The sequence below is a fragment of the Gordonia sp. UCD-TK1 genome (assembly GCF_001691435.1).
In the GTDB taxonomy this organism is placed as follows: domain Bacteria; phylum Actinomycetota; class Actinomycetes; order Mycobacteriales; family Mycobacteriaceae; genus Gordonia; species Gordonia hongkongensis.
In genome coordinates, this window is the sequence record NZ_LZMP01000079.1 from 1 (window position 1) to 56,821 (window position 56,821).

Consider the following 56,821-nt stretch of genomic DNA (forward strand, 5'->3'; position numbering starts at 1 on the left):
CGGGGGGAGTCACGGGGGGAGTCACTGTGGGGGCATGGACGGATCTGCCGGGCGAGTTCCTCGCCGGGGTCGATCCTGCTTGTCCGGCCGATGCCGACACCGCCACCCATATGCAGCGTCTGGGGTCGATCCGCGCGGGCGAGTCGTATCTGGCGTGGTGCCGCTACCAGACGATCCTGGTGTTGTGCGATCGGCTGTTGACCACCGTCGGCAACAGTTACGTCTCCGACGGTTTCGGTGACATCGTCGCCCGGGTCTCGCGCGAGGCCGGGATCACCCGCTACCGGGCGGGGATGCTGGTCGACGAGGCACTGTGTCTTCGTGATCGGTTGCCGCGGGTGTTGGAGACGTTGCGCGACGGCATCATCGGGCCGCACCAGATCCGCGAGATCATCGGCCGCACGCACCTGGTGTCCGATGATCACCTTCTCGACCCCGACGACCCCGCCAGCCGCCGGATCATCGAGGTGCTCGACGAATCGATCGCCGACCTGCTGCGCTCCCGGTCCGGGTCGTGGTCGACGTCCGGTTTGCGCGACATGATCGACCGTCTGGTCTTCGGCCACGACGCCGACGCCGTCCGGGAACGGCGCCGCGAAGCGCTCGACAAACGCGGGGTGTGGACCGAGAACCACGGTGACGGCACCGGTGAGATCACCGCGGTCATGGCCGCCGAGAACATCCGAGCTTCCGACGCCTCGGTACGGGAGTTGGCCGCATCAGTGTGCGACCGGGATGGCCGCACCCTCGGGGAACGAAAGTCCGACGCCATGTGCGCGTTGCTCACCCGAACAGCGTTCACGTGCGTGTGCGGTCAGTCCGACTGCACCACAACACCTGTCGATCCTGCCGGTGCGGCGGCGGGTACCGAGATCGTGATCCACGTCGTCACCGACGCCGACACCCTGGCCGGGGGGTCCGGACCCGGCTGGGTCGACGGGCACGGAGTGATCTCCGACGAGCATGTGCGTGACCTCGCCGCCCGGCCCGACGCGACGATCAGGCCGGTCACCCCGGTCCGCACACCACCGTCGCATGTCGTCGCCGGCGGCCCAGCCGCGACCGGCGAGGGCGGATACGACGACGACACCACGCGTACGGCGAACATCGCCGCGCCACAGCAGGCTACAGATGACGCCGACACCAACACCAACACCGACGCCGGCGGCGCGGGTGACGCGTCGACGCCCCCGACTTCGGCCTCATCGTCGGCGGAGCCGGTGTCGTCGGAGGTCGTGGTGGTCTACCCGGCTGCCCTGCCTGGTGACCCGTATCGTCCGACAAGTGCGTGCGCGGAGTTCGTGCGGGTGCGCGACGGCTACTGCACCGAGCCGGGTTGCACGCGTTCGGCATTCACCGCCGATGTCGATCACGTCGCCGAGTACGACCACGCCCGGCCGGCACGCGGGGGTGCGACCTCGAGTGAGAACCTCAACGCCAAATGCCGTCCCGGTCATCTCCACAAGACCCACGGTGACTGGACCGATGTGCAGTACCGCGACGACGAGGGCCGCCTGGTCACCGAATACGTCACGCCCGAGGGCTTTGTGATCCCCGGCGAGGCCGAAACCCTCGAAGACCTCTTCCCCAACCTGCGGCGCATCCGGTTCGAACAAGCCGCGAAAGCACCACCGACACCGCGGATCATCGTGCCCGAGCGGCAAGGCAGACAACAGCAAGGCCGACCACCGCGCACGATCACCGAACGCACCGCCGCGAAACACGCGAAGCGGCGAGAAGAACGTGCCCGCAACAAGAAACAACGCGAAGCGAACCTACGCGCCCGGAGCGAAGCAACCCACCATCAAGCGACAACCCACGACGACGAGCCCCCGCCATTCTGACCCGGCGCTCGGCGTGGCCTGTGGCGGCTAACCCCGCGGGTACCCGTTCGTGTCCGCCGGAGCGTCTCCGTGTCCATTGCCGCCCGACCCCTTCGGCGGACGGGTGAGGCGTTTGGGAAGCCGCTCGGCGAGACCGCCGAGCGGTGCGACCGTCTGGTTCAGCAGGTCGACGGTCTCGGCGAGCTCGTGGACCGTTTCCTGCATGGCGAGCAGGTTGGGTCCGAGCTGCCCGATGACCTCGGTGAGCTCGGAGATCCGGTCCAGCGGCCCGCCCGGTGCGATCGCACGCTCGACCGCGCCGTTCTCGCCCAGGAGCTGATCGAGCAGGCCGTCGTCCTCGGCGAGCCGGTCCAGGATGCCTCCCGCGGCGGTCACCTTCTCGAGCACACCGTCGGGCGCGGTCAACTTGTCGACGATGCCGCCCTCGGAGGTGAGGCGCTCGAGGATGCCCTCGTTCTCGGTGAACTGGTCGACCACGCCACCCGGCCGGGTCAACCGGTCCAGCGGTCCACCCTTCGCGGTGAGGCGCACCAGGATGCCTCGTTCCTCGGCGACCTGGTCGAGGAGTCCGCCCTCGGCGGTGAGCTTGTCGAGCGGACCGTTCGGGGCGGTGAGCCGGTCGACGACACCCCCGGGATCGAGCAGTCGCTCCAGCGGACCGCCGTTGGCCAGGATCCTGCCGAACGGCCGCTCGGGGCCGAGTAGTTCGGACAGCTGGTTGAGGAGAGCGAGCGGCGTCCGGAGTGATCCGAGCTCGTCGGCGTCGACGCCCACTGCCAGTGCGATCTCGTTCTGCACGCTCCCAGCCGTGATACGGGCGATGGCGACTGCGGACTCGGCTGCACTGAGCACCACCCCGGTGACCGCGAAACCGAGTCGGAACGGCATCTCGACGAGCGCACGGCCCGCGTCCGCCGTGGCCACCGGTCTACGGTCGACGCGGCGACGGTCGGGTGGCGGCCGATCCGGAAGGGACTCCATGCTTTCCGACCCTAGGCCAACCGACCGGCGTTCGGGGCGAGGGTTCGGTGATTCCGAAGGGCGGTGTCGCTACCGCGCACCGGTCGCCGGTGCCTCTGCCGCCTTGGCGGCCTTCGCCGCCTTCTTGAAGTCGCGGACCTTCTGCAGCGAATCCGGGCCGGTCACGTCGGCCACCGACCGGAACCCCTTCTTGCTGTAGTCGCCGGCGACCTTGGTCCAGCCCGACGGCTTGACGTCGAGCTGCTTGGCGACGAGCGCGACGAAGATCTTTGCCTTCTGGTCGCCGAACCCGGGCAGGGCGCGCAATCGCTTCATCAGGTCCGCGCCGTCGGCGGCCTCGGTCCAGATGCGTGCGGCGTCGCCGCCGTACTCCTCGGCGACGACTTTCGCGAGCGCCTGGACCCGGCCGGCCATCGACCGACCGTAGCGGTGGATGGCCGGGGGAGTGGCACACAGGTCGGCGAACGCCTCGGGGTCGGCGTCGGCGATCTCGACCGGATCCATCGTGCCGAACCGGTCACGGATCTTGGCCGGCCCGGCGAAGGCCCGTTCCATCGGGAACTGCTGGTCGAGGAGCATTCCCGTGAGGAGGGCGAACGAATCGTTCGACAGGAGTTCGTCGGCCGCGGGTTCCTGCGCGATCTGGATCTTCGGCATGGGGTCGATTCTGGCAGACGGCACCCGCGTGCGGCTCTAGACTGCCCCCATGATGAGCGGGGAGAACACGGTCGGCTTCGAGAACGGCAGACGTCGGCGGGGACGCGTCGGAGTGGGAACGGTCGCGACGGTGGCCGGCGCCGTGCTGGCGCTGGCCGTGTCGCTGTTCGGTACTGGAGCCGCCGGGGCCGCACCGGCAGACGACGGGGCGAACTACGTCACCACCCTGCGGTGCGACAGCGTCAACCCGTGGCCGGCAGGCACGGTCAAGGTCCGCGTGGACGTGTTCAACCAGATCCGGCACCCCGCGGACGGACTACCCGGACCCGTCATCGCGCTCATCGGCACCGACCGTGCCCGAGCAGTGGCCCTCGAATACACCTACGAGGTGTCGGTGTCGTGGCGGAACCTGCGGACCGGACGTACCGGCGTCACCACTGTTCCGGGCCGCGGGTACACCATCAAATGGCAGGTCGACATCCATCCGGGCAGCGGTCCCGTCGCCTTCACGATCCGCCAGAAGATCGGTGCGCTGGCCTTCTTACCGATGACCAATCCGAAGTACTCGACCTGCTCGGGCCGCGCGGTCGCCTGACTCACCGGTCGGCGAGTCCGCCGATCAGCAGGTACTGCGCGGTGAAATAGCTTGCGAGCACCCAGGCCTCGCCGGCCACCCGGAGTCGAGGGTCGGTGACCAGGTGTCGTCGATTGATGATCGCGAGGTCGGAGAGCAGGAAGAACCACCCGCCCGCCCGCAAGCGCGGTTGCGGCGTCGGCACGTCCGCCGCCAGCGCCGACATCGTCGCGAGCGTGTTGCCGTACGTCCCCAGAACCGGCAGCAGGGCAGGGCGGTGTCGGCTCAGCACCGTCGCCGACTCGGCGAGAACGCCCACCCGCGGCGCGACGGACCGAACCGTCGGTCGTGCGCCGGCACGCCACATCGCGACCGCGTAGCTCAACTGTGCGCCCGCGAAAGACGTTGCACCCCTGCGGAGAAAACGATCCTTCGTGGCCGGGTCGTCGTGTTCGAATTCCTCCTGCAACATGAACCGGTCGCCGAGCGCGGAGAACCCGACGACGGACGCCAGGGCGACGGTGTCGGCGACCGGGCGGCGTCGTGCTCCGGCGGCCACCCGCGCCGCGAGAAGCGCGATCGGCAGCGGTTTGGTGATCGCGGCGCTGCGTCGATCACCGGCCGACCCGGCGATCGTCGCTGCCGCGGCAGTGGCCGCATAGGCGATCCGGAACGTTCGGTTCACCGCAGGACGCGGGCGACGAACGCGCGGATGTCGGTGTCGGAGAACCGCTTCGACTGGGCACCGTCGAGCGTCAGATAGGTACGCGCCGACACCTTTCTGTCGCCGACCCGGGCGTCGTTGAGGTACTTGAGGGTGAGCGGTACGACGACGGAGGTGTCCTGCAGGGTCTGCGTCATCAGGACCGGACGCTCGAAGCCGCGAGTGGGCAGCTCGGTCGCATTGGTCAGCAGGGCGGTGAGTTCGGTGTTCCCCAATAGCGGTTTGGTGAACAGCGAGCCGATGGCGAGACCGTCCACCTCACGCGCGAACTCGGTGACACACGACGCGGCGGCCTTGGTCAGCCACTTCTTGCCGGTGTCGGTGAGGTAGGCGTCGAGATCGAGGTCGGACTGCGCGTTGCGGATCGCGCTCAGCGTGTACAGCGCGTCGGCGGCCAGCCCGGACGGCATCGCCGCGGACGACGGCCCGAGATTGGCCACGAGCGAACCGAACTGGGCGGGAATCGAACTCGCCGCGGCACCCTTGAAGTCGAGCTTGCCGCCCTGGATGGTCGGGGCCAGTCGGGCCAGCGTGATCGCGGCCGCGGCTCCCTGGCCCTCGCCGACCACTGCCCACGAGCGCGACAGGTTGTCGGCGATGTCCCGAGAGGCGCGCACCGCGTCGACGATGTTGCGGGCAGTGGCCTCGAGATCGTAGTACTGCGGCGTGCCGGGGGTCCCGACACCCGCGTAATCGGTACTGACGACGGCATATCCACGACCGAGCCATCGCTTGAGCTCATCGGTGTCCTCGGCGGTGGGCCGCGACGACGGTGCGCACCGGTCGGCGATGCCGCGCGAACCGTGGGCCCAGGCGACGATCGGCCAACCGCCGGCCGGCGCCCGCCCGCCCGGCACCATCAACACGCCCGAGGACAGATGGGCCTTGCCGTCGGCGCCGGTGCTCCAGTACGTGAAGTCGTTTCCGGACCCGGCGCCCGCGACCGTACGTGCCCGGGGGAGTTCGCGATTGGCGTAGACGGCGCCCGGCGTCTGTCCCGGACCTCGCGTGTCGACGGTGCCCGCATTGTCGTCGGCGGGCGCGCTGTTGTCCGTCGACGACGGTTCGGCCGACGGCTCGGCCACGCCTGGCGTCGATGTTCCCGGAGTCGGTTCGGCCGCGGCCGTCGCCGTCATGCCGACGGCGGCCGGGGCCACGACGATCGTGAGGGCGGCTGCGGCCGCGAGGGCGCGTGCGAGGTGGGCACTCCGTGGTTTCGAAGTGTTGCCGTGGGGGTTCATGTGTCGTCAGTTCGTTCTGTGAGGCGTGACCGGATGTGAAAAGCGTTGTGCGTCAAGCATTGACGATGCCGACGGCAGGTAGGAACCAGCAGTTCTGGGTACCGTTGCTGGCGTTGCCGAAGACTGCCGACAGGATGGTGCCGCTGCCGGTCTTCACCGGTGCCAGCCGGACCCCGGACAGCAGGGGCAGCGCCGTCAGCGCGGTGCGGTCGGTGATCGGGTCGAGATCGGCGAAGCCGCCCTGGAGCGTGCTGGTGTTGAACCAGGCGACCTGCATTGTGCCGCCGCTACCGGCCGTCGGCGAGGCGGGCACGAAAGCGTATGCGGTCTCGCCCTTCTCGACGAGGTTGAGCTTCTCGGGCAGCTTCACGCCGGGGATCATGTCGAGCAGCGGCTTGAGCTGGGTCAGGGGGTCGGTCTTCATCGGCCACGGACCCGCCACGGCGCCTGCTCCGGCGGTGACGAGTCCGAGCGGGTTGTCGGCGGTGGGTGCGGTGCAGAACGGCGACACCGACGGGGTGAGCGTCTGGATGCCGAGCGTGCGCAGCAGGGCGATGGGGTCGGTCGGGGCCGCGACCGGAGTGGCGGCCGACGCGGGTGCGCCTTCGGCGGCCGCGGGGAGCGGGAGAGCTCCCGCACGCCCGGCGATGTCCTCGACCGAGAGTTGTCCGGCGCTCCCCATGATCGTCTGGGCGGCCTGCACGGCGATCTGGTCGACACCCGCGGCCTTGAGCAGACGTACCGCCCCGGCCAGCTCGGCGTCGAACGGGATCGACAGCGCGCCGAGCAGGTTGGCGGGGATGAGGGGCTCGGCCGTCGCCGGCGCCGAGGTGGCGGTGAGGGTGGCCGCCGCGATCGCCACACCCATGAGACCGGCGCCGCAGCGCTGGATCGCGCGGCTGCGAGTGACGCGACGCGGAGCGTCGGAACGCGTGAACCGAGACGTGAGGGACATGGCTCTCCTTGGGGCAACCGGCTGTGACGGCCGAGCACCCGCCACTYGTGGCGGGTGTGACAGATGGGACTCGAGTTACAAGAGACCACGAAGACTCGGAACCCGGCAAGTCGCGAGTCCGACCTGTGACATGGGCGCGATCCGCGAGAGACCGAAACCGCGGCGAACTGCGGGTTCAGTGCCCTTGAGCACGGTCTCGGACCGCCGCACAGAGGCCGACCACCGCCGGCACGCTCAGCTCGCGCCGCCGATTCCCTTGCCGATCAACACGACTCCGATGACCAGGATCAGCACCGCCATCACGGTCGCGTTGTTCGCCAGCAGCCACGACTTGAGGCGGTCGAGCGGTTCGCGCAGGCGGGCCGCGGCGAGCTGGTAGCCCACGACCGGGACCACGACCGAGGTCGAGGCCAGGAGTGCGAAGACCGCCACCGCGATCACGTCCTGCGGCATCGACAGCGCACCCGAGGCGATCGAGACACCCGCCGCCGCGCAGAGAACGAGATTCTTCGGATTGATCGCCGCCAGCCCGAACGCGATACCCGTGGCGGTCACCGGACGCATCTCGTCGATGGCCGACATCCATTTCGGCGTCGCTGACTCCGCGTGCCGGGAACGCCACTGACGCAACCCCACGGCGAGCAGGACGACACCGAGCGCGATCTTCACCCAACCGGTGCTCGACGACGATTCGTCGAGGTCGACGGCGCTTCCGAGGGCCACGAAGACGGCCACCGCGACGACGATGCCGACGAGCCAGCCGATCGCGAAACCGATACTCGTCGTGCGCGCATGGCGTCCCAGGAGCATGAGGATCGCCGCGATGATCGGAATCGGCGACACCGCGACACCGACCACAAGGGGTAACAACTCACCGAGCACGGGTCCCATCGAGAACTCCTCACGACATGGTGCCGACAGATGACGTTTGTACGCCATGAGAGTGGCGAATGTCGGACTGTTTGCGTGACGGACGGTCTTGATATGTCTTGCATGCCATTTCGCGTTCTGTTCGGCCGATGTTCACGTGATCTGCCGCGCCTTCCGATAGTGGCGCCCTGAGCGCAGGTCCTCTCACGACGAAGGCACCCCGGCTGCGAGCCGGGGTGCCTTCGTCGTGAGAGGAGAAAGAGATCAGATGATCGCGAGCCCGATCACCGGGACGATGGTGCAGGAGACGACCTGCCCCTTCGTCTTCGTGGTGACGTTGCCGTGGATCGCCGAGATGACGCGGCCCTTGCCGGTTCGCGAGATACCGGTGAAAGTGCCGGGGCCTTCCTTCACGTTGATCTTCGGGTTGCGCTTGAGCGTCGTGGTACCCGTGCGACCGGTGTCGACGTTGAACCAGCTGACCGTGAGCGGCGCGGCCTTGTTGTCGATCGCCGGACCCGTGCCGAGCGAGGTGTAGACGTAACCGGCCTCCCCGCGCTTGGGACCGGGGGCCGGTGCCTCCTGCGGTCCGGCGGTGACCAGGGCGCGACCGAGCGAACCGCCGCCGGGGATGCAGCCGAGGCCGAAGGTCGGGTAGAGGAATTCCTGGATCTTCGGGGCGTTCGGGCCCTGCGGGATCTCGGGATCGCCGGGCTTGCGCTCGGCGGCGAGCTGACGCGCGGCCTGCTTGCGGCCGGGTTCGCCGAGGAAGTCGGCGATCGAGCGCCAGATCTTGCTCACCTCAGCCGGCATACCGGGGGTGTCGGCGAACGACTGGGCCTGGCGGAGCAGGTCGACCGAGACCTTGCCGTCGGGTCCGGGCGTCGCCACGGAGCCGATGATCGCGGGAGCGAACGCGCCGAGCGACTCCAGCACGCGCTGGTCGACCTTCGGGGTTGGGGCGGCCTGCGCGGCCATCGGCATCGCGAGTGAGGTCGCCGCCGCGAGCGCCGACACGGCGACGAGGAGTCGACGGGTCCGGAGTCGACGCGGGGCATGGCCGGATCGCAACCTCAGTGGCCGGGAGAAACGCACTGGTGTGTCCTAACGGTCGTGGCGCCGATGATCAGTCGATCAGCGCCTCGCGGGTCGTGTCATCCGCCCGGGTGTCGGGTAGCGGACAGCCCATCCTCTCACCCGGGTCGTCGCGGGTCATTCTAAGCCCCCCGTGGGTTCCACTGTCCAGACCGCCGGCCTGTTACGGGTGGGGTTGTTGTGGTAATTGATGCAATTGTTATCGAAGTGACGTCGGGGCGGTTGGATCGTACGGACAGGCGGCAACCTGGTTGGATGAGGAGAATCGGGGATCGGGGACGGTCGAACAGGAGTCTGAAGTGACAGAGCTGCGCGCTGACGCGTCGGGTCGCCCACGCGGGAGGTCGCGACTGACGCGACTGGTGGTCGGTGCGGCCGCCGTCATTCTCGCCGCGACGTCGGCGAGTGCGTGTGCCGACGACTCGTCGTCGGGCGCCGAGGTCACGCTGCTCACCCACGATTCCTTCGAACTGCCGGAGTCGGTGATCGACGAGTTCCGCCAGGAGACCGGACTGACCCTGAAGATCGTGAAGTCCGGGGACGCCGGACAATTGGCGTCGACGGTGTCACTGACCCCGGGTGCGCCCAAGGGAGACGCGGTCTTCGGCATCGACAACACCTTCGCCTCGCGTCCGATCGACGCCGGCGCCCTGGAGTCCTATGAGTCGCCCGCCGCGGCTGACGGTGCCGCCGATTTCGCGGTGCCCGGCGCGGAGGGGCAGCTCACGGCTGTCGACCGCGGGGATGTGTGCCTCAACATCGACGACGGCTGGTTCGAATCCAGGTCTCTGACCCCGCCGGCGAGCTTCCGCGACCTGACCCGCCCGGAATTCGCCTCGCTCACCGCGGTGACCGACCCGGCGACCTCCTCGCCGGGCACGGCGTTCCTGCTCACCACCGTCGGTGCGCTCGGAAACGGCTGGCAGGACTACTGGAAGCAGGTCGTCGGCGGCGGCGCGACCATCGTCTCGGGCTGGGAGGTCGCCTACAACCAGCTTTTCACCGCCGGAGAGGGCCGTGGCGACAAACCCATCGTGCTGTCCTACGCCTCGTCGCCGGCGGCGACGCCCGGGACGAGCGCGCTGCTCGACAGCTGCTTCCCGCAGGTGGAGTACATCGGCATCCTGAAGGGCACCCGGAACTCGACCGGCGCCCGCAGGCTCGTCGATTTCATGCTGAGTCCCACTGTGCAGAAAGAACTCCCGAACTCGATGTACGTCTACCCGGTGCAGCGCGACACCCCGCTGCCCGAGGGATGGCCGGCGCGCGCGGAGGTGCCCACCTGGATGTCGTCGTTGCCGCCCGCCACGATCGCGGAGAACCGCGAGATGTGGCTCGACCAGTGGCGTGCCGCGGTCGGCCGGTGACGACTCGGTGACCCCGGCCGGGACAGTGGTGACCCGGGTGGCCCGGGCCGCCGGACCGGTTGCGCTGTGGGTGGTCCCGGCGCTGTTCGTAGTGGTGCTGTTCGCCTGGCCGGTGATCGCGCTCGTCCGGCGCGCCGTCACGATCGCCCGTGACTCCGGGGTGGGCCTGATCGAACTGCTCGACCGTACCGACGCCCTGGGGCTTCTGGGCGTCACCCTGGGCCAGGCGGCCGCCTCGACGGTCCTGGCGCTCGTCGCCGCCGCACCCATCGCGTGGTTGTTCGCCCGGGTCCGCGGGACCACCGCGGTCGTGCTCGCCGTCGTGGTGACCGTGCCATTCGTGCTGCCGACGGTCGTCGTCGGTGTCGCCTTCCGTTCTCTGCTGTCCGGCCCATTGGCGTTCCTGCACATCGAATCCGGGCTGCCGGCCGTGCTCGCGGCGCACATGTTCATCAACATCGCCGTCGTCGTCCGCGTCGTCGGCGCGGCCTGGCGCAACCTCGACCCGCGGCTGCTCGAGGCGGCACGGTCGCTCGGGGCGGGCCGGATTCGGGCGACCATGACCGTGGTCGTGCCGCGCCTGGTGCCCGCCACGGCGTCGGCGGCCGCGCTGATCTTCCTGTTCTGTTCCACCAGTTTCGGCGTCGTGATCATTCTCGGCGCCGGGGAGCTGCGGACCCTGGAGACCGAGATCTACACGCAGGCCATCGGATACTTCCGGATTCCCGAGGCGGTCGCGCTGTCGATGCTGCAGATCGTGGTGGTCATGGCGGCGCTGCTGCTGACGCGGGTGTTCGCCGATCCGGCGAGCCGCGGATCGGGTGGCGGCGCCCGGCGGGCCGAACGGAACCGCAGGGTCGCCGGCGGCCGCTGGACGCGGCCGGTGGTCTGGGTGGTGGGGGCGTGGACAGCAGTCCTCCTCGTCGGACCGGTCCTGGTGCTGATGGTGCGGTCGGTCCGGCCGGTCGCCCACGGCGACTGGACCCTCGCCGGCTACCGCGCACTGGCCGAACCCGTCAACGGGGTGACACCCCTGGAGAGCCTGCGCTATTCGCTGGTGACCGCCACCGCGGCGACCGCCATCGCCCTGGTGGTCGGTACGCTCGCCGCCGTCGCGCTGCATCGCGCGCACGGAGTCGTCGGGGCGATCGGCTCGGCCGTCTCGCTCATCCCGCTCGGGATCAGTGCTGTCACACTCGGATTCGGCTACCTCATCGTGCTGGCGTCGTTGCCGTACGAGATCGCCGCATCGCCCGCGGTCATCCCACTGGTCCAGGCCCTCATCGCGATTCCGGTGGTCATCCGCATCATGATGCCCGCACTCGAGTCGGTGCCGGTCCGGTTGCGGCATGCCGCGGCGACGTTGGGAGCCACGCCGTTTCGCGTCTTCGCGACCGTCGACCTGCCGATCGTCGGAAGGTCGATGGGGGCTGCCGGTGGGTTCGCCTTCGTCATGGCCCTGGGCGAGTTCGGCGCGACGAGCTTCCTTGCCCGCGCGGACACGACCACCCTTCCGGTACTCATCGGGTCCGCTCTGAACCGCCCGGGCGCCGAGAACCTGGCCACCGCCATGGCGGCCTCGGTGGTCCTCGTCATCGCGACGGTCGTCGCAGTCGTCGTGGTCGAGGCGTTCCGGCCCCGCTCGGAGGTGCCGCTGCTGTGACCACACAGAGTTCATTGGAGATCTCCGACCTCACGGTCGCGTACGGCGGCGAGACCGTCATCGACGGTCTGTCGTGGCGGCTCGGGGGAGAAGGGTCGCTGGTGACCGCGATCCTGGGCCCGTCGGGGTGCGGCAAGTCGACCCTGATCCGGACGATCGCCGGACTCGAGTCGCCGGTCGGTGGAACGGTGCGGTTCGGCGGAGTCGACCTCGCCGGCGTCGAGGTCCATCGGCGGGACTTCGGGGTCGTCTTCCAGGACGGGCAACTGTTCGGTGGGCGCAGTGTCGCGTCGAACGTCGCGTACGGGCTGAAGGTGCGGCGCTGGTCGCGCCGCGCCATCGCCGATCGCGTCGCCGAGATGCTCGACGTCGTCGGACTCACCGGCTACGACAAGCGTCTCGTGGAAACCCTGTCGGGCGGCCAGGCCCAACGGGTCGCGCTCGCGCGTGCCATGGCCCCGCGTCCGCGTCTGCTGTTGCTCGACGAGCCGCTCGCCGCGCTCGACCGGCGGTTTAGAGACGAATTGGCCGTGGAGATCTCGGAGATCGTGCGAGCGGCCGGCGTGCCGACGATGGTGGTGACCCACGACCACGCCGAGGCGGCCACCATGGCCGACGAGATCGCGGTCATGCGGGACGGGGTGATGATCCAGACCGACGTTCCGGCGGCGCTGTGGCGACACCCGGTCGACGAGTGGACCGCGCGTTTCCTCGGCGCCACGACCGTCGTCGACGCGCAGGTCCGCTCGGGCGTCGCGCAGACCATCCTCGGTGAGATGCCGCTGGATCGTCCCGACGGTTCGTGCCGGCTCGGCCTGCGGCCCGAGTCGGTGGCGATCGGACCCACGCCGTCCGATGCGCCGGAGAGGCCGGGAACGACGGCGACCGTCGTGCTCGTCGCCGAACTCCCGGCCGGGCCGCGCGTGCGCATCGACACCCCGGTCGGCGAGATCGATGCGGTCACCGACGCCTTCGTCGCGATCGGCGACCGGATGCGGGTGCGTCTGGTGCCGGAACGGGTCGCGGTGATCGGGTCGTGACGCCGCGTGGGCCGGCGAGGCGGTCGTCGTGCCGGTGACACGACGGGACCTGCTGGTCCCGCCGGGACTGATGGTCGTCGGAGCGACGTCGATGTATCTCGGCGCGGCCGTCGCCGTCGGCCTGTTCGACGTCATCTCCCCGGCCGCCGTCGCGTGGTTGCGGATCGCCGGGGCCGCGCTGGTGTTGCTGCTGTGGGTGCGACCGGCCCGGACGGCCTGGCGTTGGGAGCGATTGCGCCTCGCCGGATGCTTCGGGCTGATCACCGCCGGGATGAACATCGCCTTCTACGAGGCGCTCGCGCATCTGCCCCTGGGCACGACCGTCGCCCTGGAGTTCCTGGGCCCGATCGTGGTGGCCGCCTTGGGTTCTGCGACGCGTCGCGATGTCGCCGCACTCGTCCTGGCGGCTGTCGGCGTGGTCCTGATCGCCGATGTCCGGTGGTCGGGAACGGCGATCGGCGTCGTCCTGGCGCTGACCGCGGCCGCCTGCTGGGCGGGGTACATCGTCCTGGGCAAACGGGTCGCGGCGCGAGGCACGGGCGTCGAGGATCTGGCGACCGGCTTCGCGGTGGCCGCGTTGCTCACCGCGCCGCTCGCGTGGTGGGTGGCCGACGCGGTACGCGCGGGGGCCGCGCTGCCGGTGGTCCTGGCCCAGGGGTTGCTGCTCGGCATCGCGTCGACCGCGGTGCCCTACGCACTCGACCAGATCGTGCTGCGGCGGGTCGGCCAGGCAAGGTTCGCGATCCTGCTCGCGCTGCTGCCGGTGACGGCGTCGGTGATCGGGTTGCTCGCGCTGGCGCAGGTGCCGCGGCCCCTCGAAGCGGTAGGGATCGCGCTCGTCGCGGTGGCGGTGGCCGTGCGATCGGTCGACGACGACAGCCGGTCCGACGATCGCGAGGCGGAGATGCCGCCGGGGTGACCGCGAATCAGGCGGCGCGCGCCTTCTTCAGTGCTTTGTGCAGCTCTTTCTTCGACATGTCGGAGGTGTCGAGCTTGCGCATCCGGTGAATGACCACCGGGCAGCGAACACAGCGCGTCGAACTCTTGCAACACTTCTTCTTGGGCTTCAGAGAGCCCACCTTGGTCGGGTCGACCTTGCCCATACGGCGAGGTTAGCAGACCCTAACTACAACTCTTGTGGGTGCTGTGATCGCGGTCTCACCGCCCGAGCCGATAGTCTGTGACGTTGAATCCCTAGGTGATCTGCTCCCCGCGCCGGTCAGAGCCGTTCGGCTGCGAACGTTCCAGACGTTCGGCAGTGACCCGGACGCCGGCCGCCGCTGCCGGTCCCCAACCACACGAAAGAGAGCCAGTGAGCGCTGTCCCCACCTTCCGCAACGTCGCGATCGTCGCGCACGTCGACCACGGAAAGACCACACTCGTCGACGCCATGCTGCGCCAGTCCGGCGTCTTCGGCGAGCGCGCCGAGGTCGTCGACCGGGTGATGGACTCCGGTGACCTCGAACGTGAAAAGGGCATCACCATCCTCGCCAAGAACACCGCGGTCCACCGGCGCCAGCCGGACGGCACCGAGGTCGTCATCAACGTCATCGACACCCCCGGCCACGCCGACTTCGGCGGTGAGGTCGAGCGCGGCCTGTCGATGGTCGACGGCGTGGTCCTGCTCGTCGACGCCTCCGAGGGCCCGCTGCCGCAGACGCGCTTCGTGCTCCGCAAGGCGCTGGCCGCCGAGCTGCCGGTGATCGTCGTCGTGAACAAGACCGACCGTCCGGATGCCCGCATCCAGGAGGTCGTCGACGAGACGCAGGATCTGCTCCTCGACCTCGCCTCCGACCTGGACGAGGAGGCCGCGAAGGCCGCCGAACTCGTCCTCGAGCTCCCGGTGCTCTACGCCTCGGGCCGCGCCGGTGTCTGCAGCACCGAGCAGCCGGCCGACGGCGAGATCCCGGCGGGGGAGAACCTCGACTCCTTCTTCGACGTCCTGCTCGAACACGTCCCGGCGCCCAAGGGTGACCCGGACGCGCCGCTGCAGGCACACGTCACCAACCTCGACGCGTCGGCCTTCCTCGGCCGTCTCGCGCTCGTCCGCATCCACAACGGAACCCTCCGCAAGGGCCAGCAGGTGTCCTGGTGCCGCGAGGTCGACGGTGAAGCGGTCGTCGAGCGCGCCAAGATCACCGAGCTCCTCGCCACCGTCGGAGTCGACCGGGCGCCCGCCGAGTCCGCATCGGCCGGTGACATCGTGGCCGTCGCCGGTATGCCGGAGATCATGATCGGCGACACCCTCGCCGACCTGGAGAACCCGCAGCCGCTGCCGCGCATCACCGTCGACGAGCCGGCGATCTCGGTCACCATCGGCACCAACTCGTCGCCGCTGGCGGGCCGGGTGTCGGGCCACAAACTGACCGCCCGCATGGTCAAGCAGCGTCTGGACACCGAGCTGATCGGCAACGTGTCGCTGCGCGTGCTCGACATCGGCCGGCCCGACGCCTGGGAGGTGCAGGGACGTGGCGAGCTCGCCCTGGCCATCCTCGTCGAGCAGATGCGTCGTGAGGGCTTCGAGCTGACCGTCGGCAAGCCGCAGGTCGTCACCCGCAAGGTGGACGGCAAGGTCCAGGAGCCGTTCGAGCATCTGACCGTCGACGTGCCCGAGGAGTACCTCGGCGCGGTGACCCAGTTGCTCGCCGCCCGCAAGGGCCGTATGGAGCAGATGAACAACCACGGCACCGGCTGGGTCCGCATGGAGTTCATCGTGCCCTCGCGCGGCCTCATCGGGTTCCGCACCGACTTCCTCACCGAAACCCGGGGCACCGGCATCGCCAACGCGGTGTTCCAGGGTTACGACGCCTGGGCGGGCGAGATCCGGGCCCGCCACACGGGTTCGCTCGTCAGCGACCGGTCGGGAACGGTCACCCCGTTCGCGATGATCCAGCTCGCCGACCGCGGCACGTTCTTCGTCAACCCGGGCGACGACTCGTACGAGGGCCACGTCGTGGGGATCAACCCGCGCCAGGAGGATCTCGACATCAACGTCACCCGTGAGAAGAAGCTGACCAACATGCGTCAGTCCTCGGCCGACGTGATGGAGACCCTCGCAAAGCCGATGCAACTCGACCTCGAGGGCGCCATGGAATTCTGCGCCGCCGACGAGTGTGTCGAGGTCACCCCGGAGGTCGTGCGAGTGCGTAAGGTGCACCTCGACTCGACGACGCGCGCCCGTGAGCGCTCGCGGGCCAAGTCCCGGGATGCCGCCGTCAGCTGAGTGTCGATGGCGCTCCGGCGCCGCATTACGGTGGCGGGCGCGTCCGACGGACCGAGAAGCTTCTTCGTCATGGGGGTATCCGAGGTGAATCGCGCGAGACCACGACCGGGCCGCGAGGCCGCGAACCGGGTCCGTGGGCGGTTGCTCGGCATGCTCTCGTGCAGCGTCGCCCTGCTCGTGGTGCTGACCGCCTGCATGTCGGATCCGCCGCCCCCGGTCCGCGACACCGGGCCACCGCCGACCCCGACCGAGTACCCGGTGGAGAAGACGATCTACATCGCCACCGACTCGGTCGGATCGGGCTTCAACCCGCACATCGCCGCCGACCAGAATCCGGTGACCACGGCGGTCGCGGCGATGACGCTGCCCAGCGCGTTCGCGCCGGTCCAGACCCCGGGCGGGACGGTGTGGGAACTGCAGCGCTCGTTCGTCACCTCCGCTGAGGTGACGTCGCGGGCGCCGTTCACCGTGACCTACCGCATCCACACCGACGCCCAGTGGTCCGACGGCCTGCCGGTGACGGGCGACGACTTCAACTTCCTGTGGCAGCAGATGTCCCGGCAGCCCAACGTCGTGGCACCGGCCGGCTACCGGCTCATCGACTCGGTGCAGTCCCGGGAGGGCGGCAAGGTCGTCGAGGTGCGGTTCGAGTCGCCGTACCCCGCGTGGCGAGAGCTGTTCACCGGATTGCTGCCCAGTCACGTGCTCAAGGGTGCGCCGGCCGGCTTCCAGACCGGGATGGACACCGGCAAGCCGGTTTCGGCCGGGCCCTACGCGATCGTGGGGATCGACAAGACCCGCGACGAGGTCCGCCTCGCCCGCAACGACCGGTATTGGGTCACCCCGCCCCGGTTGGATCAGATCGTCCTCCGCCGCGCCGGCACATCGGCCCAGATGCTCGACTCCGTACGATCCGGCGACTCGGCCATCGTGGCCCTCGGCGCCTCGCCGGCCACCGACGCGGAACTGACCGCGCTGCCCGGTCTCGAGACCGCCCGCAGCCTGACGTCGCGGTCACTCGGTGTCAGCGTGAACGCCCGCACCGACGCGATGAGCTCGGTGGAGGTCCGGCGCGCGATCCTCGGGTTGGTCGATCCGCGACTGACCACCTTCGCCGGTGCCGGCGACTGGGTCGTCGAACCGTTCGCGAACACCGTCTTCGCGCCGTCGGATCCGGGCTATTCACCGGTCGACCGCCCGCGCCTCGGGGCGGCCGAGGTCGACGCCCTGCTCGGCGCTGCCGGTTACCGCCGCGCCGCGCCCGAGCCCGTCGGCTCGGCATCCCCGGTGCCGTCGGCGTCGTCGTCGGAGCCCTCCTCGGTGTCGCCGTCGTCCCCGTCCGGGTCCACGCCCGCGTCCGAGGCGCCGTCCGCCGGCGGGTCGGCGACGCCCGGGGTGAGCGAGACCCCGACCGAGGGTCTGGTCGAGGTACCGGAACTGCCCGAGGGAATCCTGCCGTTCCAGCGCGACGGGCAGGACCTCATCGTCCGTGTCGGTGCGGTCGCCGGCGATCCGCGGACCACGTCGGCCGCGTCGAGCATCGTCGACCAGCTCCGAGGTGCAGGGGTGCGCGCTCAGGTCGTGACGCTGCCCAACAGCGAGCTGTACGGGTCGGCGCTCACCAACCAGCGCGTCGACCTGGTCGTCGGGTGGTCGGGGCTCGGCGTGCCGCCGGCGTCGTCGCTCGCGTCGCAGGTCGACTGCAACCAGCCCAAGCCCGGTACCGAACCGTCGCCCGCGACGCCGCCGACGCCCACCAGCATCGCGCCGAGCGGTGGCGATCCTGGGGACAGCTATGCCAGCAACGTGTCCGGGTTGTGTGACCCGCGGCTCATCGAGCTCGCGCGCACCGCACTCTCCGAGGACGACCCGATCCCGACGCTGAACGAGGCCGAGCCGCTCCTCGCCGCGCAGGCGATCTACCGGCCGCTGTACCAGGACTCGATGGTCGTGGGCACCACGTCCGCGGTGCGCGACGTCCCGCTCACCGGACCCATCCAGGTCTCGATCTTCGGGACCGCGGTCGATTGGGAGCTGACGTGACCGGTGTCCCGGCGGATCGCCGGCTGCTGCTCGTCCACGCCCATCCCGACGACGAGACGATCATGACCGGCGGCACCATCGCCCGGTACCTTGCCGAGGGCGTCGACGTGCGGGTGCTGACCTTCACGCTCGGGGAGGAGGGCGAGGTGATCGGCGACGAGTGGGCGCAGCTGGTCGCCGACGGCGGCGCCGACCAGCTCGGCGGGTTCCGGGTACTCGAACTCACGCGGGCACTGGCCGAGCTCAGTCCCGCCGGCCGTCCCGCGTTGCGGCCGCGATTCCTCGGCGGTGCGGGCCGATGGCGGGACTCCGGGATGGCCGGCGCCCCGTCCGCGAACCACCCGCGCGCACTCGTGCGGGCACCGTTCGACGAGCCCGTCGAGGCGTTGGTCGACGTGCTCACCGACTTCGCACCCCAGGTGGTCGTCAGCTACGACGCCTCGGGTACGTACGGCCATCCCGATCACAAACTGGTGCACGAGGTCACGACGGCCGCGGTCGCCCGCGCCCGGGAAGTCGGTCCGGGCCCGGACAAGATCTACGAATCGGTGACCGAACGCAGCGCACTGGACTCCGGGCTCGCCGGTGTCGCCGCGGTACCCGACGGCTGGCGGATGCCCCGCGACGGTGAGCTGCCGAGCTATCCCGACGCCGACATCACCACCGAGATCGACATCAGCGCGTACCTCCCACGAAAGGTGGCCGCCCTGGCCGCCCACGCCACACAGGTGACCGTCGCGGCGTCCGGAACCGAATACGCGCTGTCGAACAGCATCCTGCAGCCGATCGCCCGCGCCGAGCATTTCATCCTCACCGAACCAGAGCGTCACGAGTCCCTCGGTGCCACGGACACGCGCGAGTCGGACCTGTTCGCCGGGATCGACTGACTCGATGGCCCGCTTTGTTCGGCCCGTATCGGGTTTCGTCGTCGACCGGCTGCTCCTGGGATTCCTCGTCGTCGACGGGTTCGCGATCGGGCTCCTGAGTGTGGCGTTCACCTATCAGCGCTTCGGCGGCGTCGCCGTGCCCGTCGCGGCACTTGCCGCCGGCGTGGTCAATGCGGCCCTGCTCTGGCTCGCGGCCGGCCTCACCGCGACCCCGTGGCGGTACGGGCCACTTGCCGCGTGGGGGCTCGTCGTCGTGATCGCCGGCGGGCTCCCCGGCCCGGGCGGGGACGTCGTGCTCTCGATCAGCAGTGGTTACCTCGTACAGACCTTGTTGCTCGTCGTCCTCGGTGTCGGGCCGTGCGCCGCGCTGAGCTGGACGGGGCGGCTGCCCGAACCCGACTGACCACCGCTCCGCAGGGGCGCTCCGCGTTGTGCCGCGACGGGCGGCGTTAGAGTGAGAGACATGCTTCTGCGCGCGTGGGCCGAAGACATCATGGCCCCGATCGAGCGCGTCACGGCCGCACTGAGCCGTGTCCGTGACGACCCGACTCTCGGGGCCGACGCCCTCGACGATGACGGCTGGGTCGCCCTCCTGGGTGCCTCGGGTGCGCAGCTCGACGAATTGTGCGATCTGGCCGACACCGTGCGTCGGCAGGTGACCGACCCGGAGGTGTTGACCTTCGTGGTCAACCGCAACCTCGACACCGGGATCGTCAGCCGACTCGGACCCGACGACCCGGGTCTCGACGAACTGGTCGCCGAGGCGGTCGCACTCGGCGCGACCGAGATCTGCATGCAGGGGCTCCTGCCCGCCGAACTGCTGGCCGACGACTACGTCCGGCTCGTGGAGGACATCACGGGTGCCGCCGACGGGCTCCACCTGCACGCCTATCGGGCCCCGGAGATCGTCGACGGCGCCGAGCGTGCCGGGATCACGATCGTCGAACACCTCGAGCGGCTGCGGTCGGCGGGCCTGGGGTCGGTGCCGGGGACCGCCGCCCAGATCCTCGACGACACCGTTCGCGCGACACTCTCACCCACCGGCACGGCGCCGCCGGTCGGCAGCTGGGTCGACGTCATCGAGACCGCCCACCGCGTGGGTCTCTTCTCTACCGCGACGATGCTCTACGGGCACGTCGAGACGCCCGCACACCAGATCGCCCATCTTCGACTGCTACTCGAGATCCAGCGTCGCACGGGCGGTTTCAGCGAACTCATCCTGATGCCACTGCTTCCCGAGAACGTGCCGCCCCACCTGGACACCCCCTCGCGGACCGCGTCGGGGCGAGAGACCCGCGCGTTGCACGCCGTCGCCCGCCTCATGACCGCAGGCCTCCTCGACCATCTGCAGGTGGCGTGGACCAAACTGCCCGCGGCCACCGTCGATCTGGTGTTGCGCGGCGGGGCAGATGATCTGGGTGGGCTGTTGCTCGACGGCACCCTGATGCCGGGCGCGGGACCGGAGTCAGGTCGTGTCCTCGACGCCGCGGCTGTCGTCGACATCGCGGCGCGAGCCGGACGGAGGCCGCGTCAGCGCACCACCCGCTACGGGGTGCCAGAGCCCGACCGGCAACTCCCGCTGCCACAGGTGTCCGCGTGAGCCGGAGCATGTCTTCCGGGCGGGCGGCCGGAGCGCAGCAGCGCGCCCTGACGATGGACGACGTGGATGTCGCCATCATCGGCGCGGGCTTCGCCGGGCTCGGGATGGCGACGCAGCTCGCGCGCCGCGGGCGGGAGTCCTTCGTCGTGCTCGAACGCGCTGACGGCGTGGGGGGCACGTGGCGCGACAACACCTATCCCGGCATCGCCTGCGACATCCCCGCCCATCTGTACTCGTTCTCGTTCCGGCCGCCGGCCGACTGGTCGGCGCGGTTCCCTCGTGGCGCCGAGATCCGCAGCTATCTCGAACAGATCGTCGTCGACGAACGACTCGCCGACCGCATCGAGCTCAATCGCGAACTACGCGAAGCGGTCTGGGACGAGCAGGGGGCGCACTGGGTGATCACGGCGGCGGCGCCGGACGGCCGGGCCGTCACCTTCCGCGCTCGCTCGCTGGTGCTGGCGGTCGGACGGTTGTCGGAGGCGCGCATCCCCGACATCGACGGACTCGACACCTTCCCGGGACAGGTCGTCCACACGGCCGCCTGGCACGACGACGTCAACGTTGCGGGCGCGCGGGTCGGGGTCGTCGGAACAGGTGCGTCGGCGGTGCAGCTCATCCCGCACCTCGCCGACTCCGCGGACGATCTCGTCGTGTTCTGCCGCACGCCACCGTATGTCGTGCCGCGCGCGGACCGGCTCTACACCGACGACGAGCGGGCCGCCATGCTCGACCCCGTCGTCGCGGCGGAGGTGCGCGACCGACTGCTCACCGAAGCCGACGGGGCGTTCCGGCAGCGGCTCGGGTTGCATCCGGACATCGACGAGATCCGTTCCCGTGCACGGGATCACCTCCACGGGCAGGTGGCCGATGCCGACCTCCGTGAACAACTGACCCCCGACTACGAGATCGGTTGCAAGAGAATCCTGCTCAGCGACGACTTCTATCCGGCACTGCAGCGGTCCAATGTGGTGTTCGAGTCGAGTGCTCTGACGTCGGTCGCCGAGACCAAGGCCACCGCGCACAGTGGTCACACCTACGATCTCGACGTCCTGGTGATGGCAACCGGTTTCGAATCCGCACGCCCGCCCGCGGCATCGCGAATCACCGGTCGTGCCGGTCGGCGGCTGTCCGACCACTGGTCGGCGGGCATGACGTCTTACGCCTCGACCGTGGTCAGCGGATTCCCGAACATGTTCGTCCTCGACGGGCCCAACGCGGCGCTCGGCCACAACTCGGCGATCTACATGATCGAGACGCAACTCGACTACGTCCTGGGCGCGCTGGAGTACATGGCCGGCAACGGAATCACGACTCTGGCGGTCTCGCCTGCCGCCGAAGACGAATACACGCGGGAGATCGACGCTCGCAGCGAGTCGACGGTGTGGCTGACCGGTTGTGAGAGTTGGTATGTCGACCCCGACAGCGGTCGCCTGACCCTGTTGTGGCCGGGCACCGCGGCGTCGTTCCGCGAACGCAACGGCACCTTCGACCCCGAACCGTACGAACCCCGTCCCGACGTCGGCACCGGAACACCTGAGGAGGGTGAGGAATGACCGAGAAGTTGACCGTCCGCGCGGCCCTGGACGCCGCGCGCGACCGGGCGCCGATCGGTCTCGACGAGGCCGTGACGCTCCTGTCCTGCGCAGGAGACGACCTGGTCGAACTGCAATCGATCGCCGGGGCGCTCCGAGACGAGGGGCTGGCCGCGGTCGGCCGGTCGCGGCAGGTCACCTACTCCCGCAAGGTGTTCATCCCGCTGACGCGCCTGTGCCGCGACCGGTGTCACTACTGCACCTTCGTCACGGTCCCCGGAAAACTCGCCCGCGCGGGGGAGGGGCTCTATCTGGAACTCGACGAGGTCGTCGACCTCGCGCGCCGCGGTGCCGAACTCGGTTGCAAGGAGGCGCTTTTCACGCTGGGTGACCGCCCCGAGGACAGGTGGCCGCAGGCCGGCGAATGGCTGGCCGAACGGGGTTATGCCTCGACGCTGGACTACGTTCGTGCCGCCGCGGTCGCCGTGTTGTCGGAGACGGGTCTGCTGCCGCACCTCAATCCCGGGGTGATGAGCCTCGAGGAACTGCTCCGCCTGCGCCCGGTCGCACCGTCGATGGGCATGATGCTGGAGACGACGTCGCGTCGCCTGTTCACCGAGAAAGGCCAGGCACACTACGGAAGTCCCGACAAGGACCCGCTGGTCCGCATGCAGGTGCTGCGCGATGCGGGCACCGCTCGCGTCCCGTTCACCACCGGGATTCTGGTCGGGATCGGCGAATCACTCACCGAGCGGGCCGAATCGCTGCTGGCCCTCGCCGATGTGCACGCCCGAGGCGGGCACATCCAGGAGGTGATCGTGCAGAACTTCCGGGCGAAGCCGGACACCGCGATGCGCTCGACCCCCGACGCGGAGATGACCGAGTTCCTCGCCGCCGTCGCGGTCGCCCGGGTTGTCCTCGGCCCACACATGCGGATTCAGGCGCCGCCAAATCTGGTGTCACCCGCGGAATGTGCCGCGCTGATCGCGTCCGGCGTCGACGACTGGGGTGGGGTGTCGCCGCTGACGCCCGATCACGTCAACCCGGAACGCCCGTGGCCTCACCTCGACGCCCTGGCCGCCCGCACCGCGGAGTCGGATTTCGTTCTCACCGAACGCATCACCGCGCAGCCGCCGTATGTGCTGAACGGTGCCGACTGGATCGACCCGGCACTGACCCAGCACGTCGCCGCGCTCGCCGACCCGGTGACCGGCCTCGCCGTCGACACCCGCCCGGCTCCGCGTCCGTGGCCGGCGGTTGCTTGAGGGAAGCACCTGTCGTCGGGTGCGTGGCAGTCAGCCGAGAACGGGTGCGAGCGCTTCGTATCCGCCGACTACGTCGGTGGCGCGATGTAACCCGAGATCCTGCAGCGCCGCGGCGGCGAGGCTCGACGTATAACCCTGGGAGCACAGGATGATCCAGCGGACGTCATGGTCGACGGCCTGGTCGATGCGGGCGTCGCTCGCCGGGTCGCACCGCCATTCGAGGACATTCCGTTCGATGACGAGGGCTCCGGGGGCCTCGCCCTCCTCCGCGCGCTGCGCCGCGGGACGGATGTCGACCAGAACCGCCCCGTCGGCCAGCTCGGCGGGGACGTCCGCGGCCCTGACCCGCGCGATCCGCGACCGTGCGTCGGCGAGTACGTCGTCGATGGTGCGGGGAGTGCTCATTCGGGCTGGTCGGTGAGGACGGTCCGGTCGCGGCGCAGGTGGCCGCCCTCGGAGATGTCGTAGTAGGACATCGCGGTCAGCGGCGGTGAGTAGGCGTGCACGCTGAGCGTCGGGGTCACCAGCGGGCTGGTCTCCGCACCGATTTCCGGGGCGGCGACGACCGGGTTCCGCACGACGTCGTGCACCCACCCGAGAGGGAAGGCGGCCTGGTCGCCGGCGTCGAGGATGCGCACCGCCAGATCGTCTCCCGTCCAGTGGTACTCGCGCAAGCTGCCCGACAACACCGTCAGGGCTCCGAGCGAACCGGCGTGGTCGTGCAGTTCGGTGGCCTCGCCCGGCGTCCAGCTGATCAGCCACACGTCGACGTCGTCGTCGGCGTGCAGGCGCGTCGACCAGCGATGCCGTTCGTCCCAGACGTCCGGGAGCAGGTCGTCGTGGCGACCGTCGAGGACGTCTGCGACGCCCTGGTCGGTGATGCGGAGGAGGTCGGCGGGCCGGAGCCGCGTCGGCAGGTGACCAAGGGCGCGCGGGGCCGCGGTACCCGGACGCTCGCGCAGCGGCGACGACGTCCGAGCACGATTCCGGGCGGAGGAAAGAGACGATAAGGCGGACTGAGGCGCCCGTTCGGTGCGGGCGAGGGTGGAGGTCATGGCGAATCCTTGCGAGAGTCGAAGAGGATGTGGTGAGGCCGATCGGTTCAGCAACAGCACATCGACATCGACCGCGCGGTGGGTCGGTGCGGCACCCGGGCACACGCGCCCGCGGGTCGGTGTCCGGTGAGGACGGATTCGTCGACGACGATCATGCGCCCGACTCTGCACGCGGATCGTCGCGGCGTCGAGGTTTGGCGGCACGCTGAACGAAACCCGGAGCGGCGTCTCGCGGTCGGCGATGTGATCCTCGTTACTCAAACCCGGATTCGGGCGCCTCTGAACGGGGGCCGATTTCGTCGCAGCGTCTCCCGGGGCGGATACTGTGGGGTGCGGTTCGACCAGCCCTCGGGCCGCACCGGCGCCGACGCCGGAGTGCCGTTCGACGCCGAACTGCGTTTCTCGTCGCGCCGACCCGGATCTTCCCTAGCGAAGGAGTGAGTGGTGACCTACATCATCGCGGAGCCTTGCGTCGACGTGTTGGACAAGGCTTGCGTGGAGGAGTGCCCCGTCGACTGCATCTACGAGGGTGGACGCATGCTCTACATCCAGCCGGATGAGTGCGTCGACTGTGGTGCGTGTGAGCCGGTGTGCCCGGTCGAGGCGATCTTCTACGAGGATGATGTTCCCGACGAATGGGAGCCCTACGTCAGCGCGAACGCCGACTTCTTCGACGACCTCGGCTCCCCGGGCGGCGCCAGCAAGGTCGGCAAGACCGAGGCCGATCCGGCGTTCATCAAGGGTCTCCCGCCGATGAACGAAGAGGACTGACCGCCTCCGCATGAGCAGTCCTGTCTCCCGTACGGCTGCGCCCCTGCGCGTCTCCTCGACCCGCGTCAGCGGGCGTCTGCCCGACTTCCCGTGGGACACGATCGCCGATGCGAAGGCGACGGCTCAGGCCCACGCCGACGGCATCGTCGACCTGTCGGTCGGGACGCCCGTCGACCCGGTGCCCGCACTCATCCGCGACGCACTCGCCGAGAACTCGGCGTTCCCGGGCTACCCGACGACGATCGGGACCCGCGAGTTGCGGGAGGCGGCCGCGGGGTCGCTGATCCGACGCCACGGGGTCACGTCGCTCGACGAGACGGGAATCCTGCCGGTCATCGGTACCAAGGAGGCGATCGCCGGCCTGGCCTCGACCTTCGGGCTCGGACCCGGCGACGACGTGGTCATCCCCGAGGTCGCCTACCCGACCTATGAGGTGAGCGCCCTGCTCGCCGGTGCGCGGGCGGTGCGGGCGGATTCGACCGTCGCGCTGGGACCGATGAACCCGGCGCTGATGTTCATCAACTCGCCGTCGAATCCGACCGGCAAGGTCCTCGGCCTCGATCATCTCCGCAAAGTCGTGGGATGGGCGCGCGAGCGGGGGACCGTCGTCGTGTCCGACGAGTGTTATCTCGGTCTGAGTTGGGAGGGCGAGCCGCTGTCGATCCTCGACCCGAGGGTCTGCGACGGCGACCACACCGGACTGCTCGCGGTCCACTCACTGTCCAAGATCTCGAACCTGGCGTCGTATCGCGCCGGATTCTTCGCCGGCGACCCCGAACTGATCGCCGAATTGCTCGCAGTCCGCAAGCATGCCGGACTCATCGTGCCGTTCCCCGTCCAGGGAGCGATGACCGCCGCACTGGCCGACGACGCACATGTCGACGAGCAGCGCGAGCGTTATGCCGAGCGTCGTCGGCTGCTCAAAGCAGCCGTGGAGGGTGCGGGCTTCCGGGTCGACCATTCTGAGGCGGGCCTGTATCTCTGGGCCACCCGGGACGAACCGTGCCGGGAGACCGTCGCCTGGCTCGCCGACCGCGGAATCCTCTGTGCTCCAGGCGATTTCTACGGTCCGGCGGGTGAGCGCCACGTTCGTATGGCGCTCACCGCCACCGATGAGCGGATCAATGCGGCCGTCGCTCGACTGGCCGCCTGACACCGGCCCTGCTCAGCCGCGGCCGCTCTTCTGTTGCAGACGGTCGATCTCCTCGGACGCCTCGGCCTTCGTGAGGTCGGCCGAGAGGGTCTCGCCGGCCTCCCGTGCGAGGGTGTCGAGATAGCTCCGCTGCGCGCCGGTCATCGGCTCGTCGCCGGTCACCCAGTCGTCCGGGTCCTTCTCGGTGGAGTTTCCGGCGCCCGCGCCGAGGACGTCGTCGGTATCGTTCGTCGAACGATTGTTCGATGTGCTCATGTGCCCACCATACGTCGGGATGGGAGATCCGGCCAGTGAGCCAGGGCGTCAGTCGTTCTTGTGCAGCGCCTCGTTGAGGGCGATGCCGTCGCCCTTCCACGGCACGACCTCGACCGCGCCGGTCAGGCTGTTGCGACGGAAGAGCAGATTGGACTGGCCGGACAGGTCGCGCGCCTTGATCTGCGTGCCGTCGGGTCCGGTGACCTTGGTGCCGGCGGTGACGTAGAGGCCGGCCTCGATGACGCAGTCGTCACCCAGCGGGATGCCGCAGCCGGAGTTCGCGCCGAGGAGGCAGCGTTTGCCCAGCGCGATGATCTTCTTGCCGCCGCCCGACAGGGTGCCCATCGTCGAGGCGCCGCCGCCGATGTCGGAGCCGTCGCCGACGACGACGCCCGCGGAGATGCGACCCTCCACCATCGACGACCCGAGGGTGCCGGCGTTGAAGTTGACGAAGCCCTCGTGCATCACGGTGGTGCCGGCCGCGAGATGCGCGCCGAGGCGGATGCGGTCGGCGTCGCCGATCCGTACGCCGCCGGGCACCACGTAGTCGACCATGCGCGGGAACTTGTCGATCGAGTAGACGGTGACCGGTCCGCGGGCGCGCAGCTTCGCCCGTACCGACTCGAAGTTGTCGACCGCACACGGGCCGTGATTGGTCCACACCACGTTGGTGAGCATCCCGAAGATGCCCTCGAGGTTGGCGCCGTGCGGGGTGATGAGGCGATGCGACAGCAGGTGGAGTCGGAGGTAGACGTCGTAGGCGTCGATGGGTGCGGCGGAGATGTCGGCGATGCCGGTGCGGACCGCGACGGTCTTGACCCCGCGGGCCTCGTCGACGCCCACCAGCTCACGGAGGTGGGCCGGTGTCGACTCGTCGTCGAGGATCACGGTCTCCGCGGTCTCGACCCCGTCGAGTTCGGGTTCGGGGAACCAGACGTCGAGGACGACGCCGGGAGTCGAACCCCCGTCGATCACGGTCGCGATGCCAGTTGCGTGTGCGCCAGTAGATGTCACGACAGGTGAGTCTAGGTGATCGACACCGGCGCCCCCGCCCCGCCACCGGTGCCCCGGCGTCATCCATTCGGCCCAAAGACCTGGTCACGCGCTGTGCGCCGCTCGTAGGGTCGCCAGCATGACCGGTCATCCCCAGCCATCTGTACCGCCCCGGCGCCGCCGACGCCGCTGGCCGTGGGTGGTGGGCGGGGTCGGCGTCGTGATCGTGGCGGCGCTGGCGGTCGGGGCCGTCGTCTTCCAGCCGTGGCTGATCTTCGTCGACACCGAGGTCGACGACGCGATCCCGGTCGCGGTCACCCCCACGACGTCGACGCCGGGGCAGCCGCCGCCCGCCGGGCCGGTGGTCGTCTCGCGCGGCAGCCTGATCAGCCATGAGCACTCGACATCCGGAACGGTCTCGATCATCGAACAGCCCGACGGCTCACGCGTGCTGGCGATCGAGGACCTGGACACGACCACCGGCCCTGATGTCCACGTGTGGCTGTCGCAAGGGGACGTGGTCGAGGGGTTCGCCGGGTGGCGAACGGCCGCGGACGTCCCGCACGTCGACCTCGGCATGATCAAGGGGAACAAGGGCAACCAGGTCTACGAGATCCCCGCCGACGTCGAGCTGGGCGACTATCCGTCGGTGTTCCTCTGGTGCGTGAAGTTCAGCGTCTCCTTCGGCGCCGCGGAGATGGGCTCACTACGGTGAGGGAGTGAGCACCGACCTCGACCTGACCGCCGACCCCGTCGAACTGACCGCCGCGCTCGTCGACATCGAGAGCGAGTCGCGCAACGAGTCGGCCATCGCCGACGCGGTCGAGGCCGCCCTGCGCGCGCAGACGAGCGGATTCGAGATCCTCCGCCACGGCAACCGTGTCCTCGCACGGACCGACCGGGGACACGCCCAGCGGGTCATCCTCGCCGGGCACCTCGACACCGTGCCGGTCGCCGGCAACCTCCCGCACCGCCGGGAGACGGACCCGGCGGAGGGCGACGTGCTGCACGGATGCGGCACCGTCGACATGAAGTCCGGTGACGCGGTGTTCCTCCACCTCGCGGCGACGCTGCCGGAGCCGGCCTCGGATCTGACGCTGATCTTCTACGACTGCGAGGAGATTGCCGCGGAGTTCAACGGCCTGAACGACATCGAACGCGAACTCCCCGAGTGGCTCGCCGGTGACGTGGCGATCCTCGGCGAGCCGACCGCGGGGCTCATCGAAGCCGGATGCCAGGGGACGCTGCGGGTCCGGTTGTCGACGACGGGAACCCGAGCGCACTCGGCCCGGTCGTGGATGGGCGACAACGCCATTCACAAGCTCGGCGGTGTCCTGACCACGCTGGCGGGCTACGAGGCCCGTCGGGTCGACATCGACGGCTGCGAGTACCGCGAGGGTCTGTCGGCGGTCGCGGTCGGCGGCGGGGTGGCCGGCAACGTGATCCCCGACGCCGCGCACGTCGATGTCAACTTCCGCTTCGCCCCGGACCGTTCGATCGACCAGGCGCTCGACCACGTGCGCGAGGTGTTCGCCGCCGACCTGGCCGACGGCAGGATCGGGCTGGAGGTCACCGATTCCGCGGCCGGCGCCCTGCCGGGGCTGGGGCACCCGGCGGCCGCGGCGCTCGTGGCGGCCGCGGGCGGACGCTTCCGCGCGAAGTACGGCTGGACCGATGTGTCGCGGTTCTCGGCGCTGGGCATCCCCGCGGTGAACCTGGGCCCCGGCGATCCCAATCTCGCGCATCGCGTCGACGAACGGGTGCCGGTGGAGCAGATCCGCGCGGTGACCGACCTGCTGCGCACCTACCTGTCCTGAACTGGCGAGACCGGCGGGACCGGACAGCGCTGCTAGCGTGACCGCTATGTCGACCACGCCCGAACCGGAACCCGTCGAAGACGGAACGAACCCCGACACCTGCTACGTCGGCCCGATCCGGATTCGGCGAGACCAGCGCGGCAAGACCACGGACCGCCGCCTGCTGGAATGGGTCGACCCGCGCGACGCCACGCGTCGTTCTGAACGGACCATGCGTGACTCCTGGCGGGTCCTGCGCATCCAGTCCGAGTTCGTCGCCGGGTTCGATGCGATGAGCGAGGTCGCCGAGGCCGTGACCGTCTTCGGCTCGGCGCGACTGCATCCGGAGTCGCCGGAGTACGCGCTCGGTGTCCGCGTGGGCCGAGCGCTGGGCGAGGCCGGTTACGCGGTCATCACCGGTGGCGGACCCGGTGCGATGGAGGCCGCCAACCAGGGCGCACATCAGGCCGGGGCGCAGTCGATCGGACTCAACATCGAGCTGCCCTTCGAACAGGGCCTCAACCCGTGGGTCGATCTCGGCATGAACTTCCGCTACTTCTTCGTGCGCAAGACGATGTTCGTGAAGTACGCGCAGGCGTTCGTCTGTCTCCCCGGCGGGATGGGCACCCTCGACGAACTCTTCGAGGCGCTGACCCTCGTGCAGACCAAGAAGGTGGTCCGGTTCCCGATCGTGCTGGTGGGCAGCGACTTCTGGGGCGGCCTGCTTGCCTGGATGCGCGACGTCCTCGCCGCGCGCGGGATGATCTCGCCCGAGGATCTGGACCTGCTCACCGTCGTCGACGATCCCGACGACGTGGTCGCCGCGATCGAGGCCGCGACACCCTGAGGGTCGATATGACCTTCCCGGCCGACGATGGCACGATTGCCCGGTGAGTGCTGTCTGCGTCTATTGCGCCTCCGGTCCCGTCGACCAGCCCTACCTCGATCTCGCCGCCGAAGTGGGTCGGACGCTCGCCGAACAGGGGCATGTGGTCGTCTCCGGTGGCGGGAACATCTCCATGATGGGCGCGCTGGTCAACGCCGCTCGCGAGGCCGGTGGCCACACGGTCGGCATCATCCCGCGCGCACTGATGAAGCACGAGGTCGCCGACCTCGGGTCGGGCGAACTCGTGGTCACCGAGACCATGCGCGAACGCAAACGCCTCATGGACGAGCGTGCCGATGGGTTCATCACCCTTCCAGGCGGGATCGGGACGCTCGAGGAGCTCTTCGAGACCTGGACCGGGGGCTACCTCGGGATGCACGACAAACCGGTCGTCCTGCTCGATCCTGTCGATTTCTACGCGCCGTTGCTCGACTGGCTGCGAGAGTTGTCGACAACCGGGTTCGTCGCCCGACGATCGCTCGACCGGCTGCTCATCACGCGGTCGGTCAACGACGCGGTGGAGTTGGCGACAGCACGGGAAGGCCTTGCTACCGGCCGGTAAGGTAGCGCCTGAGTGCGCGGGGCACTCGAAACGCCAGCGGGAGAGCGGAGGGCAGATGTCCCAAGGGGTCGAGCAGCAGGACAGTCGGCAGCAGAGTGTGAAGAAGACCGTCGGTATCCCCGACATCCTTCGCGGCGTGGTGAAGATGGCGCCACATGCGACCGGGATGATCAAGCACGCGCCGGGGCTCATCCGACGCCCACCGGAGGCCAAGCGGACCATCGGTTCGGTCTTCCAGAAGCACGCGGCCGAACACCCCGACCGGCCGTTCGTCCGGTTCGAAGGCCGCACGACCACCTACGGCGAGGCCAACCGCCGCGTGAACCGTTACGCCGCAGCACTTTCCGCCGACGGCGTCGGCAAGGGCGACGTGGTGGCGCTGCTCTCCAAGAACTGCACGACCGACCTGCTGCTGATGCTCGCCACCGTCAAACTCGGCGCGATCGCCGGGATGCTGAACTACAACCAGCGCGGCGAGGTGCTCGAGCACAGCGTCGGCCTCCTCGAGGCCAAGGTCCTCATCCACGATCCCGAGTGCGCGGAGGCCTTCGAGTCGATCCCGGAATCGGTCCTGCCCGAACACGTCTACGATTTCGCCGCGTTCGACGCCGCGGCCGAGGGACTCTCGGAGGCCGATCCCGAGGTCACCGAGCAGCTGCCCGCATCGACCAAGGCGTTCTACATCTTCACCTCCGGCACCACGGGGATGCCGAAGGCCAGCGTGATGAGCCACAACCGGTGGCTGGCGAGCCTGTCCGGCATCGGCGGTCTCGCCGTTCGGTTGCGCCACAGCGACACCATGTACGTGCCGCTGCCGCTCTACCACAACAACGCGTTGTCGGTGTCACTGTCCTCGGTCCTCGCCTCGGGTGCGTGCATCGCCATCGGACGCTCGTTCTCGGCGTCGAAGTTCTGGGACGACGTGATCCTCAACCGTGCGACGGCCTTCTGCTACATCGGCGAGCTCTGCCGCTATCTCCTCGTCCAGCCCGAGAAGCCCACGGATCGTCAGCATTCCGTGCACACCGTGGTCGGCAACGGTATGCGCCCGGACATCTGGGACGAGTTCCGCGAGCGTTTCGGGGTCGACCGCGTCGTCGAGTTCTACGGGGCCAGCGAACTGAACCTCGCATTCGTCAACGCGTTCAGCGTCGACAAGACCGCCGGCTTCTGCCCGCTCCCGTACAAGATCGTGGAATACGACGAGGAGGGGAACCCCAAACGCGGCGACGACGGTCGGCTCGTGAAGGTCGGCCGGGGTGGTACCGGCCTGCTGCTCGCCCAGATCAGTGACCGGGTCCCCGTCGACGGCTACACCGACTCCGAGGAGACCGAGAAGAAGATCATCCGGGACGCCTTCAAGGACGGCGACTCCTACTTCAACTCCGGTGACCTGGTCCGCGATCAGGGCTTCGCGCACATCGCCTTCGTCGACCGGCTCGGCGACACCTTCCGGTGGAAGGGCGAGAACGTCGCCACCACCCAGGTCGAGGGGGCGGTCGACTCCTATCAGGCCGTCGCGCAGTCGGTGGCGTACGGCGTCGAGGTCCCCGGCACCGACGGTCGCGCCGGGATGATCGCGATCAAGCTGCGCGAGGGCGCCGACCTCGACCCGGGCGCATTCGCCCGCCATCTCTACGACGCGCTGCCGTCGTACGCGGTGCCGCTGTTCGTGCGGATCGTCGACGATTTCGAGCAGACCTCGACCTTCAAGAACCGCAAGGTCGAGCTGCGCAAGGAGGGGTACACCGACGCCGAGGCCGAACGGCTCTACGTGTTGCTCGGCAAGGAAAAGGGCTACACCGAGTTCTACGACGACTACCCCGACGACGTGGCCGCCGCCAAGGTGCCCAAGGGGTGAGTTCCGACCCGGAGACGTCGGCGTCGGACACGCTGTGCGGGCGGCGGGTGCCGACCGACCGCGCGTTGGTGATGGCGATCGTCAACCGCACCCCTGATTCGTTCTACGACCGAGGAGCGAGCTTCGACGACGCCGCCGCCCAGGCGCACGTCGACCGGGTCGTCGCCGAGGGCGCCGACATCATCGACGTCGGTGGGGTCAAGGCCGGACCCGGACGCGAGGTCGACGCCGCGACCGAGGCCGCCCGGGTCGTCGGCATGATCGCCTGGATCCGCGACCGGCATCCGGACGTGCTGATCAGCGTCGACACCTGGCGCAGCGAGGTCGCCGACCAGGCCTGCGCCGCCGGCGCGGATCTCATCAACGACACCTGGGCGGGATTCGACCCCGACGTCGTCGACGTCGCCGCCGAACGCGGGGCCGGGATCGTCTGCTCGCACACGGGTGGCGCGCGGGTGCGGACCCGGCCGCACCGCGTCGCATACGGGGATTCGGTCGACGCGGTGGTGGCCGACGTGATCCGGGAGGTGACCTCCGCGGCCGACCGGGCGCTCGCTGCCGGGGTGCGTCGAGACTCGATCGTTATCGATCCGACGCACGATTTCGGCAAGAACACTCACCACGGGCTGGCTCTGTTACGCGGTGTAAAAGATCTTGTTAACACGGGCTGGCCGGTCCTGATGGCGCTGAGCAACAAGGATTTCGTAGGGGAGACTCTGGGTACAGACCTAACGCACCGATTGGAAGGGACTCTGGCCGCGACAAGTCTGGCCGCCGCCCAAGGCGCCCGGATCTTCCGCGTCCACGAAGTCGCTGCCACTCGTCGCGTGGTCGACATGGTCGCTGCCATCGCGGGAGCGAAACCACCCGCCCGAACAGTCAGGGGACTCGCATGACCAAGCAGCAGAAGCGACGTAAGCCCAGCACCGTCAGCCGGGACAAGGCCGCCATGTGGCCGACGGTCGCCCAGACCCCGGGGACCGAGCAGCGCTGGTCGGCAACCCACACCTGGGAGCAGCCGGACTGGACGATCGACGACCTCGTCGACGCGAAGAACGGCCGGACCATCTCGGTGGTGCTGCCCGCGCTGAACGAGGAAGAGACCGTCGCCGACGTCATCGCCACGATCATGCCGCTGTACGGCACCCTGGTCGACGAGATCATCGTCCTGGACTCCGGTTCCACCGATGCCACCGCCGAGCGCGCGCTCGCCGCCGGCGCGCAGGTGATCTCCCGCGAGGAGGCGGTACCCGAGCTGGACCCGGTCAAGGGCAAGGGTGAGGTGCTGTGGCGTTCGGTCGCCGTGGCGACCGGCGACATCATCGCATTCGTCGATTCCGATCTCATCGACCCGGACCCGATGTTCGTGCCCAAGATGCTCGGTCCGCTCCTGCTGAACCCCGAGATCCAGCTGGTCAAGGGCTACTACCGGCGCCCGCTGCGCACGGGCGGTACGCACGACGCGAACGGTGGCGGACGCGTGACCGAGCTCGTGGCACGCCCCCTCCTGGCATCCCAGAAGCCGGATCTCACCGCGGTCCTCCAGCCACTCGGCGGCGAGTACGCCGGCACCCGCGAGTTGCTCTCGTCGGTGCCGTTCGCGCCGGGCTACGGGGTCGAGATCGGCCTTCTCATCGACACCTATGACCGGTACGGCCTGGCCGGGATCGGTCAGGTCAACCTCGGGGTCCGAACCCATCGCAACCGCCCGCTGGTGGAATTGGGGGTCATGAGCCGCCAGATCGTCGGAACCCTGATGCGCCGCTGCGGCATCGAGGACTCGGGCGTCGGGCTCACTCAGTTCACCGCCGAACCCGACGGCTCCTTCACGCCGCACACCACCGAGGTCTATCTCGAGGATCGTCCGCCGATGAACACCGTGCGCGCCCTGGCTCCCAAGGCCGAGGAGATGGCCTCCTAGGCGGCTCCGGACCTGATGGGCCAGACCTGATGAACCCGGCCCCGACCCGGCGACGCCGCCCGCCCTGACGCGGGTGGCCGTCGCCGGGTCGGKGCTGTGCCGGGCCGTCGTCCGGGCGCTTCTGCCAGGATGGAACGCATGCAGACGCTGCTGCTGTACCTGCTGATCATGGCACTCGTCGTCGCGATCGTGTTCGCTGTCGTCTGGTTCGTGTTCGGACGCGGAGAAGATCTGCCGCCGGTCGAGCCCGACACCACGCTCACCCGGTTGCCGTCGGTGGGCATCACCGGCGAGGACGTGCGTGCGTTGCGCTTCGCCCAGACCCCGCGTGGTTACAAGCAGGCCGAAGTCGACTGGGCGCTGGCACGTCTCGCGCGTGAGGTCGACGACCTGCGGTCGGTGATCACGCGTCTGCGCGAACGGGAGTCGGTGCCCGGGGCGGAAGCGGGCGCGGCTCCGGACGATCCCGCCGCTGGTATCACCGGGAACGGCGGCGTGGACGTCGGGCGGTCCGGCCCGCCGAGCACCCCCCAGTAGGGGCCGTACGTCGAGACCGCGCGGCGCGCGTGTCGCGCACTGACAATCGTGTGCGACCCGGGCACGTATCATGTTCGGAGCAGGGACCTTGAAGGGAGCTTGAGAATGGCGGCAATGAAGCCACGTACTGGGGACGGCCCCCTCGAAGCGGCCAAAGAAGGGCGTGGAATCGTTGTCCGGATTCCGATCGAAGGTGGAGGTCGACTGGTCGTCGAGCTGACCGCCGACGAAGCAGCCGCGCTGGGCGAGGAACTCCGCGGGGTAACCGGCTGAACATGCCCCACGAGGGCAGTTCCCATGAGGCCCGGGCGGACCCACCGACTCCGCACCGGGCGCATGGCCTCACTTCGGTACTCGAGATCCTGCGCTGCCCGGTGTGTACCGGGCGCCTATCGGGGGACGGCGCGTCGCTGCGCTGTCCGCAGGCGCATTCTTTCGACCTCGCCCGTCAGGGCTATGTCTCACTGCTCGACGGCCGGTCCGGCGCGCTGCGCGCCGACACCGCAGCCATGGTGGCCGCCCGAGCCCGCGTGCACGACTCCGGTTTCCTGCTCCCCGTGGTCGATTTCGTCGCCGGCCGCGCGGCCGAGGTCACGGGTGGACACGACCGGCCGGTGATCCTCGACGCGGGGGCCGGTGGCGGACACTATCTTCGCGCCGCGGTCGAGGCGAGTGGGGTGCCCGGCGGTGACGGACGGTCCTCGGCCGCCGGAATCGGCCTGGACCTCTCGAAGTACTGCGCGCGGGCCATGGCGCGGGGACCCCGGCCCCTCGCTGCCGTCGTCGCCGACGTCTGGCGCGGACTGCCCGTCGTCGATGACGCTGTCGCGGTGGTGCTCTCGGTGTTCGCGCCACGCAACGCGAGCGAGTTCGCCCGCGTACTGGCCCCTGATGGCGCACTGATCATCGTGAGTCCGGGGCCCGATCACCTCGGCGAACTCATCGAGCCGATGGCGATGCTGCGTGTCGACGAGGCCAAATCCGAGCGCCTCCGTGCCTCGCTCGACGCGGGCTTCGAATTGGTCGACGAGTCACCTGTCCGGTACTCCGCAGACGTCGACGCGCAGACCGTGGGGGATCTGGTCGCCATGGGCCCGTCGGCATTTCACTCCGACGAGGCCGACATCCGCTCGCGGGCCGCAGCCTTCGCCGGGGACGGTCGGGTGCGGGTTACGGTGTCGGTCGTGGTGACCACGTGTCGGCCCGCCCGCGGACGCTCACCCGCTCAACGCCGTACGGACTCGTAGACACCCAGCGTCTGTTCGGCGATCGACGCCCAGGAGAACTCGGCTTCGGCGCGTTCGCGGCCGGCCACCCCCATCGCCGACGCCGCCGCCGCATCCGAGGCCACCGCGTTCACCGTGTCGGCGAGATCGTGTTCGAAGGTCGCCGGATCGACGGGGTCGTACCGCACGAGGCGGCCGGTGACGTTGTCGCGCACCACCTCGGGAATGCCGCCGACCGCCGAAGCCACCACCGCGGTACCGCAGGCCATCGCCTCGAGGTTGACGATGCCCAGCGGTTCGTACACCGATGGGCACACGAAGACCGTTGCCGCGGTCAAGATCTCGCGGATGCGGGGGAGTGGGAGCATCTCGCGCACCCAGTGGACGCCGGGACGCGAGGCGGAGAGTTCGCCCACCGCGCTCTCGATCTCGGCGCCGATCTCCGGCGTGTCGGGGGCACCAGCACAGAGGACGAGCTGGATGTCCGGATCGAACCGGTGCGCCGCGGCCACCAGATGTGCGACGCCCTTCTGCCGGGTGATCCGGCCGACGAACGCCGCGATCGGGCGATCCGGGTCGAGCCCGAGTGCGGTCGGCGTCGAGTCGGGTCCGAACGGATCGTCGACCGGGAACCATTGAGATGTGTCGATCCCGTTGCGCACCACCTGGACACGCTCAGGGTCCAGACGCGGGTAGGTGTCACAGATATCGGTGCGCATCCCCGAGCTCACCGCGATCACCGCGTCGGCGTACTCCACCGCGTTGCGTTCCACCCAGCTCGACACCCGGTACCCGCCGCCGAGTTGCTCGGCCTTCCACGGGCGCGACGGTTCGAGCGAGTGGGCGGTCAGCACGTGCGGCACGTCGTAGAGCTGCCCCGCCAGGTGCCCGGCAAGTCCGGTGTACCAGGTGTGGGAGTGCACGACGTCGGCGCCGGACGCACCCACCACCATCCGCAGATCGGCCGACAACGTGGTGATCGCCGCATTCGCCCCGGCCAACCCCGGATCGGGGGTGTACACCGCGGCGGTCTCCCGCTCGGCGCCCATGCAGTGCACGTCGACGGTGATGAGATCGCGCAGATACCGGACCAATTCGGTGACGTGGACCCCGGCGCCGCCGTAGACCTCAGGTGGATATTCCCGTGTCATCATCGCCACCCGCATGGTCTCGACGCTAGTGCCATCGCGCGCAGATCGCCATCGGTGCTGCCAAACCCCGGTCGCGGCCGACGCTGCGCATACTGACCGCCCGGTCATCTGGCCGACGGCTTCGATCGCGGTTAAGTTGGGGGAGTGAGATCTGAGCCGCACGTCCTCGGCATCGTCCTCGCAGGCGGCGAAGGCAAGCGTCTGTACCCGCTGACGATGGACCGCGCCAAACCTGCGGTGCCCTTCGGCGGTGCCTACCGACTCATCGACTTCGTGCTGTCGAACCTGGTCAATGCCGGTTACGAGCGCATTTGCGTGCTGACACAGTACAAATCGCATTCGCTGGACCGGCACATCTCGCAGACCTGGTGGACGTCGGGATTCCACGGCGAGTACATCACCCCGGTGCCGGCCCAGCAGCGACTCGGACCACGCTGGTACACCGGCAGTGCCGATGCGATCTTCCAGTCGATGAACCTCATCACCGACGAACGACCCGAGTACATCGTCGTCTTCGGAGCCGATCACGTGTACCGGATGGACCCGTCGCAGATGGTGGCCGCGCACATCGAATCCGGCGCCGACGTCACGGTGGCCGGGATCCGCGTGCCCCGAGCGGAGGCGGTGGCCTTCGGCTGCATCGACTCCGACGAGAGCGGGAAGATCACCCGCTTCCTGGAGAAGCCGGCCGATCCGCCCGGCACGCCGGACGATCCCGACGTGACGTTCGCGTCGATGGGCAACTATGTGTTCACCACCGAGGCGCTGGTCGACGCGCTGCGCGCCGACGCCGCCGACTCGGACTCCGACCACGACATGGGCGGTGACATCATCCCGGCCTTCGTGCGCCGGGACACCGCCTTCGTCTACGACTTCAAGGACAATCAGGTACCCGGTGCCACCGAACGCGACACCGGTTACTGGCGCGACGTCGGAACCCTGGATGCGTTCTACGAGGCGCACATGGACCTGGTGTCGGTCCACCCGATCTTCAACCTCTACAACGGCCGCTGGCCCATCCGCGGCGAGACCCACAACCTGCCGCCCGCCAAGTTCGTCCAGGGCGGGGTCGCGGAGGACTCCGTGGTCGGTTCCGGATGCATCATCTCCGCCGGCACGGTGCGCAACTCCGTGCTGTCGTCGAACGTCATCGTCGAGGACGGCGCGGTGGTCGAGGGCAGCGTGCTGATGCCCGGCGTGCGCGTCGGCAAGGGCGCGGTGGTCCGCAAGGCCATCCTCGACAAGAACGTCGTGATCGGTGACGGCGAGCAGCTCGGTGTCGATCTCGAGGCCGACCGCGAACGGTTCTCGGTGAGCGCCGGCGGTGTGGTCACCGTCGGCAAGAACATCCAGGTCTGACGACCGCCCTTCGTGGCTCGCTTCGCTCGCACCTCAGGGAGCGGGGGTTGGCCCGTCGCGTAGGGCCGCGTCGATGAGCGTCGCGATGTCGTCTCCGGCGTCGTCCGGAAGCGCGTCGACCGGCCACCAGCGGAGGTCCACGGACTCGTCACTGCATACGACGCGGGGGAGTTCACCGTCGGGCGTCGGGGCGGCGACCACCCGGTAGCGGACGTCGAGGTGGCGGGTGGGGACTCCCAAGGAGCAGGTGATCGGGTGGGTGTGGAGGTGGACCATCCCGTCACCGGCGAGCGTGGGGTCGGCGGTGTCGAGCACGAGTTCGGGCATGCCCGACTCTTCTCGCGCCTCGCGTAGCGCCGCGCCGGCGAGGGAATCGTCGGAGGGTTCGCAGTGACCGCCGAGCTGTATCCACTTCCCGACGCGGGGGTGCAGGGTCAGCAGGACGTGTCGGCGCGTCGCGTCGAAGACGATCGCCGAACCCGTCAGATGTCCTGGTGCGCAGGCCCGAAGACACCCGTCCGGGGACGCGGCGAGGAACGCGAGATATGCGTGACGCAGGGAGTCCTGGGCGGGATCGGGTGTCTCCCACCGTGTCAGGGCCTCGACGGCGGAGGCGTGCAGCGACTCGGCGGTCACAGTTCGACGACCCACTCCGCGGTGGGGGCGGGGTCGCGCAACCCGGCCGGTTCGAGCGGATGTCCGATGGCGACGGCCCCCAGCGGTTCCCAACTCGGATCCAGATCGAGAACGCGGCGCACCGTCGGCGCGGCGAAGATGGTCGACCCGACCCAGCAGCTGCCGATGTCGCGGACCGCCAGCGCGGTGAGCAGGGTCGCGACCGCCCCGCCCGCGGCCACGGTGAACATCGTGTGCTCGGCGGCGTTGCGACGATCATCGGGGTAGTCGTGGGCGCCCTCGGGTACGAGGAACGGGATCACCAGTTCCGGGGCGTCGTAGAGGATCTGCCCGCGTCGAAGTCGCTTCTCGATGGATTCGGCTGTCTTGGAGTCCGATTCGAGGTCGGTGCGCCAGTCGCGCGTCATCGCGTCGAGCAGTTCGCGGCGTCGCGAGGCGGAACGCAGCCACACGAAGCGGACCGGATGTGTGTGGTGGGGTGCCGGGGCGGTGAGCGCCTCGGCGAGGGCGTCGCGCATCTCCGCGGGGTCGACGGGCCGGTCGGCGAAGGTGCGCACCGAACGCCGGGTGCGGATGGCCTCTCGGCGGCCCTCTGCGATCGCCTCTTCGGTCCCGAGACGGAACAGGTCCTCGTCGTAGGGACGGATGAGGTCGGCGGCGGTGGTGCCGTCGTCGGCCGGAGCGAATCCGCGGACGACGGCGACCGGGACGGCGGCGAGCTTGCCCTTGACGAGGTCCGCCGCAGCGGCGAGTTCGTCGGCCACCGCTATCTCGGTGACGATCAACGGATTCCCGTAGTCGTCGACGCCGCCCTCGTAGGGATGGGTCACGGCGATGCCGGCCGCGCCGATGGCGACGTCGGTCTGTCCGGTCCGCCAGGCCCGACCCATCGTGTCGGTGATGATCACCGCGACGTCGAGGCCGGCGGCGTCGGCGATGGCACGCCGCAGTGACGCCGCACTGCGGTCGGGGTTCTCCGGCAGGAGTGCCAGTTGGTCGCTGCGCACATTCGAGCCGTCGATCCCGGCCGCTGCCTGCACCAGGCCGAGGCGGTTCTCGGTGATGAGGGTTCGGTTCTTGCGGGCCAGGACGCGCACCGATTCGGCGTCGACGAGGCGACGACGCAGCGCGTCCCGCTCCTCGGGGTCGCTGGGCGCGTCGACCATCCGCCCTTCGGCCTTGGAGATGATCTTGCTGGTGACCACCAGGACGTCGCCGGACTCGAGCCAGGGTGCGGCGCCGAGGATCTCACCCGCGACGTCGGAGTCGGCGGTGAACTCGGGCAGGCCGGTCACCGGCCGGATCTCGAGATGTCCCGGTGCGCGGTGGTCGGGGCGAGCGGTCACCGCACGCCCTTGTTGGTCTCGGGCAGCGGTACGTCGACGAGCGCGCAGGCCGCACGCACCATCTGCGCGGTGGCCGCGGGGTCGGTCATGAGCAGCGGTGCGGCGCCGACGGCGATGCCGTCGACAGCGGCGTGGTCACCCTCGGCGATGAGCCAACCGTCGAGAATCCCGTTGCCGCTGCGGGCGCCGTAGTGTCCGGCGATCCCCTGTGCCGAGGACTCGACCTCGATCACGGACAGGCACTCGTCGGCCATGCCGCGCAGGGGACGGTTGTCGATGACCGGTGAGATCCCGACCACCGGGGCCCTGGTCTGGCGCAGCGCGCTGCGCATCCCGGGAACACTGACGATGGCGCCGATGCTCACGACCGGGTTCGACGGCGCGAGGAGGATGACATCGGCGTCGGCGATCGCGTCGAGGACGCCGGGTGCCGGCGCCGTGTCGTCCGAACCGACCTGCGCGAAGCCGAAGGTGGGGATCTGCGCGCGATGGCGTACCCACCATTCCTGGAAGTGGATCGCGACCCGTTCGCCGTCCTCGCCGTCGGGTTTGGCGACCACGACGTGGGTTTCGTGACGATCGTCGGTGACGGGCAGGAGCCGCACCCCGGGGACCCAGCGCCGGCACAGGGCGGCCGTGACGTCGGACAGCCGGTACCCGGCGTCGAGCATCTGGGTCCGGATGAGGTGGGTCGCGAGATCGCGATCGCCGAGTCCGAACCAATCCGGGTCGGCCCCGTAGGCGGCGAGTTCCTCTTTCGCGCGCCAGGATTCGTCGCGCCGACCCCACCCGCGTTCGGGATCGATCCCGCCCCCGAGGGTGTACATACAGGTGTCGAGGTCGGGGCAGATGCGGACGCCGTGCATCCAGGCGTCGTCGCCCACGTTCACGATGGCGGTGATCTCGTGCTCGGTCGCCGGGGCGCCGGACGCGTCGTCCTGGGGGGCCGGGAACGCCGTCGGGCCGAACAATTCGCGCAGACCGAGGAGGAATCGTGCCCCTCCGACGCCCCCGACGAGTACGGTCACCTTCACAGCAGGTACTCCTTCACACCGCCACTGTAGTGCGCGGTGCGAGTCGGCGGTCAGGCGCTGTCGGTGCGGTGCGGATGGTTTCGACCCGTGCCGGGTTCGGTGTGACATTCACGTCGGGTTGAGGTCAATGTCGTGTCGAGTCACAGGGTTGTCGGATCCTGGTGGTAAACAGAGAATCTTTGACTTCAACTTGACCGGGACCGCCTTGGGCGTGTGTAATCACATCAGTGTCATTCCGAGTTTGAGATCGAGAACCTTCGGATCGAAAACCGCTGGACTTCAACGGATTCGATCGTATGTTCGAACTCGGGAGAGGGTCGGTTCCGGCACTTCGCGGGCCGTCGCTCGGGCGCTGTGTACGTCTGATGTGGGTGTTTCCACATCCGTAGTACAAGTGGTGTGGCAACAGTGGTGGGTGCGGCACACAGGCCGTGTTCGCAGAGGACGCAGAAACTACCAACATCCCGAGCTAGGAGGCGCCGACGATGGCTTTGGAAAACCCGATCGGCAATCCGCTTGAACCACAGAACCGCCCGCAATTCACCGCCGAATTCAACACCCTTGGCCCCGTTGATGATTCGATGATCGGCGGCACTGCCGCCGCGTCGGCCATCGGCATCGGGACCGACTTCGGGTCGCCGCACGGGCCCGTCGCCGACGACGCCGACCCGGGTCGTCGTCATCTTTCGTTGGTGCCCAACGACTTCGACGATCTCTTCGACGCCGTCGAAGAGCAGTGGCAGGACCGTGCCCTGTGTGCGCAGACCGACCCCGAGGCGTTCTTCCCGGAAAAGGGTGGGTCGACACGTGAGGCCAAGCGGATCTGCCAGGGCTGCGAGGTCAAGTCCGAATGCCTCGAGTACGCACTGCACAACGACGAACGCTTCGGTATCTGGGGCGGCCTGTCGGAGCGTGAGCGCCGGCGTCTCAAGCGCGGCATCATCTGACCGGCGTCACCATCTGAGCGGACGGCTCGCGACGGAGTCGTCCCCACCGATCATCGACCGCGGATCACTCTGGTCCGCGGTCGATCGTGTCTTCGTCGACGCCCAGATGCGTCGCCACCTGTTGCACGAGTACCTCGTGGATCAGATCCAGCAACTCGGTGCCCTTCTTGGCCCGGGACTCCAGTGGCCGGCGGAACAGGATGATCTGCGCCCGCGTCGGTGCGCCGTTCACATCCATCCCGGCCGGGATCAGCCGTGCGAGCGGCACCGCACCGTCGGCGGTCACCTCGTCGGGCCACTCGACCGTCTCGGGGTCGCGGGGCAGGAGCCGGGGGATCTCGTCGACGGCGATGTCGAGTCCGGCGATCTGGTCATGCCACTGCGCGTCGATCTCGGCGAACGCCTCCAGGGCGACCGCGTCGAATTCATCGGACCGGCTGTTGTGGGCGGGCACGCCCTGTGGCAGCAACGGCGAGCGCAGTCCCCGTCCGCGACGATCGCGGTGACGACCCGTCCGCCGACGACCGCGGCGCGCCTCCGGCAGGCCGGAGGAGCCACGTGGAGTCGGCTTCGGGTCGATACGCATGGCGAGAGTGTAGGAGGTCGGACGAGTCCGTGTCTCCTCCGGTCGCTGCGTGTCTGCTCCGGCGGTCCGGGTCTTCGCCGGCCGCCCGCCCGGTGAGCGTGTCGCCGACGCGGTTGCGAGCGACGAGGGCTAATCTCGTCACGTGAAGCTTCCCCGACTGTGCTGCCGACCCGGCTGCGCCCGATCCGCGGTGGCTACCCTGACCTTCGTCTATGCCGAGTCGACCGCGGTGATCGGTCCGCTCGCGACGTCGCAGGAGCCGCACTCGTGGGACCTGTGCGACGATCACGCCCGCCGGATCACCGTCCCGCGCGGCTGGGAGATGCTGCGCAGCGAGCGGGGATTCTCCGCGCCGCCGGCCGAGGATCAAGAGCTGACCGCGCTCGCCGAGGCGGTTCGGGAAGCCGGAGCCGTCGCCGGCGGTGGACGCCCGCGGTACGTCGACCGCAGTCCGATCGACGCCTTCGATGCCTTCGAGGACACCGCGTTCGTCGAGGCCCATCGCGATGCCGTGGACGACCGTCGGACGGGTCGGCACCGCGCCGGCCCGGTCGATGCGCCCGCCCCGACCGCCGGGGCGTCGCGTCACCAGACCCGGCCGCGCCCGGGGCGCCGCGGACACCTGCGGGTACTGCCGGACCCGGTCGACTGACCGGTCACCACCGCGCGGGGGGCGTGGACCACACAGACGTCCGGAGGAGACGTCGCCACCGTGACCATGCACCCGTTCCCGTCGAGAGTGCGCCGTGTGCCGTCGACTGTGCAGCGTGTGCGGAGTCCGGTGTTGTCGGGACTGTGCCGAGTACGTGCGCGCCGACTCCGCGACCTGGCTACCCTGGTGACATGCGAACCGGTTCCCCCGACCTCGACGACGCCGAGGAGCTGATCTCGGCCGATGTCGACGGTTTGCTGAGAGCGGTCGCGCTCGCCGGCGCACAGGTGCGCGCCGTCGCCGAAGCGGTACGCGAAGGCGTGCTCGCCCCGCTCGCGGACCTGCGTCCCCGTAGCGTCATCGTGGTCCACGGTTCCAGCGGCGTCTCCCATCGGGCGACCGACTTCGCGGTGGCCACGCTCGGGGCCCGGGTGGACGTCCCGGTGGTCAGTGGTCCGGTGTTGCCCGGGTGGATCGGCCCGCTCGACGTCGTGATCGTCGCCGGCGACGATGCCGGGGACATGGCGCTCGCCGACGCCGCCGCGCGGGCGTTACGCCGGCGGGCCGAGGTCGTGGTGGTCGCACCCGTGGCCGGGCCTCTGCGAGATGCGCTGGGCGGCAACGGGATCAACCTCGCGCCGCGGTTCGACATCGAACCCCGCTTCCGCTTCGTGGGGTTCGCCGCCGCGCTGCTCGCGGTGTTCGGTGCGCTGACCCAGGTCCGGTTCACCGGGAGCGTGCCCGCACTCGACGACCTCGCCGACGCACTCGACGACGAGGCCTCGACCGGACACCCGGCCCGCGACGCCTTCCACAATCGCGCCAAATCGCTGGCGCTGCGCGTCCAGGGCCGCCCCACCGTCTGGACGGCGGACAGCCCGGCCGGCGCGGCCATCGCCCGGCATGCGGTCGCCGGGCTCGTCGGACTCTCCGGGATCGTCAGCGCCGCAGCCGAACTCACGGACGTCTCGCGAATGGTGCAGTTGCTCGGGTCGCGTTCGGATGTCGCGCCGAGTGCGGACTCGATCTTCTACGATCCCGACTTCGACGGACCGCCGGCAGCTCCCGCGCCGCGCGTCCAGGTCGTCTCGACCGGGCGGCGGGAATGGTTCACGCGTCAGCGGATCACCGGTCTCGGAGAGGTCGATCTCCTCGTCGGAATCGATCGTGCGCAAGAGACTTCGGCCGCCGGGGGCGCGGACGGCCGCGAGTGGGAGGACCGGCGTCCGGCGCCGGGTGAGGATCCGGTGGCCGACGGCCCGGGGGATGTACTGGATTTCCTGATCGTGGCACTACGGGTCGAGATGGCGGCGGTGTACCTCCGCCTGGTTGGGAACGCGTTGCAATGAGGATCATCGACGGAGTGGTGCGGCCATACGCCTGGGGGTCGCGGACCGCGATCGCGTCCATGCAGGGTAGGTCCGTGCCATCGGCGCACCCGGAGGCGGAGCTGTGGTTCGGGTCCCATCCCGCGGGTTCGGCTCGGTGCGTCGATGTCGCCGGGATCGAGCAGGATCTCGTCGATGTGATCGACGCGGATCCGATCGGCACGCTCGGCGCGGCAAGCACGGCGGCCTTCGGCGAGCGTCTGCCGTTCCTCCTGAAGGTGCTCGCCGCCGAGGAACCGCTGTCCCTGCAGGCACATCCGTCCGCCGAACAGGCCCGGGCAGGATTCGAACGCGAGAACGCCCGCGGTGTCGCGCTCGAAGCCCGCGACCGCAACTACCGCGATCCATGGCACAAGCCCGAACTGATCGTCGCGACGACACCGTTCGACGCACTGGCCGGCTTCCGTCGACCGGAGGACACCATCCGGTTGCTCCGCGCACTGCAGGTCAGTGAGCTCGACCCCTATCTGGGGATGCTCGCGGGGCAGCCGGACTCGGAGGGGCTGCGGGCGCTCTTCACGACGTGGCTGACGCTGCCCGAGTCGCTGCTCCGTCAGCTGGTCCCGGCGGTACTCGCCGGCGCGGTCACCGTGCTGAGCACGGGTGAGACGGAGTTCGTCGCCGAACTGCGGACGGTGTGTGAACTCGGGGAGGCCTACCCGAACGATCCCGGTGTCCTGGCATCGTTGCTGCTCAACAACATTCACCTCGAACCCGGGCAGGGTCTCTATCTGTCCGCGGGTAACCTGCACGCCTACCTCCGCGGTACGGGTGTGGAGATCATGGCGAACTCCGACAATGTGCTGCGGGGCGGACTGACGCCCAAACACATCGACGTTCCCGAGTTGTTGCGCGTCCTCGACTTCACCCCGGTCGATGTCTCGGACCTGACCCCGCAGATCCGGACCGTCGGCGCCGAGCGCGTGTACCTCACCCCCGCTCCCGAATTCCGGCTGTCGCGTGTCGAACTCGACGGGACGGGCCTCCACCACGCCTCGTCGATCTGCTTCGACATGCCGGGCCCGCAGATCCTCGCCGTGCTCAGCGGCGCGGTGGAGGTCCGACCGGCGGGTGGGAACCCGCTCACCGTGACGGCCGGACGGGCAGTGTGGATCACCGACGACGACCCGGACGTCATCGTCCGCGCGGGGTCGGCTCGTGCGGTCTTCTACCGCGCGCTGGTGCCGGCCGCGGTCTCGGCGCAACCCGACCTGACCTCATCGGTGGCGTCCGCGTCCGAATGATGTCAGTCCGTCAGCGCCGAACCGGAGTAGCCGCAGCGGTGCCCGCGGGTTCGGGGTAGCCGCCGATCAGGTTCCATTCGTCGGGGGTCGCGACCATGGTGACCAGGATCGGCCGCCCGCCGGTGTCGAGTGCGATGTCCTGTGGCGTACGCGGATTCTGACGCAGCGCGACGGTGGCGCCGTCGGCGGGTTCGCCGAGGCCCGGTGCGACGACGATCATCCGCGTGGTGTCGGGTTGCGGGGAAGGTGGCGCCACACCGTCGACGATGACCAGGCCGGGGCCGGGGCGCGCCGGGGTGCGGTCGCCCGAGAGTGACAGCGCGCTCGGATCGCCCACGGCGGTGACCACCGGGGTCCACCGGTGCGGGCGGTCGGTGTGCACGCGCACCGCGGCACCGACCGCGACTGCGCGGAGAGCGATCTGGGCCACGACGTGAATGCCCGCGGCGACCGAGACCGTGGAGATACCGGGTCCGACGAGCCGGGTGGCGACCGCGCGGCCGGCGTGATCGGCGCCGATGAGCTGGCCGCAACCGCCTGCCGGGATACGCGCCGAGGCGAGGAACGCCTCCGCCTCCGAACCCGTGAGTGCGGGTATGGCCCGGTCGAGCCGGGTCGGCGTCGAGATGGGGAGACTCGCTGCGAGAGCGTCGAACTGGCGGCCGTCGAGGGGGATCAGACCCGCGGGCCATCCACCGAGTGCGCGCCTCGCGGCGGGGAACTCGTTGACGCGGACGATCCCGGACACCTCGACCGTCGTGCGATCGCCGCGACGCCTGCCCTCGGTGACTCGTGGGCACAACTTCACGGTGACGGTCGTCGAGACCGCGGAGTTGACCCAGATGCCGCGCAGCACGTCGGTCAGGGCGGCCGGTTCGACGGCGGCGCTGCGCATCCGCAGACCGGCGACGCCGACCGAGTCGCGTTCCTCGGCGAGCGAGTCGAGGCTCGCGCCCTCGATGAGCTGCGCCGTGATGGCGGTGATCTGTGCCGCCGACAGGATGGTCGTCGACAAGCCGTGTTCGGCGAGCCTCTTGGCGACGCGGCGGGTGGTCACCGTCGCGGTGCGCAGTGCACCGGTCGCGCCGCCCCCGCGGCGGGCGACGGCGTCGGCGCAGTCGAGGGGATTGAGCCGGAGGACGACCAACACCGACCGTTGGGCCGTCGCCGACAGCGGGCCCAGGGTGCGGTCGTAGGTGTCCGGCGCGATGCCCGAACCCCACACGCGCACACCGTGACTGATGACCTCGATGGAGCTGAGCCGGATGTCGTAGGGACTGATGCACTCGGCCAGGACGCCGAGGGGCACCACCTGGCCCGATTCGTCGCCGAGTTCGCTGTGACCCGGGGTCAGGTAGGTGACGGCCGGGCTGCCCGGGTCCACCCGGACGACGGTGACCAGGGTGTCGCCGACCCACCTCGCGCCGATGGTCGTCGGAGCCGATGTCCGCCGTGCGGTGGCGTGGGTGCTGGGGGCGGGCAGCGGGACGTCGAACGGGGCCGGGGCGAGATCGGCGTGGTCGCGGCGCATCCGCGACCATGAGAACGACAGATTCGCCACGATTCGGCCGAACACCGACGGCCGCCCGCCGACCCGCACCAGACCTGCGGAGACGACCGCGGCCACGCCGAGTGCGGTTGCACCCCAGACGCTGCCGGACACCACCCAGACGACGAGTCCGATTGCCAGCACCGCCTCGATCACGACGAGTGTGGGCAGTGCCATCCCACGCCTGTTCCGCTCCACGGTTGCGACCCCCTCGATCACCGCTGCCGACTGGCGTGTGCCGTCCACCGAGAGTGTGCACAAGCGGTGGAGCCCCACACGTCAGGGGCATGTTTGTCGGTTAGGCTACTACCGCGCGGCAGGGGGTATGCCGCAGGAGATCACAACCCGCTCGCCGCCGGAGAAGGTCCGACGCCGCGGCCCGGGTGCGGACAGGGGGAGCCGTGGCACGTCAGCTGACGACCAAAGCCCAGGTCAACGGCTACCGTTTCCTGATCAAGAGGCTCGAGCACGCGCTGGTACGACGCGATGTCCGGATGTTGCACGATCCCATGCGTTCACAGTTGCAGGCGCTCGTGGTCGGGACCGTCCTCGGTTTGCTGGTCCTCGGCGGGTGCGGAATCTGGGGCCTGATCCGGCCGCAGGGGTCCGTCGGCGACGCCACGATCATCGTCAGCAAGAACAGCGGCAGCACCTACGTCCTGATCGAGGACACCCTGCATCCCGTCCTCAACCTGGCCTCGGCACGGCTGGTGACGGGTAGCTCGGAGTCGCCGACCTCGGTCGGGGACAACAAGCTCAAGCCGTACCCGCGCGGACCCCTGTTGGGCATCCCGGGTGCGCCGGCGGCACTGCCGAAGTCGTCACACCCGGACTCCTCCACCTGGACGGTCTGCGATTCGTCGACCGTGTCGGACGCGCCGGCCGAGTCGATCGAGCAGACCGTCATCGCCGAGACGCCGCGTCTGGGTGACGCGATCGGGACGGCGCGCCCCGCCGACGCCGTGCTCGTCGATGGCGGCGACGAGACCTTCCTGGTGTATCAGCTGTTCCGGGACGGTGTCTGGAGTCCGGTCCGTGCCGCTGTCGACACCGAGAGCGCGCCCGTCATGCGGGCTCTCGGCCTCGAGGGGGCCACGCCCCGGCAGATGTCCACCGGCCTGCTCAACACCTTCCCACTGGTCGATCCGCTTGCCGTGCCGGAGATCTCGGGTGCCGGCCAGCCCGGGGCAGTCGACGGCGCGAGTGTCGGCAGCGTCGTCAAGTCGGTCGGTGTCGATGACACGACGTCCTATCATCTGGTGCTGCGCGACGGGGTGCAGGAGATCAGCGCCCCGACCGCCGAACTGATGCGGCTGGCCGACTCCGACGCAGCTCCGGTGACCACCGTCGCCCCGGGGCAGCTCGCTGCGCTGAGAACCGTGGAGTCGGAACCCGTCTCGGACTTTCCCGAAGTCGCGCCGACGCTGCTGGACGTGGGCGGCGATCCGACGCTGTGCCGCACCTGGACCCGCGGGACGGGGGAGCCGCGCGCACAGACGACGTTGCTCGCGGGGCGTGAACTGCCGCTCGCGTCGGACGCGGTGCCGGTCCGGCTGACGTCGTCCGATGGTGCCGGACCGAACCTCGACGCGGTCTACATGCCGCCCGGCTCGGGTGAGTATCTGCAGGTGACCGGCAACGAGGCAGACAGCTCGCGCACCGAATCGCTGTTCTATGTCAGCGATTCGGGTGTTCGGTTCGGCGTGCCGGACTTCGAGACCGGCGGCATCCTCGGGCTCGGGGATTCACCGTCCCGCGCGCCGTGGTCGGTGGTGTCGCTGCTGGCGCCCGGGCCGACCCTCTCGCGCGAGAACGCCCTCGTCGCGCACGACGGCCTGGAGACCGCACGACTCGACGCCGGCGCGGAGCACACCGAAGGACCCTCGACCGGCGGATGATCGACGGCGCCCCCGCCGCGGCCCTACGTGAGCGGGCCGCCGACGATGTTGCCGACGATCCCGCGGATGACGTTGGTGCCGTCCTCGGATCGCAGTTCCTCATACCAGGCCGCGGTCGCCTCCGGGTCCTTGCCGTGCGTGACGTCGCAGCGCTTGCGTGCGCGGAGCACGAGGTCGGCGGCCCGTTCGGTGCGTGACGCCTCATAGGTCGTGAGGGCCGCGTGCAGGTCGTCGGGGTGATCACGGAAGGCGAACTGCAGGGCGATCGCATCTTCCATCGCCGAACAACCACCCTGCCCGATGTCGGGGGTGGTGTTGTGTGCGGCGTCGCCGAGTAGTGCTACATGTCCCCGGACCCAGGTGTGGAACGGATCGATGTCGAGGATCTCGACGCGGTTGGTGGTCGCGGGATCCAGTGTCTCGATGAGCTTCTGGACGCCGGGCGCCCATCCGGCGAACTCCTCGGCGAGCACCTCGCGTGCGGTTCCACGTTCGAACGGAACCCCTTCGGGCATGGTCACGTCGAAGAAGAAGTAGAATCGGTTGCCCGCCACCGGCATCACCGATACCCGACGCGAATCGCCCACGTAGGTGGTCCATTCGGTGGCCGGTCCGATCTCCTCGTCGATCGGGACGAGCCCGTTGAAGTTCACGTACCCCGCGTAACGACGCTCGACCGCGTGACCGAGCACATGGTCGCGGGCAAGCGATCTCGCACCGTCGGCGGCGATGACGACATCACCCTGGGCAGTGGTGCCGTCGGCGAATTCGACAGTGGCGCCGTCCGGACCGTCGTGGACGGCGACCATCTTCTTGCCGAACCGGATCTCGTCGTGGCCGAAGGCGTTCATGAGCATGAGCTGGAGTTCGGCGCGTGCGATCGGGTAAGGACGTTGCCCGACCTCGTCGATGAGCGGTGCCATGCTGAAGCGGCACATCGTCTCTCCGGTGAATGCGTCGATGTAGCTCATCGAATCGACGATGCCGCCCAGCGCGGCGGTCTCGGCTTCGAGGCCGAGGTGGTTCAGGCACTTGACCCCGTTGGACCACACCGAGATCGCCGCGCCGACGGGGCGGTTCTCGGTGACCTGCTCGTATATCTCGACCTCGTGCCCGAGCTGTCGCAACGCGATGCCCGCCGAGGTCCCGCCCATACCGGCGCCGATGATCACAGCTTTCACAGGAACCCAGGCTAGGTGTCCGCGAGCCGCGGCGCGCGGCGAGTACGCCGGACACCTCGCCGCCTGACCGCCGCTGCGAGGACGTCGTGACCGGGATGGACCCGACGGGTCAGGACCGGTCGTGTCCGGTGACGAGCGCGGTGACCATGTCCTGCCACTGATGGGTGATCGTCTCGAGGTCGAGTCCGACGTCCACCAACAGGTAGCGGACCGAACTCGCCGAGAGCGGCGCCTGGACAGTGAGGGCCAGGAAATCCAGCGCGCCGTCGAAACCCAACTGGCGCAACAGGATCTGCACATGCTGGGTGGACGTTCGGGCCACCGGGTGACTCATGAAGTCCTCGGCGCCGGCGCCGGCCTCCAGCAGGATGTCGAGGTGGTCGGCGGTGAGCTTGAGGCGAGCGCGACCGTAGGCGAGGAGTCGGTCGAGTGGGGGAGCGCCGGGACCCAGCGGCTCCGGACCGGACAGATACGCCTGCTGGATCTCGGACTCGCTGTGGTCGAGGAGAGCGAGCATGAGCCCGGTCCGGCTGCCGAAGCGACGGAACACTGTGCCCTTGCCCACACCCGCTTCGCGGGCAACCGCCTCCATCGTCACCGCGGCCGCACCGTGGTGATCGATGAGGTTCTTGGCGGCAGCCAGCAACAGACGCCGGTTACGTGCGGCGTCGGCACGTTCGGTCCCCGAAGAATTGAGCGAGATGTGGAGTGGGGAGTGGTCGGGCCCGTTTGGCACGTGATGAGCGTAACTCTTGACCAGATGCGGAATGAATCGGACCCTGGTCCGGTTAGAGCATGTCGTAGACAAGGTCGCGTGGACTTCCACGGACTCCTGTGCCATCGAGAGGAATCACATGTCGGAACGAGTCGTCGAACTGGTCGCGCTGGTCGGAAGCTTGCGTACGGCCTCGGTCAACCGCCAGCTCGCCCACCTGGCCGCGGACAATGCGCCGTCGGGAGTCTCCATCACGGTCGTCGACAATCTCGGCTCGCTGCCGTTCTACAGCGAGGACATCGACGTCGAGGAGCAGCTCGACCCAGCCGTGGCGAACCTGCGCCAGATCGTCGGCGCCGCCGACGGCGTGCTGATCGCGACCCCCGAGTACAACGGCACCATCCCCGCCGCACTCAAGAACGCCATCGACTGGTTGTCGCGGCCCTACGGCACCGGCGCGCTCACGGGCAAGCCCGTCGCGGTGCTGAGCGCGGCCCTCGGCCAGTACGGCGGCGCGTGGACCCGTGAGGACACCCGTAAGTCGGTCGGCATCGCCGGCGGTCGCGCGATCGCGGAAGCCGACCTCGGTCTGCAGCTCGCGGCACTGCCCGAGGCCGGCCTGGATTCTCCGGAGGTCGTCGAGAAGGTCGTCGCGTCCGTCACCCGGCTCGTCGACGAGGTCGCTGTCAGCGCCTGACCCGCACCAACGTCCCGACGCCGCGCCCGGCCCTTGCCCGGCGCGGCGTCGTCGTGTCCGGGGGTGCCGGCGTCGGGCCGCGAGTGCGACCGGGGGCGGATGTGGATGGTCGGTGGACATGTTGTGGACCGCCTCGGGACAGCCTGTGAACGACACGCCGGACACGCGGAGGACACGCGGGGGATTTGTGATCGTGCACCGCTCCGACCTGCATGTCTTCCATCAATGTTATTCACAAGCCCTTGTGGTGACCAGAAATGTCAGCCACTAGGTGTAGTGTTTGAGCTACCAGTCAGGCAGACGACGAGAAGCAGTTCGACTCCTCGGAGAAAGCCACCACGATGGTGATCCAGGTCACCATCTTCACGCTGGGAAACCGCACGTCACTGGCGATTCCTACGACCCGAGGAGTACCTCCGAATGTCTATCACCGTCTACACGAAGCCGGCCTGCGTCCAGTGCAATGCCACCTACAAGGCCCTCGACAAGCAGGGTCTGTCCTATGAGATCGTCGACATCAGCGAAGATGCCGAGGCGCGTGACTACGTGATGGCGCTCGGCTACCTGCAGGCACCCGTCGTGGTCGCCGGCGACGCGCACTGGTCGGGCTTCCGTCCCGACCGCATCAAGGCACTCGCCACCGCCGCTGCCTGATCTGCCGTCACCATCACGGTGACATCGCCCGCCCGACCGGCGGTGCAGAGGCGATCCGACGGGGAAGCCGGATCACATCGCATCGCGAGGTCATCGAGGAAATGGTCACGCCGCTCACGGCGTTGACACCGACAGTGCCGGGCCGGACACGGCCGGCGAGATCACGAGAACTACCGGCTGGAGGAGACATGGCGGCAGAATCGCCGTTGATCGTGTATTTCTCCTCCGTCTCGGAGAACACCCACCGGTTCGTCGAGAAACTGGACATGCGCGCCGTGCGCATCCCGGTCCTCGATCGGACCGGTGTTTTCCGTGTCGACGAGCCGTATGTCCTGGTCTGCCCGACCTACGGCGGGGGCAAGGCGACGGGGCAACCCGGCGGCTACGTTCCCAAGCAGGTCATCCGCTTCCTCAACGACGAACACAATCGGTCATCGATCAGGGGGGTGATCGCGGCGGGTAACACGAACTTCGGCGAGGAGTTCTGTTACGCCGGCGATGTCATCGCACGGAAGTGCCACGTCCCCTACCTCTACCGGTTCGAATTGATGGGCACCTCCGACGATGTCGACCGCGTCCGCGCGGGACTCGCCGAATTCGCCCAGAGTCCGGCGTTCGCGGCGAGCGTGTCGCTCAGCGCCTCGCCCGCCTGACCTGCGGATTCCGCTCGATCAGGCTTTGTCGTACCCCTCCCATACTCTGGCCGCACCGGCCCTCGGTAACAGCCACCACTACCCGCAGGAGTCATCTGTCGTGTCGCCCACCGCCGCCGTCTCGGACACCACTTCAGCCAGCAAGTCGGGTGTGCACCCCGGGCCCTCGGGACACGACCCGGGCGAGCTCGACTACCACGCCCTCAATGCGATGCTCAACCTGTACGACGCCGAGGGCAAGATCCAGTTCGACAAGGATCGCGAAGCCGCGAACCAGTACTTCCTGCAGCACGTCAACCAGAACACGGTCTTCTTCCACGATCTCGACGAGAAGCTCGACTACCTCGTCGAGGAGAACTACTACGAGCCCGAGGTCCTTGCGAAGTACGACCGCGAGTTCGTCAAGAGCCTCTTCGGGCACGCCTACAGCAAGAAGTTCCGTTTCCCGACCTTCCTCGGGGCGTTCAAGTACTACACGAGCTACACGCTCAAGACGTTCGACGGCAAGCGGTACCTGGAGCGTTTCGAGGATCGCGTGTGCATGGTGGCGCTGACCCTGGCCGACGGCGACACGGCCCTCGCGCGCAACCTCACCGACGAGATCATCGAGGGCCGGTTCCAGCCGGCGACGCCGACCTTCCTCAACTCCGGCAAGAAGCAGCGCGGCGAACCCGTCTCGTGCTTCCTGCTGCGTATCGAGGACAACATGGAGTCGATCGGCCGGTCGATCAACTCGGCCTTGCAGCTCTCCAAGCGTGGCGGCGGAGTTGCCTTGCTGCTCAGCAACATCCGCGAGCACGGTGCGCCGATCAAGAAGATCGAGAACCAGAGTTCGGGTGTCATCCCGATCATGAAGCTGCTCGAGGACTCCTTCTCCTACGCCAACCAGCTCGGTGCCCGGCAGGGCGCGGGCGCGGTGTACCTGCACGCGCACCACCCCGACATCTACCGCTTCCTCGACACCAAGCGCGAGAACGCGGACGAGAAGATCCGTATCAAGACCCTGTCGCTCGGTGTGGTCATCCCGGACATCACGTTCGAGCTGGCCAAGGCCAACGACGACATGTATCTGTTCAGTCCGTACGACGTCGAACGTGTCTACGGCGTACCGTTCGCCGACGTCAACGTGACGGACAAGTACCACGAGATGGTCGAGGACCGTCGCATCCGCAAGACCAAGATCAAGGCGCGCGAGTTCTTCCAGACCCTCGCCGAGCTGCAGTTCGAGTCGGGATACCCGTACATCATGTTCGAGGACACGGTGAACCGGGCCAACCCGATCGACGGCAAGATCACCCACTCCAACCTGTGCTCGGAGATCCTGCAGGTGTCGACGCCGTCGACCTTCAACGACGATCTGTCGTATGCCGAAGTGGGCAAGGACATCTCGTGCAACCTGGGTTCGCTGAACATCGCTAAGACGATGGATTCGCCCGACATCGGCCAGACCATCGAGACCGCGATCCGCGGCCTCACCGCGGTGAGCGACCAGACCACGATCACGTCGGTGCCCTCAATCGAGCACGGCAACAACCAGTCTCACGCCATCGGCCTGGGGCAGATGAACCTGCACGGATACCTGGCGCGTGAGCGGGTCTTCTACGGCAGCGAAGAAGGCATCGACTTCACGAACATCTACTTCTACACGGTGCTCTATCACGCGCTGCGCGCGTCGAACCGGATCGCCGCCGAGCGCGGCCGGGCGTTCACCGGCTTCGAGAAGTCGAAGTACGCGAGCGGTGAGTTCTTCGACAAGTACACCGAGAAGGTGTGGGAGCCGGCGACCCAGAAGGTGCGAGACCTGTTCGGGCAGGCCGGGATCGCCATCCCGACCCAGGACGACTGGCGTGAGCTGAAGGCCGCCGTCCAGCGTGACGGCATCTACAACCAGAACCTGCAGGCCGTCCCGCCGACCGGTTCGATCAGCTACATCAATCACTCGACCAGTTCGATCCACCCGGTCGCCGCCAAGATCGAGATCCGCAAGGAAGGCAAGATCGGCCGCGTCTACTACCCGGCGCCGTACATGACGAACGACAACCTGGAGTACTACCAGGACGCGTACGAGATCGGGTACGAGAAGATCATCGACACCTACGCCGCGGCCACGCAGCATGTCGACCAGGGCCTCAGCCTGACGCTCTTCTTCAAGGACACCGCCACCACGCGCGACGTCAACAAGGCGCAGATCTACGCATGGCGCAAGGGCATCAAGACGCTCTACTACATCCGCCTGCGCCAGATCGCGCTCGAGGGGACCGAGGTGGAAAATTGCGTCAGCTGCATGTTGTGACCTGTTGAGTGTGAACCGTTGCGTACGAACATGGTTCCGGCCACAGGCGGCGCGATCTACGGGGTTCGGTTGCGGGCCGCGTATGACTATCGCTACATCGGGCTCACCACAAAAACTGGGCAGCAGCGGCTGCGGCAACACTTCAAAGTCGCGGCGGCCGGAAGAAAGACACCGTTCTATGACTGGCTCCGATTGCAAGATCGCGACAACGTTTTGGCGGACGAGTTGCAGTTCGTCGAAGGACTCAACGAGTTGGGG

56 protein-coding genes (1 of these 56 cut by a window edge) are annotated in these 56,821 nt (G+C 69.0%); 36 read left to right on the top strand and 20 right to left on the bottom strand.

Features of this window, described 5'->3' with window-relative positions:
* Positions 1-26 precede the first annotated feature (26 nt).
* Complete coding sequence (locus A9310_RS23345) at positions 27-1,844, top strand: HNH endonuclease signature motif containing protein (protein ID WP_065632622.1); 1,818 nt, start codon at positions 27-29, stop codon at positions 1,842-1,844.
* A 27-nt stretch (positions 1,845-1,871) separates the two neighbouring features.
* On the opposite strand, the gene A9310_RS23350 is transcribed toward A9310_RS23345, so the two are convergent.
* On the bottom strand, positions 1,872-2,732 hold the full coding sequence (locus A9310_RS23350; protein ID WP_226514265.1) for a hypothetical protein: 861 nt from the start codon (positions 2,730-2,732) through the stop codon (positions 1,872-1,874).
* 162 nt (positions 2,733-2,894) lie between these two features.
* Positions 2,895-3,482: an HhH-GPD-type base excision DNA repair protein gene (locus A9310_RS23355; protein ID WP_065632624.1), complete on the bottom strand. Its 588-nt coding sequence runs from the start codon at positions 3,480-3,482 to the stop codon at positions 2,895-2,897.
* A gap of 49 nt (positions 3,483-3,531) precedes the next feature.
* Here A9310_RS23355 and A9310_RS23360 point away from each other — a divergent pair, with 49 nt between their 5' ends.
* Positions 3,532-4,077 carry a hypothetical protein gene (locus A9310_RS23360; protein ID WP_083207512.1) on the top strand — a complete coding sequence of 182 codons (546 nt, stop codon included), beginning with the start codon at positions 3,532-3,534 and terminating at the stop codon, positions 4,075-4,077.
* A 1-nt stretch (position 4,078) separates the two neighbouring features.
* Here A9310_RS23360 and A9310_RS23365 read toward each other — a convergent pair whose 3' ends face one another.
* The 5 genes from A9310_RS23365 to A9310_RS23385 form a co-directional block, all read right to left on the bottom strand.
* Positions 4,079-4,741 carry a lysoplasmalogenase family protein gene (locus A9310_RS23365; RefSeq protein WP_065632625.1) on the bottom strand — a complete coding sequence of 221 codons (663 nt, stop codon included), beginning with the start codon at positions 4,739-4,741 and terminating at the stop codon, positions 4,079-4,081.
* On the bottom strand, positions 4,738-6,021 hold the full coding sequence (locus tag A9310_RS23370; RefSeq protein ID WP_065632626.1) for a lipase family protein: 1,284 nt from the start codon (positions 6,019-6,021) through the stop codon (positions 4,738-4,740). Before A9310_RS23370 ends, A9310_RS23365 begins: the two co-directional genes overlap by 4 nt.
* 52 nt (positions 6,022-6,073) lie before the next feature.
* Positions 6,074-6,976, bottom strand: coding sequence for a hypothetical protein (locus tag A9310_RS23375; RefSeq protein WP_065632627.1), 903 nt, complete (start codon positions 6,974-6,976; stop codon positions 6,074-6,076).
* 234 nt (positions 6,977-7,210) lie between these two features.
* Positions 7,211-7,867: a GAP family protein gene (locus A9310_RS23380; RefSeq protein WP_065632734.1), complete on the bottom strand. Its 657-nt coding sequence runs from the start codon at positions 7,865-7,867 to the stop codon at positions 7,211-7,213.
* A gap of 243 nt (positions 7,868-8,110) precedes the next feature.
* Positions 8,111-8,941, bottom strand: a complete 831-nt coding sequence (locus tag A9310_RS23385; RefSeq protein WP_065632628.1) for a hypothetical protein — start codon at positions 8,939-8,941, stop codon at positions 8,111-8,113.
* A gap of 299 nt (positions 8,942-9,240) precedes the next feature.
* On the opposite strand from A9310_RS23385, the gene A9310_RS23390 reads away from it, so the two are divergent.
* From A9310_RS23390 to A9310_RS23405, 4 genes are all read left to right on the top strand, one after another.
* Positions 9,241-10,308 (top strand): thiamine ABC transporter substrate binding subunit, encoded by a 1,068-nt coding sequence (locus tag A9310_RS23390; protein ID WP_065632629.1) that lies wholly within the window; start codon positions 9,241-9,243, stop codon positions 10,306-10,308.
* Between the two features lie 7 nt (positions 10,309-10,315).
* The gene (locus A9310_RS23395; protein WP_065632735.1) at positions 10,316-11,971 is read left to right on the top strand and encodes an iron ABC transporter permease; all 1,656 of its coding nucleotides are present in this window, start codon (positions 10,316-10,318) and stop codon (positions 11,969-11,971) included.
* Positions 11,968-13,011, top strand: coding sequence for an ABC transporter ATP-binding protein (locus A9310_RS23400; RefSeq protein ID WP_065632630.1), 1,044 nt, complete (start codon positions 11,968-11,970; stop codon positions 13,009-13,011). Before A9310_RS23395 ends, A9310_RS23400 begins: the two co-directional genes overlap by 4 nt.
* A gap of 70 nt (positions 13,012-13,081) precedes the next feature.
* Positions 13,082-13,930 carry a DMT family transporter gene (locus A9310_RS23405; protein WP_065632736.1) on the top strand — a complete coding sequence of 283 codons (849 nt, stop codon included), beginning with the start codon at positions 13,082-13,084 and terminating at the stop codon, positions 13,928-13,930.
* A gap of 7 nt (positions 13,931-13,937) precedes the next feature.
* Here A9310_RS23405 and A9310_RS26085 read toward each other — a convergent pair whose 3' ends face one another.
* The gene (locus tag A9310_RS26085) at positions 13,938-14,114 is read right to left on the bottom strand and encodes a hypothetical protein (protein WP_091344396.1); all 177 of its coding nucleotides are present in this window, start codon (positions 14,112-14,114) and stop codon (positions 13,938-13,940) included.
* A 209-nt stretch (positions 14,115-14,323) separates the two neighbouring features.
* On the opposite strand from A9310_RS26085, the gene typA reads away from it, so the two are divergent.
* The 7 genes from typA to cofG all read left to right on the top strand — a co-directional run bounded on the left by typA (position 14,324) and on the right by cofG (position 23,564).
* Positions 14,324-16,234: a translational GTPase TypA gene (gene typA / locus A9310_RS23410; RefSeq protein ID WP_058252521.1), complete on the top strand. Its 1,911-nt coding sequence runs from the start codon at positions 14,324-14,326 to the stop codon at positions 16,232-16,234.
* Positions 16,235-16,303: 69 nt separating this feature from the next.
* Positions 16,304-18,277, top strand: coding sequence for an ABC transporter family substrate-binding protein (locus A9310_RS23415; RefSeq protein ID WP_065632737.1), 1,974 nt, complete (start codon positions 16,304-16,306; stop codon positions 18,275-18,277).
* Complete coding sequence (mshB, locus tag A9310_RS23420; RefSeq protein WP_065632631.1) at positions 18,274-19,164, top strand: N-acetyl-1-D-myo-inositol-2-amino-2-deoxy-alpha-D-glucopyranoside deacetylase; 891 nt, start codon at positions 18,274-18,276, stop codon at positions 19,162-19,164. The genes A9310_RS23415 and mshB overlap by 4 nt, the downstream gene beginning before the upstream one ends.
* A 4-nt stretch (positions 19,165-19,168) precedes the next feature.
* The gene (locus tag A9310_RS23425; protein ID WP_065632632.1) at positions 19,169-19,567 is read left to right on the top strand and encodes a facilitated glucose transporter; all 399 of its coding nucleotides are present in this window, start codon (positions 19,169-19,171) and stop codon (positions 19,565-19,567) included.
* A gap of 60 nt (positions 19,568-19,627) precedes the next feature.
* Positions 19,628-20,764 carry an FO synthase gene (locus A9310_RS23430; RefSeq protein WP_065632633.1) on the top strand — a complete coding sequence of 379 codons (1,137 nt, stop codon included), beginning with the start codon at positions 19,628-19,630 and terminating at the stop codon, positions 20,762-20,764.
* A gap of 53 nt (positions 20,765-20,817) precedes the next feature.
* Complete coding sequence (locus A9310_RS23435; RefSeq protein WP_139104736.1) at positions 20,818-22,320, top strand: NAD(P)/FAD-dependent oxidoreductase; 1,503 nt, start codon at positions 20,818-20,820, stop codon at positions 22,318-22,320.
* Positions 22,317-23,564 carry a 7,8-didemethyl-8-hydroxy-5-deazariboflavin synthase CofG gene (gene cofG / locus A9310_RS23440; protein WP_065632634.1) on the top strand — a complete coding sequence of 416 codons (1,248 nt, stop codon included), beginning with the start codon at positions 22,317-22,319 and terminating at the stop codon, positions 23,562-23,564. The genes A9310_RS23435 and cofG overlap by 4 nt, the downstream gene beginning before the upstream one ends.
* 30 nt (positions 23,565-23,594) lie before the next feature.
* On the opposite strand, the gene A9310_RS23445 is transcribed toward cofG, so the two are convergent.
* Together A9310_RS23445 and A9310_RS23450 are read right to left on the bottom strand one after the other, a co-directional pair.
* Positions 23,595-23,969 carry a rhodanese-like domain-containing protein gene (locus A9310_RS23445; protein ID WP_065632635.1) on the bottom strand — a complete coding sequence of 125 codons (375 nt, stop codon included), beginning with the start codon at positions 23,967-23,969 and terminating at the stop codon, positions 23,595-23,597.
* The gene (locus A9310_RS23450; RefSeq protein WP_065632636.1) at positions 23,966-24,619 is read right to left on the bottom strand and encodes a cysteine dioxygenase family protein; all 654 of its coding nucleotides are present in this window, start codon (positions 24,617-24,619) and stop codon (positions 23,966-23,968) included. Before A9310_RS23450 ends, A9310_RS23445 begins: the two co-directional genes overlap by 4 nt.
* 441 nt (positions 24,620-25,060) lie before the next feature.
* On the opposite strand from A9310_RS23450, the gene fdxA reads away from it, so the two are divergent.
* Together fdxA and dapC are read left to right on the top strand one after the other, a co-directional pair.
* A complete protein-coding gene (gene fdxA / locus A9310_RS23455; protein WP_058252527.1) occupies positions 25,061-25,390 on the top strand; it encodes a ferredoxin in 330 nt (109 codons plus the stop codon).
* Positions 25,391-25,400: 10 nt separating this feature from the next.
* Positions 25,401-26,543 (top strand): succinyldiaminopimelate transaminase, encoded by a 1,143-nt coding sequence (gene dapC / locus A9310_RS23460; RefSeq protein WP_065632637.1) that lies wholly within the window; start codon positions 25,401-25,403, stop codon positions 26,541-26,543.
* A 12-nt stretch (positions 26,544-26,555) separates the two neighbouring features.
* On the opposite strand, the gene A9310_RS23465 is transcribed toward dapC, so the two are convergent.
* Both A9310_RS23465 and dapD read right to left on the bottom strand, forming a co-directional pair.
* Entirely contained in the window at positions 26,556-26,798 is a 243-nt protein-coding gene (locus A9310_RS23465; protein WP_065632638.1) for a DUF3072 domain-containing protein, read from the bottom strand.
* A gap of 48 nt (positions 26,799-26,846) precedes the next feature.
* Positions 26,847-27,812, bottom strand: coding sequence for a 2,3,4,5-tetrahydropyridine-2,6-dicarboxylate N-succinyltransferase (gene dapD / locus A9310_RS23470; protein WP_083207513.1), 966 nt, complete (start codon positions 27,810-27,812; stop codon positions 26,847-26,849).
* 178 nt (positions 27,813-27,990) lie between these two features.
* Between dapD and A9310_RS23475 the strand changes: the two genes are divergently transcribed.
* The 10 genes from A9310_RS23475 (at position 27,991) to A9310_RS23515 (ending at position 36,601) form a co-directional block, all read left to right on the top strand.
* Entirely contained in the window at positions 27,991-28,506 is a 516-nt protein-coding gene (locus tag A9310_RS23475) for a DM13 domain-containing protein (protein ID WP_065632640.1), read from the top strand.
* Positions 28,507-28,510: 4 nt separating this feature from the next.
* Positions 28,511-29,608, top strand: a complete 1,098-nt coding sequence (gene dapE, locus A9310_RS23480) for a succinyl-diaminopimelate desuccinylase (protein ID WP_065632641.1) — start codon at positions 28,511-28,513, stop codon at positions 29,606-29,608.
* A gap of 46 nt (positions 29,609-29,654) precedes the next feature.
* Positions 29,655-30,434, top strand: coding sequence for a TIGR00730 family Rossman fold protein (locus tag A9310_RS23485; RefSeq protein WP_065632642.1), 780 nt, complete (start codon positions 29,655-29,657; stop codon positions 30,432-30,434).
* A 43-nt stretch (positions 30,435-30,477) separates the two neighbouring features.
* Entirely contained in the window at positions 30,478-31,035 is a 558-nt protein-coding gene (locus tag A9310_RS23490; RefSeq protein WP_065632643.1) for a TIGR00730 family Rossman fold protein, read from the top strand.
* 55 nt (positions 31,036-31,090) lie between these two features.
* Positions 31,091-32,896: a long-chain-acyl-CoA synthetase gene (locus A9310_RS23495; RefSeq protein WP_065632644.1), complete on the top strand. Its 1,806-nt coding sequence runs from the start codon at positions 31,091-31,093 to the stop codon at positions 32,894-32,896.
* 71 nt (positions 32,897-32,967) lie between these two features.
* Positions 32,968-33,792 carry a dihydropteroate synthase gene (folP, locus tag A9310_RS23500; RefSeq protein WP_137809065.1) on the top strand — a complete coding sequence of 275 codons (825 nt, stop codon included), beginning with the start codon at positions 32,968-32,970 and terminating at the stop codon, positions 33,790-33,792.
* On the top strand, positions 33,789-34,817 hold the full coding sequence (locus A9310_RS23505) for a glucosyl-3-phosphoglycerate synthase (RefSeq protein WP_065632646.1): 1,029 nt from the start codon (positions 33,789-33,791) through the stop codon (positions 34,815-34,817). The genes folP and A9310_RS23505 overlap by 4 nt, the downstream gene beginning before the upstream one ends.
* A 138-nt stretch (positions 34,818-34,955) precedes the next feature.
* On the top strand, positions 34,956-35,354 hold the full coding sequence (locus A9310_RS23510; protein ID WP_065632739.1) for a DivIVA domain-containing protein: 399 nt from the start codon (positions 34,956-34,958) through the stop codon (positions 35,352-35,354).
* Between the two features lie 105 nt (positions 35,355-35,459).
* Positions 35,460-35,627, top strand: coding sequence for a DUF3117 domain-containing protein (locus tag A9310_RS25430; RefSeq protein WP_004019232.1), 168 nt, complete (start codon positions 35,460-35,462; stop codon positions 35,625-35,627).
* Positions 35,628-35,629: 2 nt separating this feature from the next.
* Entirely contained in the window at positions 35,630-36,601 is a 972-nt protein-coding gene (locus A9310_RS23515; protein ID WP_083207514.1) for a putative RNA methyltransferase, read from the top strand.
* On the opposite strand, the gene glgA is transcribed toward A9310_RS23515, so the two are convergent.
* Positions 36,580-37,746 carry a glycogen synthase gene (gene glgA / locus A9310_RS23520; protein WP_217492977.1) on the bottom strand — a complete coding sequence of 389 codons (1,167 nt, stop codon included), beginning with the start codon at positions 37,744-37,746 and terminating at the stop codon, positions 36,580-36,582. The two genes, A9310_RS23515 and glgA, sit on opposite strands and share 22 nt — an antisense overlap.
* A gap of 129 nt (positions 37,747-37,875) precedes the next feature.
* Between glgA and glgC the strand changes: the two genes are divergently transcribed.
* Positions 37,876-39,090, top strand: a complete 1,215-nt coding sequence (gene glgC, locus A9310_RS23525; RefSeq protein ID WP_065632647.1) for a glucose-1-phosphate adenylyltransferase — start codon at positions 37,876-37,878, stop codon at positions 39,088-39,090.
* Between the two features lie 33 nt (positions 39,091-39,123).
* Here glgC and A9310_RS23530 read toward each other — a convergent pair whose 3' ends face one another.
* From A9310_RS23530 to cofD, 3 genes are read right to left on the bottom strand one after another with little or no spacing between them, the layout of a single operon-like run.
* Positions 39,124-39,726, bottom strand: a complete 603-nt coding sequence (locus tag A9310_RS23530) for an NUDIX hydrolase (protein ID WP_065632648.1) — start codon at positions 39,724-39,726, stop codon at positions 39,124-39,126.
* Positions 39,723-41,072, bottom strand: a complete 1,350-nt coding sequence (locus A9310_RS23535; RefSeq protein WP_065632649.1) for a coenzyme F420-0:L-glutamate ligase — start codon at positions 41,070-41,072, stop codon at positions 39,723-39,725. The genes A9310_RS23530 and A9310_RS23535 overlap by 4 nt, the downstream gene beginning before the upstream one ends.
* Positions 41,069-42,106 (bottom strand): 2-phospho-L-lactate transferase, encoded by a 1,038-nt coding sequence (cofD, locus tag A9310_RS23540; RefSeq protein WP_065632650.1) that lies wholly within the window; start codon positions 42,104-42,106, stop codon positions 41,069-41,071. The genes A9310_RS23535 and cofD overlap by 4 nt, the downstream gene beginning before the upstream one ends.
* A 689-nt stretch (positions 42,107-42,795) precedes the next feature.
* On the opposite strand from cofD, the gene A9310_RS26090 reads away from it, so the two are divergent.
* The gene (locus tag A9310_RS26090) at positions 42,796-43,053 is read left to right on the top strand and encodes a WhiB family transcriptional regulator (RefSeq protein ID WP_171011557.1); all 258 of its coding nucleotides are present in this window, start codon (positions 42,796-42,798) and stop codon (positions 43,051-43,053) included.
* Between the two features lie 64 nt (positions 43,054-43,117).
* Here the strand turns inward: A9310_RS26090 and A9310_RS23550 are convergent, their stop codons facing one another.
* Positions 43,118-43,639 (bottom strand): metallopeptidase family protein, encoded by a 522-nt coding sequence (locus tag A9310_RS23550; RefSeq protein ID WP_058252540.1) that lies wholly within the window; start codon positions 43,637-43,639, stop codon positions 43,118-43,120.
* Between the two features lie 142 nt (positions 43,640-43,781).
* Between A9310_RS23550 and A9310_RS23555 the strand changes: the two genes are divergently transcribed.
* The 3 genes from A9310_RS23555 to manA all read left to right on the top strand — a co-directional run bounded on the left by A9310_RS23555 (position 43,782) and on the right by manA (position 46,923).
* Complete coding sequence (locus tag A9310_RS23555) at positions 43,782-44,291, top strand: DUF3499 domain-containing protein (RefSeq protein WP_175401207.1); 510 nt, start codon at positions 43,782-43,784, stop codon at positions 44,289-44,291.
* A 191-nt stretch (positions 44,292-44,482) separates the two neighbouring features.
* Positions 44,483-45,640, top strand: a complete 1,158-nt coding sequence (locus tag A9310_RS23560; protein WP_065632653.1) for a hypothetical protein — start codon at positions 44,483-44,485, stop codon at positions 45,638-45,640.
* Positions 45,637-46,923 carry a mannose-6-phosphate isomerase, class I gene (gene manA, locus A9310_RS23565; RefSeq protein WP_065632654.1) on the top strand — a complete coding sequence of 429 codons (1,287 nt, stop codon included), beginning with the start codon at positions 45,637-45,639 and terminating at the stop codon, positions 46,921-46,923. Before A9310_RS23560 ends, manA begins: the two co-directional genes overlap by 4 nt.
* Positions 46,924-46,933: 10 nt before the next feature.
* Here the strand turns inward: manA and eccE are convergent, their stop codons facing one another.
* On the bottom strand, positions 46,934-48,649 hold the full coding sequence (gene eccE / locus A9310_RS23570; RefSeq protein ID WP_254661325.1) for a type VII secretion protein EccE: 1,716 nt from the start codon (positions 48,647-48,649) through the stop codon (positions 46,934-46,936).
* Positions 48,650-48,873: 224 nt separating this feature from the next.
* Between eccE and eccB the strand changes: the two genes are divergently transcribed.
* On the top strand, positions 48,874-50,370 hold the full coding sequence (gene eccB / locus A9310_RS23575) for a type VII secretion protein EccB (RefSeq protein ID WP_065632655.1): 1,497 nt from the start codon (positions 48,874-48,876) through the stop codon (positions 50,368-50,370).
* A 23-nt stretch (positions 50,371-50,393) separates the two neighbouring features.
* On the opposite strand, the gene hpxO is transcribed toward eccB, so the two are convergent.
* On the bottom strand, positions 50,394-51,551 hold the full coding sequence (hpxO, locus tag A9310_RS23580) for an FAD-dependent urate hydroxylase HpxO (RefSeq protein ID WP_058252545.1): 1,158 nt from the start codon (positions 51,549-51,551) through the stop codon (positions 50,394-50,396).
* A 109-nt stretch (positions 51,552-51,660) separates the two neighbouring features.
* The gene (locus tag A9310_RS23585; protein WP_065632656.1) at positions 51,661-52,287 is read right to left on the bottom strand and encodes a TetR/AcrR family transcriptional regulator; all 627 of its coding nucleotides are present in this window, start codon (positions 52,285-52,287) and stop codon (positions 51,661-51,663) included.
* Positions 52,288-52,405: 118 nt separating this feature from the next.
* On the opposite strand from A9310_RS23585, the gene A9310_RS23590 reads away from it, so the two are divergent.
* From A9310_RS23590 to A9310_RS23610, 5 genes are all read left to right on the top strand, one after another.
* Positions 52,406-52,963 (top strand): NAD(P)H-dependent oxidoreductase, encoded by a 558-nt coding sequence (locus A9310_RS23590; RefSeq protein WP_065632657.1) that lies wholly within the window; start codon positions 52,406-52,408, stop codon positions 52,961-52,963.
* Positions 52,964-53,383: 420 nt separating this feature from the next.
* Positions 53,384-53,617: a redoxin NrdH gene (locus A9310_RS23595; RefSeq protein ID WP_004019249.1), complete on the top strand. Its 234-nt coding sequence runs from the start codon at positions 53,384-53,386 to the stop codon at positions 53,615-53,617.
* 188 nt (positions 53,618-53,805) lie between these two features.
* Positions 53,806-54,270: a class Ib ribonucleoside-diphosphate reductase assembly flavoprotein NrdI gene (gene nrdI / locus A9310_RS23600; RefSeq protein WP_055475910.1), complete on the top strand. Its 465-nt coding sequence runs from the start codon at positions 53,806-53,808 to the stop codon at positions 54,268-54,270.
* A gap of 100 nt (positions 54,271-54,370) precedes the next feature.
* Entirely contained in the window at positions 54,371-56,563 is a 2,193-nt protein-coding gene (nrdE, locus tag A9310_RS23605) for a class 1b ribonucleoside-diphosphate reductase subunit alpha (protein ID WP_065632658.1), read from the top strand.
* A 30-nt stretch (positions 56,564-56,593) separates the two neighbouring features.
* On the top strand, positions 56,594-56,821 hold the start of the coding sequence (locus A9310_RS23610; protein ID WP_065632659.1) for an NUMOD3 domain-containing DNA-binding protein. The gene runs 534 nt beyond the window's last position; the window shows 228 of its 762 coding nt (coding positions 1-228); its start codon is at positions 56,594-56,596; its stop codon lies off the right edge, out of view.

Excerpts from the sequence above, each read along its gene's own strand:
- A9310_RS23485 (WP_065632642.1), top strand. The coding sequence starts at position 29,655 with ATGTCGACCACGCCCGAACCGGAACCCGTCGAAGACGGAACGAACCCC.
- glgA (WP_217492977.1), bottom strand. The coding sequence starts at position 37,746 with ATGCGGGTGGCGATGATGACACGGGAATATCCACCTGAGGTCTACGGC.
- cofG (WP_065632634.1), top strand. The coding sequence starts at position 22,317 with ATGACCGAGAAGTTGACCGTCCGCGCGGCCCTGGACGCCGCGCGCGAC.
- A9310_RS23405 (WP_065632736.1), top strand. The coding sequence starts at position 13,082 with ATGGTCGTCGGAGCGACGTCGATGTATCTCGGCGCGGCCGTCGCCGTC.
- dapC (WP_065632637.1), top strand. The coding sequence starts at position 25,401 with ATGAGCAGTCCTGTCTCCCGTACGGCTGCGCCCCTGCGCGTCTCCTCG.
- A9310_RS23430 (WP_065632633.1), top strand. The coding sequence starts at position 19,628 with ATGCTTCTGCGCGCGTGGGCCGAAGACATCATGGCCCCGATCGAGCGC.
- A9310_RS23435 (WP_139104736.1), top strand. The coding sequence starts at position 20,818 with ATGGACGACGTGGATGTCGCCATCATCGGCGCGGGCTTCGCCGGGCTC.
- A9310_RS23510 (WP_065632739.1), top strand. The coding sequence starts at position 34,956 with ATGCAGACGCTGCTGCTGTACCTGCTGATCATGGCACTCGTCGTCGCG.
- A9310_RS23560 (WP_065632653.1), top strand. The coding sequence starts at position 44,483 with ATGCGAACCGGTTCCCCCGACCTCGACGACGCCGAGGAGCTGATCTCG.
- A9310_RS23590 (WP_065632657.1), top strand. The coding sequence starts at position 52,406 with ATGTCGGAACGAGTCGTCGAACTGGTCGCGCTGGTCGGAAGCTTGCGT.
- A9310_RS23550 (WP_058252540.1), bottom strand. The coding sequence starts at position 43,639 with ATGCGTATCGACCCGAAGCCGACTCCACGTGGCTCCTCCGGCCTGCCG.
- A9310_RS23415 (WP_065632737.1), top strand. The coding sequence starts at position 16,304 with ATGGGGGTATCCGAGGTGAATCGCGCGAGACCACGACCGGGCCGCGAG.
- nrdI (WP_055475910.1), top strand. The coding sequence starts at position 53,806 with ATGGCGGCAGAATCGCCGTTGATCGTGTATTTCTCCTCCGTCTCGGAG.
- folP (WP_137809065.1), top strand. The coding sequence starts at position 32,968 with ATGGCGATCGTCAACCGCACCCCTGATTCGTTCTACGACCGAGGAGCG.
- A9310_RS26085 (WP_091344396.1), bottom strand. The coding sequence starts at position 14,114 with ATGGGCAAGGTCGACCCGACCAAGGTGGGCTCTCTGAAGCCCAAGAAG.
- eccE (WP_254661325.1), bottom strand. The coding sequence starts at position 48,649 with ATGGCACTGCCCACACTCGTCGTGATCGAGGCGGTGCTGGCAATCGGA.
- A9310_RS23360 (WP_083207512.1), top strand. The coding sequence starts at position 3,532 with ATGATGAGCGGGGAGAACACGGTCGGCTTCGAGAACGGCAGACGTCGG.
- A9310_RS23595 (WP_004019249.1), top strand. The coding sequence starts at position 53,384 with ATGTCTATCACCGTCTACACGAAGCCGGCCTGCGTCCAGTGCAATGCC.
- A9310_RS23425 (WP_065632632.1), top strand. The coding sequence starts at position 19,169 with ATGGCCCGCTTTGTTCGGCCCGTATCGGGTTTCGTCGTCGACCGGCTG.
- A9310_RS23450 (WP_065632636.1), bottom strand. The coding sequence starts at position 24,619 with ATGACCTCCACCCTCGCCCGCACCGAACGGGCGCCTCAGTCCGCCTTA.
- A9310_RS23445 (WP_065632635.1), bottom strand. The coding sequence starts at position 23,969 with ATGAGCACTCCCCGCACCATCGACGACGTACTCGCCGACGCACGGTCG.
- A9310_RS23505 (WP_065632646.1), top strand. The coding sequence starts at position 33,789 with ATGACCAAGCAGCAGAAGCGACGTAAGCCCAGCACCGTCAGCCGGGAC.
- A9310_RS23495 (WP_065632644.1), top strand. The coding sequence starts at position 31,091 with ATGTCCCAAGGGGTCGAGCAGCAGGACAGTCGGCAGCAGAGTGTGAAG.
- A9310_RS23370 (WP_065632626.1), bottom strand. The coding sequence starts at position 6,021 with ATGAACCCCCACGGCAACACTTCGAAACCACGGAGTGCCCACCTCGCA.
- A9310_RS23380 (WP_065632734.1), bottom strand. The coding sequence starts at position 7,867 with ATGGGACCCGTGCTCGGTGAGTTGTTACCCCTTGTGGTCGGTGTCGCG.
- A9310_RS23515 (WP_083207514.1), top strand. The coding sequence starts at position 35,630 with ATGCCCCACGAGGGCAGTTCCCATGAGGCCCGGGCGGACCCACCGACT.
- A9310_RS25430 (WP_004019232.1), top strand. The coding sequence starts at position 35,460 with ATGGCGGCAATGAAGCCACGTACTGGGGACGGCCCCCTCGAAGCGGCC.
- A9310_RS23375 (WP_065632627.1), bottom strand. The coding sequence starts at position 6,976 with ATGTCCCTCACGTCTCGGTTCACGCGTTCCGACGCTCCGCGTCGCGTC.
- A9310_RS23350 (WP_226514265.1), bottom strand. The coding sequence starts at position 2,732 with ATGCCGTTCCGACTCGGTTTCGCGGTCACCGGGGTGGTGCTCAGTGCA.
- manA (WP_065632654.1), top strand. The coding sequence starts at position 45,637 with ATGAGGATCATCGACGGAGTGGTGCGGCCATACGCCTGGGGGTCGCGG.
- A9310_RS23465 (WP_065632638.1), bottom strand. The coding sequence starts at position 26,798 with ATGAGCACATCGAACAATCGTTCGACGAACGATACCGACGACGTCCTC.
- A9310_RS23355 (WP_065632624.1), bottom strand. The coding sequence starts at position 3,482 with ATGCCGAAGATCCAGATCGCGCAGGAACCCGCGGCCGACGAACTCCTG.